46 protein-coding genes, 1 tRNA gene and 1 pseudogene (1 of these 48 cut by a window edge) are annotated in these 57,671 nt (G+C 67.3%); 28 read left to right on the top strand and 20 right to left on the bottom strand.

The window, feature by feature from the left end; all coding sequences use genetic code 11:
- From Pla123a_RS20320 to Pla123a_RS20300, 5 genes are all read left to right on the top strand, one after another.
- On the top strand, positions 1–2,061 hold the 3' portion of the coding sequence (locus tag Pla123a_RS20320) for a diguanylate cyclase domain-containing protein (RefSeq protein WP_197528143.1). Its footprint begins 72 nt before the window's first position; the window shows 2,061 of its 2,133 coding nt (coding positions 73–2,133); the start codon falls outside the window, past its left edge; the stop codon is at positions 2,059–2,061.
- 14 nt (positions 2,062–2,075) lie between these two features.
- A complete protein-coding gene (locus Pla123a_RS20315) occupies positions 2,076–2,378 on the top strand; it encodes a hypothetical protein (RefSeq protein ID WP_146590422.1) in 303 nt (100 codons plus the stop codon).
- A gap of 166 nt (positions 2,379–2,544) precedes the next feature.
- Positions 2,545–3,237 (top strand): DUF4252 domain-containing protein, encoded by a 693-nt coding sequence (locus Pla123a_RS20310; protein WP_146590420.1) that lies wholly within the window; start codon positions 2,545–2,547, stop codon positions 3,235–3,237.
- A gap of 179 nt (positions 3,238–3,416) precedes the next feature.
- Positions 3,417–4,025 carry a superoxide dismutase gene (locus Pla123a_RS20305; RefSeq protein ID WP_146590418.1) on the top strand — a complete coding sequence of 203 codons (609 nt, stop codon included), beginning with the start codon at positions 3,417–3,419 and terminating at the stop codon, positions 4,023–4,025.
- A 300-nt stretch (positions 4,026–4,325) separates the two neighbouring features.
- Entirely contained in the window at positions 4,326–5,243 is a 918-nt protein-coding gene (locus Pla123a_RS20300; protein WP_146590416.1) for a hypothetical protein, read from the top strand.
- Between the two features lie 126 nt (positions 5,244–5,369).
- Here the strand turns inward: Pla123a_RS20300 and Pla123a_RS20295 are convergent, their stop codons facing one another.
- The gene (locus tag Pla123a_RS20295) at positions 5,370–5,693 is read right to left on the bottom strand and encodes a DUF6793 family protein (RefSeq protein ID WP_146590414.1); all 324 of its coding nucleotides are present in this window, start codon (positions 5,691–5,693) and stop codon (positions 5,370–5,372) included.
- 330 nt (positions 5,694–6,023) lie between these two features.
- On the opposite strand from Pla123a_RS20295, the gene Pla123a_RS20290 reads away from it, so the two are divergent.
- The 3 genes from Pla123a_RS20290 (at position 6,024) to Pla123a_RS20280 (ending at position 8,514) form a co-directional block, all read left to right on the top strand.
- Positions 6,024–6,097 (top strand) — tRNA-Asp (locus tag Pla123a_RS20290).
- A 114-nt stretch (positions 6,098–6,211) separates the two neighbouring features.
- Entirely contained in the window at positions 6,212–6,961 is a 750-nt protein-coding gene (kdsB, locus tag Pla123a_RS20285) for a 3-deoxy-manno-octulosonate cytidylyltransferase (protein WP_146590412.1), read from the top strand.
- 104 nt (positions 6,962–7,065) lie between these two features.
- Entirely contained in the window at positions 7,066–8,514 is a 1,449-nt protein-coding gene (locus tag Pla123a_RS20280) for a vWA domain-containing protein (protein WP_146590410.1), read from the top strand.
- A gap of 2,537 nt (positions 8,515–11,051) precedes the next feature.
- On the opposite strand, the gene Pla123a_RS25365 is transcribed toward Pla123a_RS20280, so the two are convergent.
- Both Pla123a_RS25365 and Pla123a_RS25360 read right to left on the bottom strand, forming a co-directional pair.
- On the bottom strand, positions 11,052–11,861 hold the full coding sequence (locus Pla123a_RS25365; RefSeq protein ID WP_391542894.1) for a hypothetical protein: 810 nt from the start codon (positions 11,859–11,861) through the stop codon (positions 11,052–11,054).
- A 58-nt stretch (positions 11,862–11,919) separates the two neighbouring features.
- A pseudogene (locus Pla123a_RS25360) lies at positions 11,920–12,168 on the bottom strand (FHA domain-containing protein); the annotation flags it as partial.
- Positions 12,169–12,820: 652 nt separating this feature from the next.
- Between Pla123a_RS25360 and Pla123a_RS20270 the strand changes: the two are divergent.
- On the top strand, positions 12,821–13,264 hold the full coding sequence (locus Pla123a_RS20270) for a TraR/DksA family transcriptional regulator (RefSeq protein WP_146590406.1): 444 nt from the start codon (positions 12,821–12,823) through the stop codon (positions 13,262–13,264).
- A gap of 124 nt (positions 13,265–13,388) precedes the next feature.
- Entirely contained in the window at positions 13,389–14,531 is a 1,143-nt protein-coding gene (locus tag Pla123a_RS20265; RefSeq protein WP_231956572.1) for a S1C family serine protease, read from the top strand.
- A 26-nt stretch (positions 14,532–14,557) separates the two neighbouring features.
- Here the strand turns inward: Pla123a_RS20265 and Pla123a_RS20260 are convergent, their stop codons facing one another.
- The 11 genes from Pla123a_RS20260 to Pla123a_RS20210 all read right to left on the bottom strand — a co-directional run bounded on the left by Pla123a_RS20260 (position 14,558) and on the right by Pla123a_RS20210 (position 28,216).
- Positions 14,558–16,153 (bottom strand): amidophosphoribosyltransferase, encoded by a 1,596-nt coding sequence (locus Pla123a_RS20260; protein ID WP_146590404.1) that lies wholly within the window; start codon positions 16,151–16,153, stop codon positions 14,558–14,560.
- Between the two features lie 118 nt (positions 16,154–16,271).
- Positions 16,272–16,712 carry a hypothetical protein gene (locus Pla123a_RS20255; RefSeq protein WP_146590403.1) on the bottom strand — a complete coding sequence of 147 codons (441 nt, stop codon included), beginning with the start codon at positions 16,710–16,712 and terminating at the stop codon, positions 16,272–16,274.
- 116 nt (positions 16,713–16,828) lie between these two features.
- Complete coding sequence (gene proB / locus Pla123a_RS20250) at positions 16,829–17,995, bottom strand: glutamate 5-kinase (RefSeq protein WP_231956571.1); 1,167 nt, start codon at positions 17,993–17,995, stop codon at positions 16,829–16,831.
- Between the two features lie 94 nt (positions 17,996–18,089).
- The gene (locus Pla123a_RS20245) at positions 18,090–18,398 is read right to left on the bottom strand and encodes a putative quinol monooxygenase (RefSeq protein ID WP_146590401.1); all 309 of its coding nucleotides are present in this window, start codon (positions 18,396–18,398) and stop codon (positions 18,090–18,092) included.
- Positions 18,399–18,460: 62 nt separating this feature from the next.
- Positions 18,461–19,471 carry a glycoside hydrolase family 43 protein gene (locus Pla123a_RS20240; protein WP_146590399.1) on the bottom strand — a complete coding sequence of 337 codons (1,011 nt, stop codon included), beginning with the start codon at positions 19,469–19,471 and terminating at the stop codon, positions 18,461–18,463.
- A 164-nt stretch (positions 19,472–19,635) separates the two neighbouring features.
- Positions 19,636–19,893 carry an ATP-dependent Clp protease adaptor ClpS gene (locus tag Pla123a_RS20235; protein ID WP_197528140.1) on the bottom strand — a complete coding sequence of 86 codons (258 nt, stop codon included), beginning with the start codon at positions 19,891–19,893 and terminating at the stop codon, positions 19,636–19,638.
- A 600-nt stretch (positions 19,894–20,493) separates the two neighbouring features.
- Positions 20,494–20,880 carry a hypothetical protein gene (locus Pla123a_RS20230; protein ID WP_146590397.1) on the bottom strand — a complete coding sequence of 129 codons (387 nt, stop codon included), beginning with the start codon at positions 20,878–20,880 and terminating at the stop codon, positions 20,494–20,496.
- A gap of 17 nt (positions 20,881–20,897) precedes the next feature.
- Positions 20,898–23,546 (bottom strand): prenyltransferase/squalene oxidase repeat-containing protein, encoded by a 2,649-nt coding sequence (locus Pla123a_RS20225; RefSeq protein ID WP_146590395.1) that lies wholly within the window; start codon positions 23,544–23,546, stop codon positions 20,898–20,900.
- Between the two features lie 166 nt (positions 23,547–23,712).
- Positions 23,713–24,120, bottom strand: coding sequence for an ExbD/TolR family protein (locus Pla123a_RS20220; RefSeq protein ID WP_146590393.1), 408 nt, complete (start codon positions 24,118–24,120; stop codon positions 23,713–23,715).
- Positions 24,121–24,123: 3 nt separating this feature from the next.
- Positions 24,124–25,092: a MotA/TolQ/ExbB proton channel family protein gene (locus Pla123a_RS20215; protein WP_197528139.1), complete on the bottom strand. Its 969-nt coding sequence runs from the start codon at positions 25,090–25,092 to the stop codon at positions 24,124–24,126.
- A gap of 76 nt (positions 25,093–25,168) precedes the next feature.
- Positions 25,169–28,216 carry a tetratricopeptide repeat protein gene (locus tag Pla123a_RS20210; protein ID WP_146590389.1) on the bottom strand — a complete coding sequence of 1,016 codons (3,048 nt, stop codon included), beginning with the start codon at positions 28,214–28,216 and terminating at the stop codon, positions 25,169–25,171.
- 360 nt (positions 28,217–28,576) lie between these two features.
- Here Pla123a_RS20210 and Pla123a_RS24780 point away from each other — a divergent pair, with 360 nt between their 5' ends.
- The 12 genes from Pla123a_RS24780 to Pla123a_RS20150 all read left to right on the top strand — a co-directional run bounded on the left by Pla123a_RS24780 (position 28,577) and on the right by Pla123a_RS20150 (position 45,431).
- Positions 28,577–30,658, top strand: a complete 2,082-nt coding sequence (locus tag Pla123a_RS24780) for a PilW family protein (protein WP_231956570.1) — start codon at positions 28,577–28,579, stop codon at positions 30,656–30,658.
- The gene (locus tag Pla123a_RS20200; protein WP_146590387.1) at positions 30,655–31,053 is read left to right on the top strand and encodes a hypothetical protein; all 399 of its coding nucleotides are present in this window, start codon (positions 30,655–30,657) and stop codon (positions 31,051–31,053) included. Before Pla123a_RS24780 ends, Pla123a_RS20200 begins: the two co-directional genes overlap by 4 nt.
- 217 nt (positions 31,054–31,270) lie before the next feature.
- Positions 31,271–32,485, top strand: coding sequence for an argininosuccinate synthase (locus tag Pla123a_RS20195; RefSeq protein ID WP_146590385.1), 1,215 nt, complete (start codon positions 31,271–31,273; stop codon positions 32,483–32,485).
- 112 nt (positions 32,486–32,597) lie between these two features.
- Positions 32,598–33,623, top strand: coding sequence for a glycosyltransferase family 9 protein (locus tag Pla123a_RS20190; protein ID WP_146590383.1), 1,026 nt, complete (start codon positions 32,598–32,600; stop codon positions 33,621–33,623).
- A gap of 160 nt (positions 33,624–33,783) precedes the next feature.
- Entirely contained in the window at positions 33,784–35,424 is a 1,641-nt protein-coding gene (locus Pla123a_RS20185) for an ABC transporter permease subunit (protein ID WP_146590381.1), read from the top strand.
- 94 nt (positions 35,425–35,518) lie between these two features.
- Positions 35,519–36,790 carry an aspartate/ornithine carbamoyltransferase family protein gene (locus Pla123a_RS20180; RefSeq protein WP_146590379.1) on the top strand — a complete coding sequence of 424 codons (1,272 nt, stop codon included), beginning with the start codon at positions 35,519–35,521 and terminating at the stop codon, positions 36,788–36,790.
- 21 nt (positions 36,791–36,811) lie between these two features.
- On the top strand, positions 36,812–37,528 hold the full coding sequence (locus tag Pla123a_RS20175) for an NYN domain-containing protein (protein WP_146590377.1): 717 nt from the start codon (positions 36,812–36,814) through the stop codon (positions 37,526–37,528).
- A gap of 149 nt (positions 37,529–37,677) precedes the next feature.
- The gene (locus Pla123a_RS20170; protein WP_146590375.1) at positions 37,678–40,518 is read left to right on the top strand and encodes a hybrid sensor histidine kinase/response regulator; all 2,841 of its coding nucleotides are present in this window, start codon (positions 37,678–37,680) and stop codon (positions 40,516–40,518) included.
- 3 nt (positions 40,519–40,521) lie between these two features.
- Positions 40,522–40,986 (top strand): chemotaxis protein CheW, encoded by a 465-nt coding sequence (locus Pla123a_RS20165; RefSeq protein WP_146590373.1) that lies wholly within the window; start codon positions 40,522–40,524, stop codon positions 40,984–40,986.
- 53 nt (positions 40,987–41,039) lie between these two features.
- A complete protein-coding gene (locus Pla123a_RS20160) occupies positions 41,040–43,388 on the top strand; it encodes a methyl-accepting chemotaxis protein (RefSeq protein ID WP_146590371.1) in 2,349 nt (782 codons plus the stop codon).
- 94 nt (positions 43,389–43,482) lie between these two features.
- A complete protein-coding gene (locus Pla123a_RS20155; RefSeq protein ID WP_146590370.1) occupies positions 43,483–44,586 on the top strand; it encodes a protein-glutamate methylesterase/protein-glutamine glutaminase in 1,104 nt (367 codons plus the stop codon).
- Positions 44,583–45,431 (top strand): CheR family methyltransferase, encoded by an 849-nt coding sequence (locus tag Pla123a_RS20150; protein WP_146590368.1) that lies wholly within the window; start codon positions 44,583–44,585, stop codon positions 45,429–45,431. The genes Pla123a_RS20155 and Pla123a_RS20150 overlap by 4 nt, the downstream gene beginning before the upstream one ends.
- Positions 45,432–45,441: 10 nt before the next feature.
- Here the strand turns inward: Pla123a_RS20150 and Pla123a_RS20145 are convergent, their stop codons facing one another.
- The 3 genes from Pla123a_RS20145 to trpE all read right to left on the bottom strand — a co-directional run bounded on the left by Pla123a_RS20145 (position 45,442) and on the right by trpE (position 48,778).
- The gene (locus Pla123a_RS20145) at positions 45,442–46,248 is read right to left on the bottom strand and encodes a hypothetical protein (RefSeq protein ID WP_146590366.1); all 807 of its coding nucleotides are present in this window, start codon (positions 46,246–46,248) and stop codon (positions 45,442–45,444) included.
- 67 nt (positions 46,249–46,315) lie between these two features.
- Positions 46,316–47,026, bottom strand: a complete 711-nt coding sequence (locus Pla123a_RS20140) for a lysophospholipid acyltransferase family protein (protein WP_197528138.1) — start codon at positions 47,024–47,026, stop codon at positions 46,316–46,318.
- Positions 47,027–47,245: 219 nt separating this feature from the next.
- Positions 47,246–48,778, bottom strand: a complete 1,533-nt coding sequence (trpE, locus tag Pla123a_RS20135) for an anthranilate synthase component I (protein WP_231956569.1) — start codon at positions 48,776–48,778, stop codon at positions 47,246–47,248.
- A gap of 280 nt (positions 48,779–49,058) precedes the next feature.
- Here trpE and Pla123a_RS20130 point away from each other — a divergent pair, with 280 nt between their 5' ends.
- The 4 genes from Pla123a_RS20130 to Pla123a_RS20115 all read left to right on the top strand — a co-directional run bounded on the left by Pla123a_RS20130 (position 49,059) and on the right by Pla123a_RS20115 (position 54,131).
- A complete protein-coding gene (locus tag Pla123a_RS20130; RefSeq protein ID WP_146590360.1) occupies positions 49,059–49,568 on the top strand; it encodes a UvrB/UvrC motif-containing protein in 510 nt (169 codons plus the stop codon).
- Positions 49,569–49,606: 38 nt separating this feature from the next.
- Positions 49,607–50,698 (top strand): protein arginine kinase, encoded by a 1,092-nt coding sequence (locus Pla123a_RS20125; protein ID WP_146590358.1) that lies wholly within the window; start codon positions 49,607–49,609, stop codon positions 50,696–50,698.
- Between the two features lie 172 nt (positions 50,699–50,870).
- Positions 50,871–52,385: a sialate O-acetylesterase gene (locus Pla123a_RS20120; RefSeq protein ID WP_146590356.1), complete on the top strand. Its 1,515-nt coding sequence runs from the start codon at positions 50,871–50,873 to the stop codon at positions 52,383–52,385.
- A gap of 48 nt (positions 52,386–52,433) precedes the next feature.
- Complete coding sequence (locus Pla123a_RS20115; RefSeq protein WP_146590354.1) at positions 52,434–54,131, top strand: L-lactate permease; 1,698 nt, start codon at positions 52,434–52,436, stop codon at positions 54,129–54,131.
- Between the two features lie 74 nt (positions 54,132–54,205).
- On the opposite strand, the gene Pla123a_RS20110 is transcribed toward Pla123a_RS20115, so the two are convergent.
- The 3 genes from Pla123a_RS20110 to Pla123a_RS20100 all read right to left on the bottom strand — a co-directional run bounded on the left by Pla123a_RS20110 (position 54,206) and on the right by Pla123a_RS20100 (position 56,318).
- Positions 54,206–54,664 (bottom strand): WD40/YVTN/BNR-like repeat-containing protein, encoded by a 459-nt coding sequence (locus tag Pla123a_RS20110; RefSeq protein ID WP_146590352.1) that lies wholly within the window; start codon positions 54,662–54,664, stop codon positions 54,206–54,208.
- 681 nt (positions 54,665–55,345) lie between these two features.
- Positions 55,346–56,062 (bottom strand): uracil-DNA glycosylase family protein, encoded by a 717-nt coding sequence (locus Pla123a_RS20105; protein WP_146590351.1) that lies wholly within the window; start codon positions 56,060–56,062, stop codon positions 55,346–55,348.
- Positions 56,063–56,108: 46 nt separating this feature from the next.
- Positions 56,109–56,318 carry a hypothetical protein gene (locus tag Pla123a_RS20100; protein ID WP_146590349.1) on the bottom strand — a complete coding sequence of 70 codons (210 nt, stop codon included), beginning with the start codon at positions 56,316–56,318 and terminating at the stop codon, positions 56,109–56,111.
- A gap of 363 nt (positions 56,319–56,681) precedes the next feature.
- Here Pla123a_RS20100 and Pla123a_RS20095 point away from each other — a divergent pair, with 363 nt between their 5' ends.
- Together Pla123a_RS20095 and Pla123a_RS20090 are read left to right on the top strand one after the other, a co-directional pair.
- On the top strand, positions 56,682–57,182 hold the full coding sequence (locus tag Pla123a_RS20095) for an RNA polymerase sigma factor (RefSeq protein WP_146590347.1): 501 nt from the start codon (positions 56,682–56,684) through the stop codon (positions 57,180–57,182).
- A gap of 227 nt (positions 57,183–57,409) precedes the next feature.
- Positions 57,410–57,628, top strand: coding sequence for a hypothetical protein (locus Pla123a_RS20090; RefSeq protein ID WP_146590345.1), 219 nt, complete (start codon positions 57,410–57,412; stop codon positions 57,626–57,628).
- Positions 57,629–57,671: the final 43 nt, after the last annotated feature.

The following is a 57,671-nucleotide window of genomic DNA, read 5'->3' as shown; positions in this document are numbered from 1 at the left end:
ACTCAGTTCGAAGACCGCCTGGCCGCTGCCCGACTCGGACTGGCCGGTTCGCTGTTCACGGGCCTGCGTTGCAAGCACCCACCCACGGCGTCGCACTGCCTGCGAGTCGCACTCGGCTGCAGCCGCTGGGCCGCGGCGTTGGAGATGCCAGACGCGCTGCGGACCCAACTCGAACTCGCCGCGTTGCTGCACGACATCGGCAAGCTCGGCGTGCCCGACTCGGTACTGATCAAGCAGGGCCGGCTGCAGCCGGAAGACCTCGCGGCGCTCAACCGGGCGCCCTACCAAGCCAAAGAGATCCTCGAGCGGGCCGGAGCCCCACAGAAGCTGATCGACGTCGTGATCGCGTCCAATGCGTGGTACGACGGCAGCCGCGGCGACAGCCAACCGAGCGGCGAAGACATTCCCGTGCTGGCGCGGTTCTTGTCGATCGTCGACGCCTACGACTCGATGACCACCGACCACGTCTACCGCCCTGCGAAGTCGCAGGAACGGGCGGTCGCTGAGCTTTTCCAGTGCGCGGGCTCACAATTCGACCCGGGCCTGGTGCGGAGCTTCGTCGAACAGCTTGGCAAGAACTACGCCGAACGCTCGGCAGAAGTCTCCCAGCGCTGGCTCGCCCAGCTAGATACCGGCAGCGGTAATCTGCCGTGGGAGTTTACGTCGCACGCCCCATCCGGAGCAGACCCGGCCAGCTCCGAGCTGGCGATGTTCGAGAAGGAGCTGATCGACCACATGCACGACGGCGTCGTGTTTGTCAGCCCCCACCGGCAGATCTTGTTGTGGAATACCGGCGCGGAACGGATGACGGGCGTCGGCAGCTCGGCGGCGGTGGGCCAGACGCTCACGCCCTCGCTGCTGGTGATGAGCGCCTCGGACGGCCGGCTGCTAGACGACACCGAGTGCCCTATCGCCGAAGCGATCAACACCGGCGCGCCGAACGTCCAGCGGATGAGCGTCATCGGCCGCAAGGGCAAGCACATCGAGGTCGACCTGCACTCGATCCCAGTTTGCTCGCCTTCGCAGGGCATCCTCGGGGCCACGGTGCTGCTGCACGACGCCTCGAGTGAGGCGTCGCTGGAGCAGCGGTGCCAGGCGCTGCACGTCGAGATGACCAAGGACCCGATGACCCAGGTCGCCAACCGGGCAGAGTTCGACCGGGCCCTGGCGATGTTCGTCGACGCCCACCAAGAAACCGGCCTCCCGTGCAGCCTGATCATGGCTGACATCGACCACTTCAAATCGATCAACGACACCTTCGGCCACCAGGCCGGTGACGAGGCAATTATCAGCTTCGCCACCCTGCTGAAGGCGGTCTGCCGTACCGGCGACCTAGTCGCCCGCTACGGTGGCGAAGAGTTCGCCGTGCTGTGCGCCGACTGCAACAACGCCAACGCCGCGATGCGGGCGGAGCAGATGCGGCGGGCCCTTTCCGAGACCGTTCAGTCCGAACTCGGCGGGAAGTCGATTACTGCCAGCTTCGGCGTTTCGGAACTGCAGGCGGGCGACACGCCCGAGACGCTGCTCAGACGCTCCGACCGGGCGCTGCTGCAGGCCAAGGATCAGGGGCGCAACCAGGTCGTGCAATTGGGGGCAGGTATGGACGAAGAACAACCCAAGAAGAGCTGGTGGGGCTTCGGCTCGTGGGGCAAGTCCCTCATCGAGACCACGCTGGTCACCAACGTGCCGATCGAGGTCGCGGTGGAGAAGCTCAAGGGCTTTATCGCCGACCACGACGCCAAGATCCTAAAGACCGCCGAGCACGAGATCCGCATCGAGTGCTCCGACGCCGGGGCCGGGTCGCTGCGGCGCACGGGCGACCGCCCCGTTGGGTTTGTGCTCGATCTGAAGCTCGAAGAAGAGTTCATCGAGCGAGAAAACTCGGTCGGGCTCGCCAAGGGCGCCTACGCTCAGACCACCGCCGCGGTGACGATCCGCCCGCGTCACGAACGTGACCGCCGCCGCGGTTACGCAACCGAGCGGGCCCGCAAGCTGCTGGGCAGCCTCCGGTCCTACCTGATGGCCCGCGAGGCCGACCTCGAAACCTCCCCCTCCAAGTAAGAGCGATTCCGGTTATGAACCGCGAGATCCAAGAAGTCAAACTCCCCAGTGGGCCCCGCGGCCAGGCGCTGCTGCACGCCCGAATCGCCGTCAATTCGCTGGCCGCCGCGCCCGTGCCGCACTCCGGCGACGCCATCGACGAGGCGTTCGCCAGCTACCAGCCGGCGTCCCGTCGGACCGATGGCAACCACGCCGACGAGCAGGACGCGAAGACCACGCGGGACGCTATCCAGCAGATTACCCGCCAGCTTCAGCAAATCGACGACCAACGCCGCGAGCTGAGCCGCCTGCTGACCCTGCTGGACAGCGAAGGCTGATTCAAACGGCGGCTACTCCGCCCGCCCTGTCCCCGCCGAGAACGGGCCGCGTGCGAATCACTGCAAAATCCGCCGTCCGCACCAAGATGCGGGCTGTCCCCCACGAATAGCCCCCTAGGCGACTGGAGTCGTCCCATCCAGACTCCACCGACTAAGGAACGTTGCTATGTGGGATGTTAGAGAACGCCGTGGGATCTTTCGGCACGCGGCATTGGCGTCGGCGCTGCTGATCGCGCCGGCAGCCACCCTGCAGCCGCACGCCGCGCTGGCGGCCGGCCAGACAACCCGCCTCGAGTTGCCCGGTGTGCCGACCCCGACCGTCGAAGTCGACCTCGGTGGGCAGCTCATCGACCACGCCCTCAGCCTCGGCGAAGCCGCCTTAACCGGCTTCCTCAACGGCCTCCAGGACAACGCGCTGGAGCAGAACGCCGAGGCGGTTCGATTCGCCACCGAGCAGATCGGGTCCACCAAGGAATTGACGCAGACGCTCCGCGAGGTGGTCCGCGGCGTCCACCTCCGCGTGTGGAAGGAACTGCCCGACGTCGAAGCCGTGGCGGCCAGCGTAGCCGAACGGCTCGAGACCGAACTGCCCGACCAGGGGTGGGAACCGACGCTACGGGCTTCCGAGAGCGGCAAGATGGTGCGGGTCTACGTCCGCTCCACGGAAGACGCCGTCGAGGGGGTGCTGATCCTGGCCCACACCGACCACGAGCTGGCGCTGGTCAATCTGGCGGGCGACCTCTCGCAGGAGAACGTGCAGCGGCTCTCGACGCTCGCCACGAAGATCGCTGTTGAGCTTGGCCTGGACCGCGAGCTCGAGAAGGCGGTGCAACGGCTGCAGCAGAAACGGGGGAACTAGCGCCGCGTCGGGTCGCCCGCCTGCAACTGCGGGCGGGCGGCCAAAGTGGCTAGGCGGCGGATTGTCAGTAGTCCGTTAGCGCGTTAACCTGCGGGCTGTTACGCATGGCGTGGTTGGCGCCGATATTGCAGCAGACCTCACGCGGACACACGCCGCAACAGACCATACAGGAGACCGAAATGGCCTACACCCTCCCCGAACTCCCCTACGCTTACGACGCGCTCGAGCCGCACATCGACGCGAAGACCATGGAGATCCACCACACCAAGCACCACAACGCGTACGTCACCAAGGTGAACGCCGCGTTGGAAGGGGCTGGCGTGGCCGAGCAATCGATCGAAGACCTGTGCCGCAATATCGCTAACGTCCCCGAGAATATTCGTGGCGCCGTCCGGAACAACGGAGGTGGCCACGCCAACCACTCGCTGTTCTGGACCGTCATGAGCGGCTCGGGCGGCGGCGCCCCCAGCGGCGACCTGGCCGCGGCGATCGACGCCGAGCTCGGCGGTTTCGAGAAGTTCAAAGAGGACTTCTCCAACGCCGCCGCGACCCGCTTCGGCAGCGGCTGGGCGTGGCTCAGCGTCGACGGCGGCAAGCTGGCGGTCGAGAGCACTCCCAACCAAGACAACCCCTACATGGAAGGCCGCACCCCGGTGCTCGGCCTCGACGTGTGGGAGCACGCCTACTACCTCCACTACCAAAACCGCCGGCCGGACTACATCTCGGCGTTCTTCAACGTGGTCGACTGGTCCGCAGTTGCGGATCGTTACGCCGCCGCGAAGGGCTAATCGTCGGCCTGCTAGCGACCAACAGTCTCAACAGCCCCGTGAGGACAGGCCTCGCGGGGCTGTTTTCGTTTTGCCGCCGTTGGCCCGTAAATCGACGTTGACTCAGTCGGGCACACTCCTATACTCCGCCCGATTGGCTCGCCGCCGACGCCAGCATTGCTGCCAGATTGCAAAGCGGGGCGTTTCGGCTGGCCCCGCCAGCCGGCGTGAGCCGAAGAAAGAAAAACACGATTGTAGGGATCACACTCTGACGTGCGGCCCCCGAGCCCACGACAACCGAATCTCCCAGGCACGGACGCCATGCGAGCCACTTCACGAACCGCCCACAATTACGCCACGTTGATGCTCTTGCTGGTCCTAGCGGCCACAGGGTGCCGTTCAAGCTCGCGGTGGGCCTCGCTGAATCCGTGGTCGCACGGCGACCAGGAAACCTCAATCGCCGCCCGCTCTGCCCCTGAGCTGCCGACCGACCAGGTTGCAAACCCCGGCGGCGCCGCAACCGCGGTTGCCACTGCCGCCTCGTCGTCTCAGGTAGCGCCGCCGTTCACGCCGGCTGCGACCTCGGTGCCTGCCTACCCGACGACCGGCGTCGCTAGCGCCTCGGCTCCGACGGCCTACCCAGCAACCGCGCCGCCCGCAACGACGACTCCGGCAACCACGGCGCCGGCCTACCCAACCACTCAGACCTACGCCGCGGCGGCGCCCGCCGCCCCGGCAGCCAGAGCTGCGACTCCGGCAGCGGGTCCCTACGACCCGAACGGCTACACGCCGCCGGTCGCAACGGTTGCCGCTGCCCCCGACGAACGCTACGGCGATTCTCGCTACACCTCGACCAACGGTCTGCCGCTGGCTCAGTCGCCAGCTTCGTCTCCGCTTGCAGGAGCCGGCTTGCCTGCCGCCGCTGCGGCGCCATCCGGACGCTACGGAGAGGCCGCGCCGCCGCTACCCGGACTGCCGCTGGCAACAACGCCGGCCAGTGCGGTCGCCGCTAGCCCAGTCGCGATGCCGGCTGCTTCCCAAGTAACGCAGACGGCTGGCCAGGGCGTGCCGGTCGCCAGCTCACCTGGCGGCTACCGCCCCGGTGGGACGTCGAGCTACGACCCCCAGGTCAGCGTAGCGCTGCGTTCTGCTCCGGCGGCAACGGCCCCGAAGAGCAGCGAGCAGACCCAGACCCCGCCCGCCAACGCGTACCCAACCACCGAGGCCTACCGCTACTAGTGGCGATGGGCCCACCGGACACGCGGTCAAGGCAACGCGCCTCGCGGGGTCACAGTTCGCGACGGTATCTAGCGCCGCCCTCAATTGAGAGAGCCGCCTGCCGAATAAGTCAGGCGGCGTGAGGGGCTACCAGCCCATCACCATGTTCGACTCGATTACCTTGCGTGCCTGCTCCAAGTCAACGCCCGTTTCGTGCATGTAGAGGCGGATCGCGTGGACCTTGTCGCCCTCGGCCTTGGACAGGCAGTCACGGGCCGTGCTGCAGGGGTCAACGGGACTCTGGATACCGAGAGCGCTCTTCGAAATCACCCAGGTGTCGCGGGGCCGCTTGGTAAGCCGCTTGACGCTTTCCTGCGGATAAGCGTCGGCGACGACGCTGCTCGCCTCGTCGGCGTCGTTGGCCCAGCTGATGATGATGTGGTTGTCGGTTTCAATCTCGAAGAGCGGCATGGCAGAACTCCTTCTTGCAAGGCGGGCCAGCGGAATCACCAGTGTGGCGGTCCCGGAGCGGGCACGCGGGCAGAGCCATAACGGGGCGGGACGACTCCCGCTCCGCCCTGATAGTAAAAAACCGGCGCCTGTTACGTCAACTTGCGGGGCGGTCAATGGCCCGCATGCCGTGGGATTCCGCACGCAATTAGGGCAATTATTGGGGCAGAATCGGTTACTCCAGGGCGGTCACGCCAACTGATAACCAGAGCAGGCAGCAGCGGTTGACGTTCGGCCACCCCCGTAGCTAAACTACGACTCTCGCGATTGGGGGCTCGCCCCTGGTAACGGGGCCCTGTAGCTCAATTGGTTAGAGCACCGGACTGTCGATCCGGAGGTTGCGGGTTCGATCCCCGTCGGGGTCGCTGCGATTCAGCGATGAGGGACGCTCTCTGAGAGCGTCCCTTTTTTTATTGGCCACGGCGAATCCTGTAGTCGCGGCATTTTTGGCAACCCTAGCAAGAGATTCGGCGCGGACTATGCCTGCTACGCTCGCCGTAATTCCCGCCCGCCACGCCTCGAGCCGCTTGCCCGCCAAGCCGCTCGCCCTGATCGCCGGCCGGCCGATGGTCGAGTGGGTGCTCCGCAGGACCGAGGCCAGCGGCGTTTTTGACCGGGTGGTAGTCGCGACCGACCACCAAGAAATTGCCGACCTGGTCAACCAGCTGGGCGGCCAAGCGGTCATGACCTCCGCCGACTGCCAGACCGGCACCGACCGGGTCGCCGACGCCGCCCGGCAGTTCCCCGAGGCCGAGATCGTCGCCAACGTGCAGGGCGACCAGCCGTTCGTCGAGACGGAAATGCTCCGGGCCCTGGTCGCGCCCTACCTGGCAGGCGAGACGCCCGACATGACTACCGTGGCGACGCGATTCGGCACCCAGGACCAGTTTGAAGGACCGAGCGCCGTCAAGGTGATCCGTGACGCCCGCCGCCGCGCCCTCTACTTCTCACGCTCGGTGATTCCCCACGGGTCGAAATACGACTCGGGGCACTCGCTCCATCACCTCGGCCTGTACGCCTTCCGTGCCGAGTTTCTGCAGAGCTTCTGCAAGATGCCGCAGACCCCGCTGGAGCTGTGCGAGAGCCTAGAGCAGCTCCGCTGCCTGGAGAACGGAAATTCGATCTACGTGTCCGAGGTCGCCCGCCCCGTAATCGAGGTCAACACGGCCGCCGAGCTCGAGCAGGCCAATCAGATTGCGGAGCAGGAACGGCTGACTCCCAACGGCTAAATTGGGTTTCCTGGCCCAAATTGTTTGAACCAGCGGCAGGCCGCAATTAGACTGGCAACCTGTTCAGGCGTTGTTCCCCGCCTTTAGCCTAGTCTTCCGCTCCCATGGCCACGCCCCCAGACGGCGCCGCGCTGCGCAACCGCGCCGACCTGCTGCACGACACGCGGGTCAGGCTTGCCCGGCTCGAGATCGAAACCCACCGCCTCCGCGCCGAGCTGGCCCGACTCGAGGCCCACGGCGAGGACGAAGCCGCTGCGCGCCTCACCGAGCAGCTTGCCCGGCAGCAGGGCAGAATCGACCACGACCGCCGCTTGCTCGACGACGCCCCCGCCGTCGTCGCGGCCGGGATCTCAAACCCTGAGGCGGCGCCGGCCGCCCAGCCCTCGGGCCACACCGCCAGCGATCCAGCGTGGGACCGGTCCCCCGCGGAGTTCGAGGTCCCCCCGCGCGGCCATCATGCCAGTCAGCCCCCACGAGGATTCTCGGCGAAGTCTCCGCACGGCAGGCACGGCCGACAGCGTCGTCGCGTCAAGTCGGAATGGGCGGTGAGCCTCGCCGCGCACCTCGCGCTCGGTGCGGTGCTTGGGTTGGCAAGCTTCGCTCTGCCGATCCAAGACCCCCCATTCCTCTTGGCTAGCGTCGCCGACTCATCCGACGACTACGAAGACTTTGTCGAGATCTCGCTCGACACACTCGACCCGACAGAGTCCCTGGTCGAGCTTGAGCCGCTCGCTACCGAGCCCGTGCTCACCGTCGAACCCGACGACATGGCCCCGTCACTCGACGCCGCGTTGACCGAAGCGTTTTCGTTGCAGCCCGCCGTCGCTGAGGCCCTGCCGGCAGACGCCATTGGGTTGATGTCCGGCGGTGTCGGCACGGCGGCAGGCGAACGCGGGGCAGGAGGCCCGGCGGGGAGTGGGGCAGGGGACGCGCAGTTCTTCGGCGCCCGCTCACGCGGCAACCGATTTGTGTTCGTTGTCGACAACTCGGGGAGCATGACCGGCGGCCGGATGGAGACCACCGTCTTCGAGCTGCTGCGGTCCATCAGCGCCATGACCCCCAAGCAGGAATTCCACGTCCTGTTCTACAGCGACCAGGTCTACCCCATGTTCTTCCCCGAACCGGCCCCGCGGCTGGTGCCCGCGACCCGAGCCAACCGCCAAAAGCTGGAGCAGTGGCTGATGTCGGTGCAGATGTGCAAGGGCGACTGCCTGGCCGACGCGATGGACTACGCCGCGGAACTCGACCCACACGTCGTGTACCTGCTCAGCGACGGCGGCTACCTCTTCAACGGCAGCGGGGTGAATCGCAAGCCGTCTCGCAAGCTCAACCGGCTCACCGAGGAGACCCTCGACTGGCCCTTCACCGTCCACACGCTGGGGATGACCGTCCGCAGCGCGGACTCGGCCGAGGGGCTCGCCATGATCGCCAATGCCCACGGTGGCGTGTTCACCCCGGTGGGCGTCCTGCCGGCCGCCGCCCAATTGGCCAAGCAACAACGGATCCCCTACAACCGCACGCCCGGTCCGGTTTGGGGTAGCCAAGTCCGTTGAGCCAGGCGGCGCCCCGGCGGGCGGTTACTTGTTAATCGGCAGCTTATCACGGCTGACAACCTCTCGGACGGCGCCGTCGTAGGCGCCATCGCGGACCGATCGCAGCAGGTGCGACAGCGACCGGAAGACCCACACACCGGACAGCAGCAGAGCGAACGCCCCACCGATCAGCTGGGTGCTGAACACCGACGGAGCCGATGTGATCAAGTACCCGCCGCTGACAAACGCGATGCCGGCGATCACCAGGTTGGCGACCGACTGCTCGCGGCTCTGCTTCGAAGCCGCCACGCCGATCGCCTGCCTCGCCGAGTCGTTCGCTAAACGCCGGAGCGAGGCCATGTCGGTGGCCGCTTCGGGTTTCTCACGCCGCTTAATGTCTTCTAGGTTGATCAGCGACGGCGCGGGCTGCTCTGGAGCCGGTTCAGGCGCGGCGCCCGCAACCCGGGTCGGCTGCTGGGTGCTCGGTCCGGACTTTGCTTTCGCCGGAGCAGTCGCCGGGGAGGGATCGCCCCCACGCATCCGTTCCATGAGCCTGACCATGTACGCGTCGATGTCTTCTTCTTCGTCTCCCGAACCACTCGAAGAGAGCTCTTCGGCAACCGCGACCGGCGTGGGCGCCGGCGCCATCGGTTCAGCCTCAGGCTCGACCGGCTGCTCGTCGTCCTCCGGAAGCAGGTGAGCGTACTTTTCGTAGAACGAGACTTGCTCTGGCGGCCCCTGCGGCTCTGGCTGCTCGTCGCTGCCGGCGGCTTCTGCATCGTCCGTCAGATCGTCGTCACTTTCACCGTCGTCGCCCAAGAGCCAATCGGGGACCGGCGTGGGGCCGGACTTGGCCGCAGGAATCGGGGCTTCGCCCTCATTGATGTACTCGGTCAGCGGACCACGCTCGGCATGCTCACCAAGCTCGGGCTCATCGCAGGAATCCCCTTTCACCGGGGACTCAACGCTGGCGACAGGCTCAGTGTCAACATCGACCGGCGGCTCCCAATCGGCAGCCGGTTGATCGTCGCCCGTCTGCTCGCTTGCAGCAGGGGCGGCGCCCCACGGCGATGCTTCGGGCGCGGGGAGCGGCGTCGGAGCCTCGGCGGCGAACGCTTCGACGCTCGGTTGCTCGTCTACTGCCGGTGACGCGTTGGTCTCGCCCCAAAGCGGTTCCTCTTCAGCAGGGGCAGAGTCCCCTGCGAGCGGAGCCTCCCACGCATCTGCCGGGGAGTCGCCTTCGTCGACCGGCGGGGTCGGCTCATCCGCTTCGTCTGGCGTTTGGGGAGCATCCGACGCGCGTTCGATGTCCCACAGGTCAGTCGCAGGTGAGCACGGTGCTTCATCGTACGCTGCAGCGGGCTCGGCGTCGCTCGTCGCGTCGGCCGCTAGCGACGAGACGCTCCACGCCACTGCGTCGGGCTCCTCACCCTCAATGCAGACTTGCTCTACGGTCTCGCAAGCTTCCTCCCTAGGGGCCTGCTCGTCCAGGTTGGTAGACCACATCGATTCGCCAGGGACCGTGGCCGCCGTGGACTCGGGCTCGGCAGTCGCCGAGGGCGACTCTTCGGCCGAATCGTCCTGCAGCGCCGATGCCCACAGCGAAGACGGCTCTGGGCCGGCTTCGGTCTCGCCAGCCTCAGGTTCGACAGCCTCAGGTTCGACAGCCTCAGCTTCGACAGCGGTCGACGCGTCCCAGTCGGCCGCGTCACTGACCGGCGCTTCTGACTCTGTTGTTGCGAGGTCGACACTCCAATCTTCGCCGGCCGCATCGGACGGATGGTCTGCCTCCTGCTCGCTAGTCGACAGCTCTGCAGCCGCCGGGCGGAGCTCCAGCTGCTGCTGGGCAGCGGCCAGTTCATCGGTGAGCGTCTTGCGTTCCGACTCCCAGCCCTGGATCGCGGCAGTAAGCTCGGCGATCTGAGCGCCCTGAGTCGCGAGTTGATCGCGGAGCTCCTGATTGATCGACTCCTGATCCCCCACCGCGGTGCGAAGCCTATCCAGCTCTTCGTCCTGCGACTGCTTCTCGGCTTCGAGGCCCGAGTACAGGGCGTCCCGCTCCGCGAGCGAAGCCTTCAGCTCCTCGACACACGCGGCCAACTCGGCGCTGCGGGCCTTGCTTGTTTCAAGCTCGTCGCGTGTCGTCTGACTCGCGGCCCGCTCTGAACGCAGGCCCTGCACGATGCGCTTAGCTCGATTCCTTACGGCCTGAATCTGATCCCTCGCGTGGAGCATCACGGCCAGGTTGACCGGGTGCGGCGCGGGTTTTGATTCGGGCGCGGCGGTGGCGCGAACGCCCTCGGATGTCGCGGCGGTGTCGACCGCCTGCCAATTGACATCGGTGTAGAACTCAACCTCGCCGTCTGCTGCGCACAACTCCGGCTGCGGCGACTCGCAGGCGTTGACGGCCTCGTCGCAAACCTCTTGAACTTCTTTCGGGCGGCTGGCGGCTAGACCGCACTGGTCCCGGGGCGCGTCTTCGGCCTCCGGCTCAACCGCAGCACCGAGCTGCTCTTCCCGATCCTCGACCGCGACTGCCACAAGGTCGTCGCTCCCCGCTAACGGGTCCGCGGCCGGCTCGGCCTGGCCGGCGATTGCAGCCTCGTCAACCGGTTCTTCGTCAGCCGGTTCTTCGTCAACCGGTTCTTCGTCAACCGGTTCTTCGTCAACCGGTTCTTCGTCAACCGGTTCTTCGTCAACCGGTTCTTCGGCGACTGGTTCTTCGGCGACTGGTTCTTCGGCGACTGGTTCTTCGTCGGCCGTTGTTTCGCCGGCGTGTTCTTCGCAGGGCGGTTCGTCAAGCGTTGCGGACGGCTCCTCGAGCCCCTCGGCAACGACGGACCACACGTCTTCGCTAGCGGTTTCTGCGTCCGCGCCAGACGGTACGGTCGGTGTGGTGTCCGCGGCAGAGCTTGCATCGTTCCACGGCTTAAGCAGGTGCGGCGGAACGGGGAACACGCCCGCAAAGGGTGACGCCGCCTGCTCGTCGACGCTATCAGCTTGTTCGCCTGCCGGCTCCGTGAGATCCGCTGACTCTCCAGGGTCGGTCTCAGCGACCTGCCAACCCTCCGGGCCATGGACGGGTTGCGCAGCGGCGTTGTCGAGCGGGGGTTCGGCCAGGTCGCCCTCGTGGGCCGATCGGTCGAACCCAAACGGCGCCGGCTCTTCTTTGTGGTCCAGGACGTCGCACGCGGTGTCCGAAGGCTCGTCGTCGCTCTGCTCCCAGCCGCCGTCGAAATCTTGATTCCCTTCCGCCACCTCGGCAGGGGCCGCTTGCCCCTCATCCGCGAGCGTGTCGGGCTCGTCAACCGGGCTCTTGTCAACCGGGCTCTTGTCAACCGGGCTCTTGTCAACCGGGCTCTTGTCAACCGGGCTCTTGTCAACCTGGCTCTTGTCAACCTGGCTCTCGTCAACAGGGCTCACGTGCAGTTCAATCGGCCCGATCGACAGGCAATCGCCCATCCGCAACGCAGACTCGGTGAAGCTGGCTCCGTTGAGCTTGGTCCCGGGCGACCATCGCCGCACCGTAAGCCCCTCGGCACTCTGGACAATCACGCAGTGCAGAGGCTTCAAGCCCGGACCGTCAAGCCGGAGGTCGCACTTGGGCCCGGCGCCGACGGTCGTCGAGCCTTCCGGCAGCAAGTACCCCACACCTCGGTCATCGGCCGAGAGCATTATTGCTCCAGCAAGCGCCGCTAGGGGGCGGGGATCGACTTGGGTTTCAGTAGACATCGGGGCGTCGTCTAGGAGGGGTAGGGGCAGGGGGCCCGCCGTCGGGACGGGGACGCCGGCCGGCAGATCCGACAAAATCACTCAGTGATGTAGCTTTCTGCACTGCGCCGGTCAAAACGCCACCCCGCCCCGGGAGGGTGCGGACGGCCCTATTCCAGGATCGCTCAATCGACCGTGCCGATTCCTCCGATTAGAGAGGCGGCTTGGCGGCGCGTGGAATCCGCGGCCGCCCAGATTGTCCACCGACCGATTCCCGCTAAGAGAGGCTCGCTCTGTGCCGCGGGAGGAGGCGAACCTCAGGAAATCCCGAGAGATTTGGCCGCCGCCGGCGAGCCGACGGTCACTATCTGGGGTTTACTGAACAAGCGACGACCCATTTTCGGAAAACTGCGTACTATAGTTTGGTTGTTGCCAGGGGCGAGTCGCCCACGCATCAATCGAATTTACCCACATTGAGAGGGTGAGGACTTGAGGCCGAGGAGGGCCCGGTTCCTTTCCCTCGAACACGAGGCGGCAGACGGCGCGTCCCCCAGTTTTCCACCGTGCACCACTCGGAGCCGGGGACAGACCGCCAGACCAAGCAAGGTGAATGGCTATGGCACGCAAAGACTCCATCCTGAAGATGCGCGATCTGCTCACGACGCGCCGCGACGCTCTCCGCAAGGCTTTGGCCGGCGACCTAAGCATGCTCCAGCAACTCCGGGAGCAGATCGGCGGCGACGTCGTTGACTTCGCCCTGGACGCCGCCCAAGACGAGATAAACTCGCAGCTGGCCGAGGCGGAAAGCCGAGAGCTGAAGCACATCGAGCACGCCCTGACCCGCATCCGCGAGGGCTCCTACGGCAAGTGTGAGGTCTGCGCCACGAGCATCCCGATGGCCCGCCTCAACGCGTTGCCGTACGCCACCATGTGCATCGATTGCCAGCGGGCGTCGGAGGACGGCACGCTGGAAGACCGCCGCGTCGAAGACTGGGGCCGGGTGGTTGATGCCGGCTATTCCGAGGCCGACGCGACGATCTCCGATTTCGAGGTGCAGTAGGCCCTCGGCTGCTCCGTTCGGCGGGTTATACTCCCACAGAACGGACCGCAACCAAACAGCCGTCGCGGGTCCCTGGATCCCGGCGGCTTTTTTCGTAAGCAGAACCGCACCCCTCACCCACCCCATGCCGCAACGCCCCCGTCTCACCGCCGCGACCGCGCTGACTGCCATCCTGGTCGGCGGCATGCTCGGCAACGCGGCCCCACCCGCCGCGGCGCAGCCCGCCGTCAGCACCACCGACGCGGAGCGGGACCTGCAGTTCGAGGCCCTCGCCCGCGACGTCGAGGCGATGGACCGGCTGCTCGGGCTGGTCAAGCGCGTTGTCAAATTAGTGACGCCTTCGGTCGTTCACATCGAAGCCCGGCCGATCCGCGAGCTGCGTGTCCGCAGCGACGTCCAGGAGGCGGGCTCGGGCGTGGTGGTGCAGTTCACGCCGGGCGGCGAGAAGTTTGTGCTCACCAACCGACACGTCATCAAGAACTCCTCCGAGCCGCACATCCGTGTGCAGCTGCACGACGGCCGCCGCATCAGCCCAACGCAGATCTGGAGCGACCCGCACACCGACGTCGCCGTGATGCGGGTTGACGCCTCGGACCTGGTTGCCGCCCGGCTGGGCGACTCCAACCTGATGGAGATCGGCGACCCGGTCCTGGCGGTCGGCAGCCCATTCGGCCTGAGCCAGAGCGTCACCCGCGGGATCATCAGCGCGAAGGGCCGCTACAACCTTGAGCTGGGCGAGGGCGAGGTCAAGTACCAAAACTTCCTGCAGACCGACGCCGCCATCAACCCCGGCAACAGCGGCGGCCCGCTGATCAACATGCGGGGCGAGGTGATCGGCCTCAACACGGCGATCGCCAGCAACTCCGGCGGCAACGAGGGCATCGGCTTCTCCATCCCGGTGAACATCGCCACCCGCATCGGCGAGCAGCTCACCCGCACCGGCGAGGTGCACCGCGGCTACCTCGGGGTTAAGCTCGACGCGTTGTTTGACGAGCGGCGGGCCCGGGCCGCGGGGCTGTCCCGCCTGGTCGGCACCCGCATCAAGAGCATCGAGCCCAACTCGCCCGCCGAGGTAGCCGAGCTCAAGCCCGAAGACATCATCATCGAGTACAACGGCGTCCGCATCGACGACGACGACCACCTGATTAGCATGGTCAAGCTGACCGAGATCGGCCAGGAGATGGACGTGCTCGTCTTCCGCGACGGCCGGCCTGTCCGGACCCGGGTCCGGATCGGCGACATGTCGCAGTTCAGCCTGACGGAGTAACCCGGCTTGCCGGCCCCCTCCAATCCCTAGCCGTTGCGGTGCGCCGCCTCGTAGGTCCGGCTCGCCGACTGCTCGGCCGTTGGGTCTTCGAACCCGCCGGCCTTCTCCACGGCAAGCTCGTAGAGCTGCTGCCCGCAGGCGGTCGGGTACTGGCCGCTGATGCAGGCCTGGCAGAGCTCGCCCGGGGGGCGTCCGACGGCGCGGGCGATCGACTCGACCGGGAGGTACCGCAGGGAATCGGCGCCCAGCTCATCGGCCATCGCCTTGAAGGCCGCCTCGCTGCCCTCGGCGTTCTTCAGGAAATGCGGCGCGAACAGCTCCCCGATGGTCGACATGTCGATGCCGTAGAAGCAGGGCGCCACGATCGGCGGGCACGCCACGCGGACGTGGATCTCCTTCACGTGGCCCACGGTGCGGAGCCGGTCTATCAGCACCCGCATCGTGGTCGAGCGGACGATCGAGTCCTCGACCAGCAGCACCCGCTTGCCCTCCAGCACCTCGCGGAGCGGCGTGTACTTGCTGGCGGCCTTGGCGTAGCGGGCGTCGCCCCCCTCGATAAAGGTGCGTCCGGAGTAGCGGTTCCGCATGAGCCCCTCGACGCTCGGCACGCCGAGCGCGTACGCCATCGAGTCTGCAGCGGCCTTGCTGGTGTCCGGCACCGGCACGACGATCGTGTCGTCGTCGATGGTGAGGTCTTCGAGCTGGGCCAGCTCCTCGCCGAGGGCCTTACGCGACAGGTAGACGCTGCGGCCGTCCATCGTGCTCGCGACATTCGCGAAGTAGATCCACTCGAAGAAGCAGTGCGCCCGGCTCGGCTTGTCCACGAACGGCTGGATGTCGAGCTTGCCGTCGGAGATCACGATCGCGTGCCCCGGCTCGAGGCTGCGGATGTTGCCGGGGTCGATCCCCAGGTTCAGGAGGGCCACGCTCTCGCTGGCCGCCGCGAACAGCGAGTCCTGCACCGCGTAGCTCATCGGCTTGATGCCGAGCGGGTCGCGGGCGATGAGCAGCTCGCCAAGGGCGTTGATCATCGCCAGCGTGTACGCGCCGTCGAACCGCCTGGCGGCCCCACGCATCACCTCCAGCAGCGGCTGCCGCTTCTCACCCGCCAGCTCCTTGGCGAGCTCGTGCATGATGATCTCGGTGTCGGTCGCCCGGGTGATGTGGTGGTCGTCCTCGGCCAGCAGCTGGTCGCGGAGCTCGGCGTAGTTGGCCAGCTGCCCGTTGAAGGCGAAGCTGAACCACTTGCGTTTCTGCAGGTGCCGGCGTTCGAACGGCTGGGCGTAGCTGACGTCGTCCTTGCCGCAGGTGGCGTAGCGGACGTGGCCGATCGCCGCCGGGCCGGAGTACCGCGCCATCAGGGCGTCGGCCTTCTCTTTGTGGCTCAGGCGGAACACCTCGGTGACGCTGCCGAGCTCGCGGTAGCGCTCGATCAGGTGCTTCCGCTCCGGGTTGAACGACGCCATGCCGGCGGACAGCTGGCCCCGGTTCTGGATGTCCAGCAGCATCCGGGGGATCAGCCGCGACGCGTGGCTGGGGCCCTGCGTTGGGCAGAGGGGGCTCTGCGGGCCGGGCAGGTGGTACACGGCCGCGACGCCGCACTCGTGGCGCAGTTCGCTCATAGCTGCTAATCAACGCCAGAGGTCAAACCGGCGCTTCCGAGAATTTTGCCCACTGTCGGCCGCCCCGCTTCCTCACGGTCGGCGCTGAGCCGACATTCTACGGGCCCGCCCGACGCGATTACAGCCCCGCCCGCGCCTGCTCCAGTTCTAGGTGCAGCAGCCGCAACCGGTCGTAGTGGCTCCGCTGCTGAGCCATCAGGTCCTGCCGCAGGTTGTCGCGCCTCAGCCCGGCCCGCAGCAGCGCCAGTCGGGTGGATTCAATCGTCAGCACCAGCGGCCGGCCCGTGGAAAACTTGTCGAACGGCTCGTACTCCCGCAGCAACCGCTCGAGCGAAGCGGCCTCGGCCTCGGCCAGCTTCAGCTCTGATTTCAATCGACGGAGCTCGGCCGGGTACTCGACATTCTCGTACAGCTGCAGGCGGAGCGCCGCGATCTCGATCCGACGCTGCGTGTCGTAGGCGGTTTCTGCCTGCGCGGATTGGCCAACCGCCGACCAGGCCAGGGCGGCGGTCAGCAGGACGGCGAGGCGGTTGGGCGAGCGGCGGGGCAGGGCGGTCATGCGTGGGGTCGCTGTGCGAGGAGTCTGGCCAGAACCTCCAGCCTAATCACCACGCGCCGCCCAGCAACAAGCAACCCGCCCGCGTCCTCACCCGCGTCGCAACCGCTACCACCGGACTAGGCCCGCAGCACGGTCAGGTTGTCGCGGTGCACCACATCGTAGTACGACCAGCTGCCGAGGATCTCGCCGAACCGCTCGGTTGGCTCCCCCATCACCTGGCGCACATCATCAGACCCGTAATTAGTCTGCCCCCGCGCGAACTCCTCGCCGGAAGGCCCCACCAGACTGACGACATCCCCCTTGTCAAAGTTCCCCTCGACACCGGTGATCCCCACGGCCAGCAGGCTGCCGCCCTCCTCGGCGATGGCGTGCTCGGCGCCCGCGTCCAGCCGCAGCTTGCCCTCCGGGTGCACGCTCCAGCCGATCCACCGCTTGCGGTCGCGGACCGAAGCGCCGGCCGCGATGAACAGCGTGCCGATCGTCTCGCCGGCCAGGATATCCCGCAGCACGTTCGGCCGTCGGCCGTTGGCGATCACGACGTTCTCGCCCGCCTCGGTCGAGATCTGCACCGCCTGCAGCTTGCTCGCCATGCCGCCGGTCGACAGCCGCAGGCCTTCGTTGCTCGACTCGCCGGCGTGCTCGAGCACTTCGTCCAGCTCCCGGACCAGCGGGATCACCTTCGAGCCCTCGTCCTTGGGGTGGCCGTCGTACAGGCCCTCGACGTCGGTCAGCAACACCATCAACGGCGCGCGGATCAGGTTCGTGACCAACGCCGCCAGGCGGTCGTTGTCGCCCATCGACCGACGCAGCTCCTCGACCCGGACGGTGTCGTTCTCGTTGACGATCGGCACCGCCCCGTACTCGAACAGCGCCCGCAGCGTGTTGCGGGCGTTCAGGTACCGGCGGCGGTCGTGCATGTCGTCGGCGGTCAGCAGCACCTGGGCGGCGTGCAGGCCGTGCTTCTCGAGCGCGTGGTTGTAGCACTCGATCAGGCAGCTCTGCCCGACGGCCGCGGCGGCCTGCAGCTGCGACAGGTCGGTCGGCCGCTCGGTCAGGCCGAGCCGGCCGATGCCGGCCCCGACGGCGCCGCTGCTGACCAGCACCACATTGCGGCCCTCGGCCCGCAATCCAGCGATCTGATCCGCAATCGACGTTATCTGTCCCATGTCCAGCTGCCCATCGGGGCCGGTCAGGGTGCGGGTGCCCACCTTCACGACAATCTTGTCGGCGATGGCGGCAATTTCTTGGCGGACAGCGTTCAGCATCGGGGCAGCAGCAGACACGGGGGAGGCAGACTCAGGCGGGGGTGATGAGGCGGGGATCGGCGTCCGTTCGCGTTCCCAGAGCCCGCATCATAACAAACCCGCGGATCGCTTTTTAGGCGGGCTTCAGCGCTAGCAGGCTGACGCCGGCCGACATTTCCGCGGTTTCTTGGCGGAAGGCCTCCATGTGCGGGGCCGCCAGGTGGGCCTCGAGCGCCGACACGCTCTCCCACTTCTCGACTACGATCACCGCATCGGAGCCCGCCATCTGCTGGACATCCATACCGGTCGGCTCGTCGATGGCGGCGCCGTACTCGATGCAGCCCTCCTCGGCCTGCACGACCGGAGTCAGCTTGGTAAAGATCTTGAGGAACTCGTCGCGGACGCCCGGCTTGAGCGAGAGGGTCGCAATCACGTGGATCATTCGATCGGTTCTTCTTGGTAGGAAAATTGGGGGAGTCGGAGGCCCGGCGGCCGCGGTGACCGCTACGGCAGCGGCCGCCGCTCGACGCCATCAAAGGTGATTGTAACCGGCTTGATGCGGCCGTCTGCGTCAAACTCCATCTTGTCCACGCAGACCACGCGGTGGTTGCCGTCGGTCTCGCCGAGCGGGCGGCGGTGGTAAACGATGTACCAGTCGTCCGAGCCGGGCGGGTGCAGCACCGAGTGGTGCCCGGCGCCGGTCGCGACCTGCGGGTCTTGCTTGAGGATCTTGCCGATCCGCTCGAACGGCCCGGTCGGCGAGTCGGCGATCGCGTAGGCGACGCTGTAGTCGGGGCCGGTCCAGCCCCCCTCGGACCACATCATGTAGTAGCGGCCGTCCTTCTTGAACACGAACGGCCCTTCGACGTAGCTGTCGGGCGTGATCTCCTTGAAGGTCTCGCCGTCGGGGAACTCTTGGAGCGACAGCAGATCGTCCGCCAGCCGCGCGACGTTGCAGTGCCGCCAGCCGCCGTAGTACAGGTACAGGTCGCCGCCCTCGTCGCGGAACACAAACTGGTCGATCGGCTGGGCGCCGTTGTGGAAGCGGTCGATCAGCGGCCGGCCGATGGCGTCCTGGTACGGCCCCTCGGGCGAGTCCGCCACCGCGACGCCGATGCCCCCTTGGGCCTCGTCGTTCTGGATATCGTTGGCGCCGAACAGCAGGTAGTACTTGTCGTTGGCCGCGATGATCGACGGCGCCCACACCGCGTAGCTCGCCCACGAGATATTGTCGGCGTCGAGCACCCGCGGATGCTTGGTCCAGTTCACGAGATCCTTCGAGCTGAACGCGTCGAAGAACGTCTGCTTGTGGTACTTGTCCGAGTAGGTCGGGAAGATCCAGTACTGGTCGCCGAAGATGATCGCCTCGGGGTCGGCGTACCAGCCGGCGAACACCGGGTTGCCCGACTTGCCCTGCTCCTTGAACTCGGGGCGGACCTCCTGGGCCGTAGCCGGCGAGCAGCAATGCAGCGACAGCATCAACAGCGGGATGAATCGTAGTATCAAACGCGACATCTTTTCTCTCTTCTCAATGGATTGTCGTTTCTGAGGTACGGCGATGGCGGATCACTGGGTGGCCACGAAGAGGCACGAAAGGACACAAAAAATGAACTGGGGCAGGCTTGGTCTCGGTGCTTCTTGTGCTCTCTTGTGCTTTTTCGTGGCCATCCCCTGCATCGTCACGCCGGCATCGGCTCGGTAGTCACTCTCAGCGGCAGGGCGTTCTGGTGGGCCTGCTCGGGATCGCCGCCGCACGACCGCAACTGGTCGGCCTTCAGCTCGGCATGCTCCCGCATCCCAGACCAGACGCAGCTCCGCCCGGTCTCGTGCGCCCTCAGCATAAGCTTGATGGCTTTCTCCGGTTCGTACCCAAACACCTTGACGATCGACTCGGCGACAAACAAGAAGCCGTTGAAGTCGTCGTTGTGCAGGATCACGGCTTACGGGGGCTGCCGTTTGGGCTTCTTGTCTGACCTGGCTTCCTGCTTGGTGGTCTCTGCAGGGAGCACCGCGGCGGCGTTTTCTGCTGGAATGGGAGGCTCCTTCGCTATCGGCTCGTCGCGCGGGGCGGCTTGCTACCACCGCGTTTTGTCCGAAATACCCAGCGGAGGGGACAAAACTCAGACCCGACGATCGGCCCTTGGTCCGTTTTGCCCCAGTATCGCAGCCTCTGCTGCGATTTGGGCCCAAAAACGGGTGAGGGTTTTGTCCCACCGGTTCGCTCGCCGTTGGCAACGGCGCCGAGCGCCGGGCGAGCCAGCAAGCGGGCAAAAATCGGCCCCATTCCGCTCGGACAAAGCTGGGGGCAGCTCCTATTAGAAGGCCGTCGGGGGCTGTTTTCAACAACGAAATGGGTGTTTGCGGAACTCATGCAATTCCAAAACCAGAGCCAATTCCACACCGAGCCGCGCCCGTCAGGAAGCGTCCATTAGGCGAAGTCAACTGGTCATTTCCTGACGGGCACGGCTCGGCGATGAGGGCTACCGCCCGGTCATCCCGCATAGTGGCAGCGTTGCGGCTTTGACAACCGACCCCCGTTAGTCTGCTCTTGAGAGGCGGCGGTTGATCACCGCGACGCGCCAGAGAAATCCAACCTGTCCTCCGAGCAAAATGGTTATCAGAGCTACGTCGATGGCCAAGGAAACCGGCGCTCTCACGCCGCGTATTTCGTCGAGGATGCCCTGCACCAAAAAGATGGCGTAGAGCGCTACGCTAATCGCAAAATACAGCATGGCGAGCATCCAGAGCCCACGCTCCGCACGATATTCGCTAAGTGACACCGCCGTGACGGCGAGAAAGACTGCTTGGAACGCGGTCAACACTCCTGGCAGGTCTGTCCAGACAACCAGCGCGAGCCAGCCTCCCGAAACCAACATCATTTGCGGGGCGAACTTGATTACGCGATCAACGCCTGACTCGCTCATGTCATGTCGGCAGTTTGCTACCGCCCAGTCATCTCGTACAGCGGAAGGTGCCGGTAGTACACCTCGAGGCTCAGCAGGTTGAGCGTCGTGACGTACAGGCGGCCGCCGAGGTGGCGCCACTTGTCGGGGACCGGCGCGATTGGGTTCCAGCTGCCAGCGAGTTGGCCGCTCTTGGTCTGGCTCTCGACCAGCAGCGGGTGCAGCGCCTCGTTCCACCGATCCCAGTGCGTGCCGCCCATGTGGAACATTACCTGCGTGCCGTAGTACCAGTAGTACGTGTCCCGCAGTGGGTTGCCGAGCGTGCTGGTGCGGGCCGGCGTCATCGAGTCGCCGAGGGTCGGCAGGTGCTCGGCCAGGTGGTCGGCGCCGAGCTGCATGCGGCGGCTCTCGCGCCCCTCACCCAGGTAGAGCTGCATCAACAGGCCGACCGAGGTCATCACCGTGCCCGGGTTGCGGCCGTGGCTGGTGCGGGGGTCGTTGGCCGGCGCGGTCGGGTTGTAGCAGAAGCGGGCCTGGTTGCCGGCGCTTTCGCGGCAGGTTTCGAGGAACCGCCGCACGCCGGCGTAGGTGCGGCTGGGGACCTCCAGCCCGGCCAACTCACCGCTCCGCAGCGCCATCAGCATCCAGCCGGTCACCGACAGATCAGAATTGAAGCCGGGCGTGTACCGCCAGCCGCCGAGGCTCTCGACCTGCGTCTCGACGATGTAGTCGATCGCCCGCTGCGCCGGGCGGCGGAGCCGTGGGTCGCCGGTCATGCCGTACGCCTCGCACAGGGCAATGGTCGCGATGCCGTGGCTGTAGAACCGGGCGACCTCCCACGCGTTGGGGTCCGAGTCCTCGGCGAACAGCACGCCGGAGTCGCCCTGGTCGGCAATCAGCGCGTCGATGCCGCGTTTGACGGTCTGCTGGTGCTTGCCGTCGATGTGGTCGTAGCCGGCGCCGAGGAACGACAGCAGCGCCAAGCCGGTGGCGGCCGCGTCGGCCTTGATCTGCGGCACCTCGGCGGCGCGGACGTCGGCGCCGCCGAGCGAGTCGAACGCCCAGCCGCCGTCGGGCTCCTGGATACCGGCCAGGAATTTCAGGCCGAGCTCGATGGCGGCCTCCGTGCGGGGCGACGGCGAGCCGCTGCTGCCCGACTCGAGCTGCTCGACGCGTTGGCCGCGGCTGCTGAACGCGGCGGTCGGCGCGCGGGCGTCGCCGGCGACCGAGGGCGACCCGCCGGCGGCCTGGTTGCGGAACCGGCCCGGTGAGAGGTTGGCCGTGGCGTCGCGCGACGCGACCGCCTTGCTGAGGCCTGGCCGCTCGGCCGGCTTGACCCCCAGCCCGCCGCGGTCGGCGGCGGCGGCGATCTCGGTCGGCGCGCCGGGCTGGCCCTGGCCGGCGCCGCGGTTGAGGTTGGGCGCCTCGAGCGCCCGGCCGGCAGAGCCGAGGGCGGCGAGCGGCGCGGCGCCGCCCCGGGGCCGCGGCCGGGCGTCGGCCAGGATCCGCGGCGCGTCGCCCGAGGTGCGCATCGCAAGACGATCCGGTGCGGCGGCCGGCGTCGCGGGGGCGATCGGCGCCATGTCGGCCAGCCGCGGGGCGACCGGCGCGAGCGTCGGCGAGGCCATCGCCAGCGACGGCGCGGTCCGCTGCTGGGTGACCGCCGGCGGCGTTAGTGGCGCCATCCGCGGAGCGTCCTGCGGGGTGTTCGGTTCGCTCGGCAGCGGCGTGATCGGCTCCATCGGCGACGGGCCAAGCTGCGCCAGTGTGCGGGGCCTGAGTCGGGGCGCCGGCTGGCTCGCGCCGACCTGCGGCGTGGCGGGCTGGTTGACCGCCATCCGCGGGGCCGACGTGATCGGCGTGCTCTGCGGCGAAGTCGGCGGCGCGAGCGTCGGACGCGGGGCCTCGATCGGGGTGATCGCCGCCCGCAGCGGCGCGGCCGCGCGGGCCAACATCGGCGTCGGCGCCGGGCTCGGCGTGGGCTCTTCCAGCGGCGACGGCGCGGGCTGCGTGCCGGCGTCGAACTCGGCCGCCTGCGGCGCGACGCTGGCCGACGCGGCGATGTTGCGGCTCCGCCGGCCCGACTCGATGGCGGCCTGGGCGAGCGTGGTCTGCGGCCGTTCCAGAATCGGCGCGTCGGGCGCAGGCGGCGCGGCTAGCGGGGCGGCGGTGGGCTGCAGCATGGTCTCGGCCAGCTTGGGCGCCTGCCGCTCGGGCTCGATCAGCTCGGCCTGGCTCTGCGGGGCGGAGGTCGCGACCGGCCGCTCGAAGTCCGGGACCTCGTCGAGCTGCTGCCGCTCAATGATCACCATCTCCGGCGGCTGCTCCTCCTGCACTTCCTCGACCGGCGGCGCGTCGGCGTCGGCCATCAGCTGCGGCATCCGCAGGTCGGCCAGCGCCAGCCCGGCGACAATCGCCGTGTGCGCGATCAGGCTCGCCACCACCCCGAGCTGCAGCCGCTTGGCCGAGAACCCGGGCGACGACAAGAAGGCAATAGCGAGCGCTAGCGCGGTCAGCCCGAGGGTCGCCAGGCGGTAGTAGCCGTTCCGCCAAGGGTCGGGGTCGTCGAAGCCGCCGAGCGCCACAATCCCACCCGCAGCGACGCCCGCCCACAACGCGAGGGCGGCGTTGACAGTCAACGCCCGTTCGTCGACGGCGGGTCGGGGGATGGCGGGGTCGGGGGTCAAACGGCTTCCTGCTCGGTTGGTCGAACTTACACCCTCCCCAGCTGGGGGAGGGTCGGGGTGGGGGTGAAGTGGTGCTGCGGCCTGCCTGCCGCGTCGCCCCGTAAGGGCAAACTCGCAAGCGGGGCGCCCCCACCCTAGCCCTCCCCCAGCGGGGGAGGGAATTCTTTTACTCGGTCGCGATGCTGTAGTTGCGGATGTTGGCCTGGTTGCAGGCGTCGAGCACGGTGACCAGCGCGCCGGAGTTCGACTGCGAGTCGGCCCGGATGGTCACCTTCTGCTTGCCGGGGTTTGCCTGGTAGAGCGCCTTGAGCCGGGTGCGGAGCATGTTTGCGCTGAGCTTCTCGCCAGCGATGTAGTAGGTTCCGTCGGGCGTGACCGTGACGAAGACCTCCTGGCCGGGGAACACCGTCGGGGCGGCCTCGGCGGCCTGCGGCAGGGTGACGTCCATCTGCCGTTCTTCCTGCTCGAAGCGGCTCGCCACGAGGAAGAAGATCAGCAGCAGGAACACCACATCGATCAGCGGCGTCATGCTCAGCGCGCCGGCAGACAGGCCCTTGTTGAGTTTGACGGCCATCGTCTACGCCCTCCCGCTCGTTTCGTGGGCCTGCGACAGGTGGTGCGTCGGCGGGCCCGCCGGTGGAGTGGGCGGGACCTGTGGCGCCGGCTGCCTGCGGCCCGTGCGGTCGTGCTGGTAGTTGCTCTCGAGCTGGCGCAGGTCGAGCCGGCCGCGGCCCTCGAGCGCCTCGATGCGGGGGAGCAGCACGGTGATCAGGCTCTCGACCCGGCGGAGCGAGCGGAGGATGCGTCCCTCGAAGTAGTGGGCCAGCACCGCGGCGGGGATCGCCACGGCCAGGCCGGCGAAGGTGGTCATCAGCGCGACGTAGATGCCCTCGGCCAGGGCGGTCGCCTTGTCGGTCCCCTCGGCGGCGTTCGCCGTGACGAAGAACGACTCGATCATGCCCCACACAGTGCCGAGCAGCCCCATCAGCGGCGTCACCGCGGCGGCCAGGTTCAGCGTGCGGACATTGCCGTACATGCGGTCGGCCTCGTTCTGCAGCGCGTCGGCGGCGGCCGCTTCGACCTCGGCGTGGGGGCGGCCGATCTTCGACAGCGCGGCGATCACCACCCGCGACAGCGCGCTGCGGCTGCGGCGGCAGGCGTTGTAGGCCCGCTGCGGGTCGAGGTCGCCGTCGTCGATCTGCCGGCGGAGCGTGTCGACCAGTTTGCGGGGGCGGATGCGGCCGCGGCGGAGCCCGAGCATCCGCTCGCACGCCACCGCCAGCACGACCACCGACATCAGCACAATGGGGGCCATCAGCCAGCCCCCCTTGAGGAACAGCTCGAGGATCGCCTCGGCCGAGTCGGGCATCGCGTCGGGCGCCTCGACCGGGGGCGGCGGCGCGAGCGCCGCCTCGGCCAGCGCGTCTGGGTCGTCGCCCGGGTCATTGCCGAGGGCCGGCGCCAGCGCCGGCCCTTGGCCCCAGGCCGTGCCTGCGAGTACGAGCGTAACACAGAAAGTCGTCGCCAGGCGGCGGGCTAGTCGCATTGGATTGGTCTCGTTCGGATTGCCTGGCGTGCTGTGGTTGGTCGTCATCTAGCGGCGCGTTGTCAGCGGCCCGTTGTTAGCGGGTGGCCCCCGGCTGCAGCTTGGCCCGCGCGTGCCGCGCCTTGGCCGAATCGGGGAACCGCTCGAGCAGCTCCAGGTAAAGCTTGTTGGCTGGCTCGCGGCGGCCCAGCGCCTCGAGGCAGCGGGCGGCCTCGAACAGCGACTCTGCCTGCCACGCGTGGTACGCCTCGGGCGCGTCCTTGCCGCCGTGCCCGTAGGCGACCCGGAAGAACGTGCGGACCGCTGCGTCGTACTGCTTGGCCGCGAACTGCATCTCCCCCAGCATAAACTGTGAGCGGGCCGCTAGCACGCCGTCTTGTGATTCAAGCAGCGATTCGAAGATCGGCTGCGCTTCTTGCGGTCGATCAAGGTTCACCAGGGCCCAGCCGCGCTCGTAGCGGATCTTGTCGCCCTCCAGCTTTGCCTGGCTTGCCCGACCGGCACGCTCGAGCCACTGCAGGCTCTCCTTCCAGCGGCCGAGCTGGCCTGCCGCCTGCCCGGCGTGCAGCCAGGCCGCCGCGGCGAGCCGCGGGTCCTTGGGGCCGAGCTGCTCGGCCTGCGTGTAGGCGGCCAGCGCGGGCTCGTAGCGGCCGAGGGCAAACAGCGACTCGCCCTGCATCGCGGCGCCGGCGGCGGCGAGCTCGCCGGTCGGCTCCGCCCGCAACTGATTGTTGAACGCCATCGCCGCGGCCTCGGGCTGATCGGCGCCAAACGCAATCCAGCCCAAGAGGTGCGACGCCTGGGCGCGGAAGCCGGCGGCGGCGTCACCCCGCTGGGCGACCTTCTCGAGCGGGCCGGCGGCGGCCTGCTTGTCGCCCGCTTGGTACAGCAACTCGCCCGCGCGGAGCAGCGCCTCGGCCGCGAGCGGGCTGCGAGGGTAGTCAGCGGCAAGCCGCGCGAACTGCTTGGCCGCGCCAGCCGGGTCCGCCTTCCGCTCGAGCCACGCCAGCTCGTAGCCAACCTGGTCGGCCCGCTCGTGCTGCGGGTGCTGCTGCAGGAAGGCCTGCAGCTCACGCCGGGCGTCGTCGGTCCGGCCCGCGCCAATCAGGCAGAGCGCCCGCAGGTAGCTGAGCTCGGCGGCGGGCGCCTTGGCCCCGTCAAGCACGTCGAGCGCCGCGGCGTCCTGCTGCTGTTCGTGCAGCAGCCCGGCGAGCGTGTAGCGGGCCTCGCCGATGGGGCCATCCCCGTAACGGTCGACAAGCGTCTGCAGCGACTGCCGGCCGGCCTGCTTGTCGCCCGACTGCAGCTGGTTGTTGGCCAGGCCGTATAGGGCGTACGGGGCGAGGTCGCTCTGGGGGAACTCGCGGGCGATGCGGGTGAAGTCTTGATTGGCGGCGTTGAGGTCGCCGCGGGTAGTCTGCTGCTCGCCGCGTTGGTAGAGCGCCTGCGCAAGACGGTTGGCGTCGGGTCGCTGTTCGATCAGGTCCGTCAGGGCCGCGATGCTCGCCGCCGCGTCGCCCGACTGGCTGCGGGCTTCGGACAGCATCGCTAATGCGTCGGCCTTCCGCTCGGCGGGGATAGCCTGCTGGTAGTCGCTAAGCAGGCTGGCGACCTCGGCCCAATTCTGCTGCTCGCGGAGCAGGCCCGCGTCCCTCAGCACCCACTCGCCCACGCGCGGATCGTCGGCGGCGGCGGCGATCAAGGCCCGGTACTGGTCGGCGGCCTGCTGCGGCTGCTTGAGCTGGGCGGCGGCCTCGGCGGCGATCAGCCGGGCCTCGATGCTGAATTGGCTGTTGGGGCGCTGCCGCAAGAACTGCTGGGCGAACCGCTGGGCCTCGTCGAACCGCTTCAACTGCAGCGCCGTGTGGGCGGCGAGGTAGGCGGCCCGCTCGGCGGACTCGCCGCCCGCGCTGCGGGCGAGCTGGCGGTAGAGGTCGAGCGCCTCGCCGCGGCCGCTGTCGGACTCGGACAACGCGTCGGCCAGGGTGACCTTGATCGGGTTGGCCCACTGCGGGTCGGGGCTAGTCGCCAGCGCCTGCCGGGCCGGGCCGATCGCGTCGGCCGGCCTGCCGGCGGCGGTGAGAGTCTGCGTGAGCCAGTGGGCCGCTTCGGCGTTGGCGGCCGACGGGTCTGCCCGCCAGAGTGAACCGAGCAGCGTGGCCGCCTCGTCGTATTGCTGGGCCAGCAACAGGCACTTGCCGGCCGCCAGATTGGCGCCGCCGGCGAGCGGCGACCGCGGGAACCGCTGGCCGAGCTGCCGGTAGGAGGTTGCGGCGGCGGCGTGCTGGCCGGCCGAGTAGAGCGCGAACGCCTGCCGCTCGAGCGCGTAGTCGGCCGCGTCGTACTGCTCGGCGGCGGCGGCTTGGGCGAAGTCCTCGGCGGCGCCAACCGCGTTGCCGCCCGCCAGCCGGGACTCGCCGCGGAGGGTGTAGGCCTCGCCGGCGGTCTGGCCGATTGGGCCCGCAGCAATGAGCGTATTGAGCGTCGCCTCGGCCTGGTTGGTCTGGCCGAGCTCCAACTCTGATGAAGCCAGCGCCACCCGGGCGGCGGTGTGCAGCGGCGAGGCCGCTTGGTTCTCGAGCGCGGCGCGATACGCCTGGGCCGCCTGCTCGTGCTGGCCGAGGGCGGCGAGCGACTCGCCGCGGTAGTACTGGGCACCGCCGGCCTGGCCGCTGGCGGGGAACTTGGCGAGCAGCTGCTCGAAGGCGGCGACCGCCTGACGGTAGACCGGCGCGGCCTGGCTGGGCTTGGTCGCCGCGAGCGACGACGCCTGGTTGAACCGTGCTAGGCCGAGGTTCGACCACGCGGCCTCGGCGACCGAGTCCTCCTGGGCGGTCTTGGCAGCCTCGGCAAAGGCGTCGGCCGCGGCGGCGAACTGCGACTGCTGGAACCGGCAGACGCCCAGGTTGTAGCGGACCCGGGGCGCGAGCGGGTCGGTCGGGTAGCTCTTGAGCAGCGCCTGCCAGTCCTTGCGCGCCAGGTCGTGCAGCCCGCGGTCCTGCAGCGCGGCCGCCGCGGCGTACGCGCGGGCCGCCTCGGGGGCGGGCGTTGGTTGCTGCGCGGCCGCCGGCAGAGCCGAGAACCCAATCGTGGCCAGCAGCAGCGCCGACAGCCACTTGCTCACCACGGCTGGCGGGCGGGAGGCCGAACGGGCTGGGGGGCAGACTGGCGGGCGGGCGGGCAAGGACTTGCTGCAGAGGGGGCGGGGCGGGCAACCGGAATCGCCCTCATTATTCCCCCGGGAAGGCACGTGGTCCAAGGGCGGCCGCCTCAAAAAAGGGGGATCCGGCCCGCCGCGGTGGCAACCTTTACCTATCAGGAGCCCTTGGCCAGCCCTGCGCAACTGGCGGAGGTCCGCCGACCGGCGCCACAACCTTTTCTTGACACAGACTTTACGGCGCGGTGCAATGAAGGGCTGGGGTGGCGTCAGGGGCTCTCATGCCACCCCACCAGAGAGGCCCTACCGGAACGGGGGGATTGGATCGTGAAATCTCTTTTCGGCGGCGAGCTGCCGCATCGGAGTGTCGTGCCTGCTATGTATTCTCACCGCCGCCCGGCCCACGCTCGGCCCCAGCGTGGTTTCACGCTGGTCGAGATGCTGGTGGCGATGTCGATCACGCTGCTGATGATGGCCGCGGTGATCGCGGTGTTCGCGAACGTCTCGGCGAGCGTGGCCGACCGCCGCGCCGGCATCGAGATGTCGACCCGACTCCGCCAGGCCCGCGCCCTGCTGCAGGACGACCTCGCCAACCACACCTGCCCCGCGCTGCCGTGGACCCGCCCCGAGTCGAATCACGGATACATCGAGATCGTCGAAGGGCCGCAGTCGGACTTTGCCCCAAGCATCTGGCTGCAGGACATCGACAACAACGGGATCGTCGACTTTGTTGGCGGCAACAGCCCGACCGACAGCAGCAACGGCCTGCAGATCGACCTAGCGGTATCGCAGCTCCCGGGTACGAACCTGGCGAGGCTTCCCGGAAGCGCCGTCAATCTGGATAGCCAGTACGTCACCGACGGCGGCGGCCTCGGCGACTGGGACGACGTGCTGTCGCTGACCGTGCGGAACGACGACAAGCCGTTTGTCGGACGCGTGCCTACGGACGTCCCGACTGATGGCAGTGGGTTCGATAGCTGGGGAGCCAAAGAGTTTGAATCACCGCTCGCAGAGGTCGTGTGGTTTGCTGTTGAGAACCCGGTTGAGCCGAGCGACGCTCGCACATTCTATTTCGGCGAACCCGGCTTCCGCACCGTCTACCGCAGGACGATGTTGATTGCGCCGCAATTGGACTATGGGATTTTGGTCAATGGCCAAAACGTCGGTCCCGGTGTGCTCCGAGTTCTCAACGTTGACTTGGATGAAGTTGCCCAAGCAATCGCAGCGGTCACTGCGTTCCAGGAACAATACGACATCTCGGTAAGGCTCGAATGGGACCCGCTGCTCGACGGTGGCCGGTGGGTGATCAAGGCGAACACGCTCGGCGATCTTACGAAGCGAGAGAACCGCTTTGACCACCAGCACATCCCCTACGGCTCGCCTGGCACGGCGCAAGGGCAGCGGCGGTTCCCCTACCACTACGTCGGAATCGGTCGCGGTCTGTCGGGAACGATCCAGGTTCGCCCCGCGTTCGACGTGTCCCGCAAGTTAGAGCGCAACGAGGATTTTAGCGCTGCTGCGATCGACAAGATGGTCGAAGGCCGGACCCGCGATGACGGATCTGGCACGGTCCGCACCTACAGGCTGCAAAACCGCGGTAAGTGGCTCTCGTCGCGGCCGTTTGTGTACGTCGACGACTCTAGCGCCCTCAAGCCGACCACTCGAGCCATCGTCAATGAGGACGGCCAGGTGGTGATGTTCACCAACGGCATGGTGCCGCTGTCGGGCGACCGCCGTGGCGAGGATGTTGTGCTGAGCAACATGCTAGCCTTCGACATCAAGGTCTACGACCCTGAAGCACCGCTGCTGGCGGAACAGCCGTTGAATGACACCAGTCAGTCGGTTGCCTACCCCGGTGAGGTAATCGGACCGGGCGACTCCGGCTGGGGAATGATCTTACGCGAGCGGCTAAACAATCCGGGTTCGGGGGTCACTTACCAGCCAATAGCCGGACGTGGCGCCTACGTCGATCTTGGTTATTACGGCTTGCACGGTGCCTTTGCAGCCCGCAACACTGCTCTCGGGGCACTACCCCCCGTCACCAATCCCAGCGTTACGAACTTGCTGGGAAGTTCGACATTCGCCGGGTACACCCAACCGAAAAGCGAGCTTGGTTGGCCCACGGTGACGGTCAACGGCTACGCCTTCCAGCCCTACCGAACCTACGACACCTGGTCGACCTCGTACGAGAACAACGGGAAGGACGATGACGGCGACAACGTGATCGACCCGGCCTCCAACGGCTTCGACGACGATGGCGTCAACGGCGTCGACGACCCGGGCGAGCGGGAGACCGCGCCGCCCTACGACACCGCGCTGCGGGGCATTCAGGTGACGCTCCGGGCGTACGAGCTCGACAGCCGCCAGATCCGCGAAGTGAACGTCAAGCAGACGTTCATGCCCAAATGAGCGGCGACGCGCCGCACGCCGATCGGGGCGCCGCGCCGCACGTGATCCGCCTGCGCGGCCCGTGGCAGGCCGAGGCCGACGGGGCCGAGCTGCGCGTGAAGCTCCCCTGCACCTGGGGCGACGCCCTGCCCGCGGACTCCGGCCGGGCGACCCTCTCCCGGCGCTTCAACCAGCCGACCGGGCTGGCCGCCGGCGACCAGGTGCTGCTGCGGCTCGCCACGCCGCACGGCTTGGCGGCGGCGCGGCTGAACGGAGCGGAGATCACGCTGGAGAGCGGCGTGGCGAACCTGACGCCGCGGCTCGAGCCGAGCAACGAGCTGAGCCTCACCCTCGAAGGCGCCGGCCCCGACGCCGTGCTGCTCGACGCGCAGCTCGAGATCCACGCGGCTTCGTAGCGGCCAGCCAAGGAACAGCCCACGGCGCCAGCCGTGGGACCGCGCGCCGAAGCCGCTGCTGCGTCAGTCCCACGGCTGGCGCCGTGGGCTGATCATGCTTGCGGGCTGACTGGTGAGCCGAACCCAGCGGCGGCGCCGCTTGTCAGCTCCCGCGTGCCGAACCACAATACCGGTTCGCCTACGAACTACCGCTTCCCCCCCGCTACGGATTCCCCCCATGCGCAAGTGCGTCCTCGCCTACTCCGGCGGCCTCGACACGTCTGTCATCCTCGGCTGGCTCCAGGACGAGGGCTACGAGGTGCACTGCGTCTATGTGGACGTCGGTCAGCCGTGCGAGGACCGCGAGGCGATCATGCAGAAGGCGCACGACAACGGCGCCGCGTCGGCCCGGCTGGTCGACGTGCAGGAGGAGCTGTGCCGCGACTTCGCGTTCCCGGTATTGCAGTGGCAGGCCAAGTACGAGGGGATCTACCTGCTGGGCACCTCGATCGCCCGGCCGCTGATCAGCAAGGCGTGCCTGGAGGTGGCCCGGGAGGTCGGCGCCGAGGCCTTTGTGCACGGCGCCACCGGCAAGGGGAACGACCAGTGCCGCTTCCAGCTGGCGGCCGAGGCCCTCGAGCCGGACGTCAAGATGATCGCGCCGTGGCGGATGCAGTCGTTCCGCGATAAGTTCCCCGGCCGCACCGAGATGATCGACTTCTGCGACGTCAAGAAGATCCCGGTCAAGGCGTCGCTCGCCAAGCCCTACAGCTCCGACGAAAACTGCCTGCACATCAGCTACGAGGCGGGCAAGCTGGAGGACACCGCGGTCAACGGCGTGGCGATTGTCGACTTCGGGATGGGGGTCTCGCCGCAGGAGGCGCCGGACAAGGTCGAGGAGGTCACGGTCGGGTTCGAGTCGGGCGTGCCGGTCAGCATCAACGGGGTCAAGAAGTCGCCGCTGGCGATGGTGCAGGAGATGAACGAGATCGCCGGCCGCAACGGCGTCGGCCGGATCGACATTGTTGAAAACCGCTTTGTCGGCATGAAGAGCCGCGGCGTGTACGAGGCGCCCGGCATGACCGCCCTGTACGCCGCGCACCTGCAGCTCGAGCAGCTCACGCTCGACCGCGACCTGGTGCACCTCCGCGACCGGCTGGCGCCGGAAGTCGCCGAGATGGTGTACTACGGCTTCTGGTACTGCCCGAAGATGGACGCCCTGCTGGCGTTCATCAAGGAGGCCCAGCAGCCGGTCACCGGCGAGGTGACGCTCGGGCTGTACAAGGGCAACATCGAGATCCACGGCCGCACCAGCCCGAACAGCCTGTACGACGAGGAAGTCGCCAGCATGGAGGGGGGCGGCAGCTACGACCAGACCGACGCCGAGGGCTTCATCCGGCTGCAGGGCCTGCCCAGCCGCGTGCTCGGCAAGGTCCGTCCGCGTAGCTACTAGCGGGCAATGCCCAATGACCAAGCCGAAATGACTTGTCGGTCTCTGCTTGTTCGTTCATTGGGTAATTAACCTTGGTCATTGGTCATTCGCGCGTCAGCGGGCGGAGGTAGGCTTGGCGAATCCCCCCCAACGCATCCTGGTCGTTCGCCTGCGGATGCTGGGCGACACGCTGCTCGCGACGCCGCTCGTGCGGCAGCTGAAGCGGCTGTACCCCGACGCCGAGGTTGACGTGCTGTGCCAGCCCAACAACGGGGCGATCTTCCTGCACAGCCCGCACGTCGCGCACCGGCGGCTGCTGCGGCGCAAGGCGCCGTTGTCGGAGCTCCGAGGACTGATCGGCGCGATGCGGCGCCGGCGGTATGACCTGGCGATCGACCTGCACGCCCTGCCAAAGACCGCGTGGCTGACGCTGGCGAGCGGCGCGCAGCGGCGGATCGGCTACCGCAAGGCGGTGGTGCGGGGTCCGCTGTGCTACACCGAGTCGACGCCCCGCGACCAGATGCCGTTCGAGTACAACGCCCGGCGGAACCTGCGGCTGCTGGGGGACGACCGGGTCGATTTTGATGACCTCGACCTCGAGTTCCCGATCAGCCCGGCGGACGAGGCGTTCGCCCAGCGGTTCAACGAGGAGCACCTCCCCGGCAAGACCGTGGCGATGTACGTGATCTCTCAGGACCCCAACAAGAGCTGGCCGCCGGAGAAGTTCGCCCTGCTCGCCGACCGGCTGTCCGAGCGGGGCTACACGCCGCTGATGGTGTACGGACCCGGCCAGGAGCGGTCGGTCCGCGAGGTGACCGACCGGATGCGGACGCCGGCGGTGATCGACTACCCGATGCCGACCTTCCCGCAGCTGATGGGCGTGATGCGTCGGTGCGACCTGTTTGTCGGCAACGACGGCGGGCCCCACCACCTGGCCGCCACGGCGGGGCTGCCGATGGTTTCGCTGTTCCAGATCAGCCCGGTAGAATGGACCCGCCCGCACCGCGAGCACCAGCGGTTTGTGGCCTCTACAGAGGTCCAGACACCGTGCGACTCGTGCGGGCGGTTTGTTGACGAGCCGTTCAAGGAGATCCCGGCGGACGCTGTCTGGGAAGAAGTGGAGCGGGTTTTGGAGATAAGTGAGGAGAATACGGGATAAACCGGTCGGGGCAGCGAACACGCTGGCAGACCCCCCTTCCCTAGCCCCTCCCCCTGCCGGGAAGAGGGATTCGTGGGCGCGGCGGAGCCGCGACGCTTCATGGCGATCTGGGCGCCAACCGCGTACAACTGACTAGCCGCGAGCTACGAACCAACTGCCTATGTACGTCCGTGATAATCCGGTCCTGCAGTACGAGCTGCTGAGCACGCTGCGGTTGCCGCGGGCGTTTGTGCTGCTGTTTGCGTACATCGCCCTGTTGGGGGGCGTGGTGCTGCTGGCCTGGCCGCAGCAGCAGAAGCTCGACTTTGCCCAGCCGGAGGAGGCCAAGCGGCTGGTCGAGCTGTTCTTCTTCGGCCAGTTTATGCTGGCGTCGCTAATGGCGCCGAGCTTCGCCGCCGGGGCGATCACCGGCGAGAAGGAACGCGACAGCTACGAGATGCTGCTCGCCAGCCCGATCAAGCCGGGCGCGATTGTGCTGGGCAAGCTGTTCGCCTCGCTGACGTACCTCGGCATCCTGATCTTCTGCTCGCTGCCGATCGTGATGCTCTGCCTGCCGCTGGGGGGCGTGGGCGCGCTGGAGGTTTTCGCGGCGTACATCGCGATGATGTCGATGGTGGCGTTGTTCGGCATGATCAGCCTGTGGGCGAGCAGCTACTTCCAGCGGACCAGCGCGTCGCTGGTGGTGTCGTATTTGATGATCCTGCCGCTGGCGATGGTTGGCGTGCTGGTGTGGCAGTCGCTCGAGCAGCTCGGCGGCGCCCGGGTGGCATTTGTGTCGACCGTGACGCCGATCGCCTGCGCGGCGATCGGGGCGCTCTTGTGGGCCGACATCACCCGGCGGCTGCTCTACCCGGCCGACCTGGGTTCGGGCGGCAAGGAAGTGGTCGACCTCGAGACCGAGGCCCGCGAGGCGGTTGGCCTGTACATCAAGCGGGACGAGTTCCCCGACAAGCTGTTTGCCCCGCCCAAGCGGACCACTTTCATCGAGGACGGCGCCAACCCGATCTACGACAAGGAGATGCGGAGCGAGATCTTCGCCCAGGGCACGCTGATGCTGCGGCTGGTGATCCAGATCTCGATGGGCCTGGCGCTGCCGATTATGGCGGTCTGCCTGTACATGGTGATGAGCTGGGCGCCGTGGTACATCGCCTACGTGCTGCTGTTCAACATGCTGGTCGGACCGGTGTTCTCCGCCGGCAGCGTCTGCAACGAGCGGGAACGTCAGACGCTCGACCTGCTGCTGACCACGCTCATCAGCCCCTGGCAGATGCTGTGGGGTAAGCTGCTGAGTGGTCTGCGGGTGTCGGTGGTGCTGACGTCGTTCCTGCTGTGGCCGGTGCTGCTGGCGTGCATGATGCCGCTGGACTACTGGAACAACCTGCTCACCATGGCGGGGTACTTCCTGGTGGTCGCGCTCGCTTGCCTGACCACCGCGCTGACGGCGCTGTTCTGCTCAACGATCTACCGCAAGACGTCCAGCAGCCTGATGACGACCTACGTGCTGATCCTGACGATGTTCGTGGCGCCGCTGGCGGCCCGGTTCTTCTCCGAGACCTTCTACCAGGGGACCACCGGGGCCCGTGTGGTGCACGCGGTCGGCAGCGTGAGCCCATTCGCGGCGGTTTTCGCGTTGCCGCTGGACATCGAACGGGCGGACGGCAGGTCCGAGACCGCCAAGCAGCAGGCGATCGGCGACCTGCCCCTGTTCTTTGGGTACGTCGGGTGGTCGGTGCTGTACAACCTGACGCTGCTGCTGCTGATTATGTGGCTGTTCCACGCCCGCTGGCGGGTGTCAGAATAGCGCCGCCGGGGACCGCTCGGCGGGGCAGGGTGGATTGCCTGCGGCGGGGGGCTGTGCGATAAATCTAGGCAACGCCAGCGCAAGGAGCCCCACGTTGTCTACGCCCACCGATCACGAGTCGCCCCTCGCCCCCCCGAGGACGCAGGACGAGCTGAACCTCGAGCATTTCTCCTCGCGGCTAGACCGGCCCGTGCTGATGAAGGCCCCCGAGTTCCAGCGGGGAGACCGGCTGCGGCACGTGGTGTTCTCCGGCCAGTTCAACCCGGGGATGCTCTCCGAGCTGGCCGAGACCGCCGACATGATCCGGCTGCTGTCGAAGTCGCGTGACGGGCAGGACTTCCTCCGCGGGCTGCTGGCTCACCGCCGGGCGATGCTGTACTTCACCCAGCCGTCGACCCGCACGTTCTTGTCGTTCATGGCGGCCTGCCAGGTGCTCGGCATCACCTGCAACGAGGTGCGCGACCCGCAGACCTCTTCGGAAACCAAGGGCGAGACCCGCTTCGACTCGATCCGGATGTTCTCGAGCTACTTCGACCTGATCATCATGCGGTCGCCCGTCGCGAAGCTGGCCGAGTCGTGCGCCTACCTAATGAACGACCTCGAGCGGAGCGGCCAGCGGAGCGTGCCGCTGATCAACGCCGGCAGCGGCGCCGACGAGCACCCGACCCAGGCGCTCCTGGACATCTACACGCTGCAGCGGACCTTCAACTTCGAGAACCCGAACGACTCGCCCGGCGGCGACAAGCTGGAGCGGCTCCGCCTGATGCCGGGCTACGAGGGCCTGTCCAAGGGGCTGGAGAACAAGACCTACGCCTTCTGCGGCGACATCGGCCGGGGCCGGACCGTGCGGTCGCTGGCGATGCTGCTGGCGATGTACGAGGGCGTGCGGCTGGTTTTCATCTCGCCGGACCACCCGAAGCTCCGCATCCGTGACGACCTGCGTCAGCGGCTGCTGGACCGCGGGGTGCCGATCTACGAGCTCGACTCGTTCGAGTCGCTGCTGGACGGCAAGCCGGTGATCGAGCAGGTGGACGCGCTCTACATGACCCGCGTGCAGAAGGAACACGACAGCCCCGAGGACGCCGAGTCGATGGCGGCGATCGACACGCTCAAGTACCGGCTGACGCCCGAGCTGGTCACCCGGATGCGGCTGTACGCCCCGATCCTGCACCCGTTCCCGCGGGACCAGCACTTCGGCGAGATCCCACCGGAGGTCGACGACGACCCCCGCGCCATGTACTTCCGCCAGGCCCGCAACGGCATGTGGATCCGCGCCGCGCTCCTGGCGCACGTGATGGACGTCGACCACAGCATCGCGCGGCACTTCTTCGAGACCTACCGCGAGCGTCACGTCTACAACGACTAGCCCCGCCCAGAGCGACCAGCCATGGCCCGCTCACCCGCGCGTGTGCGACTATTGATCGACGGCTACAACCTGCTGCACGCGACCGACGTGCACGGGTCCGACCGCCTGGCGGGGACGCTGCAGGGCGCCCGCGAGGCGCTGCTGGCCTTCATCGCGTCGCGGCTGGTCAAGCGAGAGCGTGCGCGGGCGACCATCGTGTTCGACGCGGCCGGCGCGCTGCCCGGCCTGCCCGACGAGTACTCCTACGAGGGCATCCACGTGCTGTTTGCCCGCAAGTACCCCGACGCCGACGCGATGCTCGAGGCGCTCGTCGAGTCCGACCGCGCGCCGAAGGAGCTGCTGGTGATCTCCGGCGACCGCCGGGTGCAGCGGGCGGCCCGCCGCCGGGGCGCCGCGTGGCAGGGCAGCGCCGAGTGGAACCGGGAGTTGCGGGGCCGGCGCCCCCACGCGATCCAGGGTCAGGCGCCCGAAAAGCAGCCGCCCGCCGACGTCGGCGACGCCGCTTTTTGGGTGTCGGAGTTCTCGCTGCCGCTGCCGGAACCCGAGCCGCAACGACCCACTCCGACGCCGCCCAAACGGCTGGCGGCGCGTCCCTCTGAGGAGGGTGCGGCAAACGCGCCGAGCCGCGGAGCGGCAGAACCGCTAGAGTCGGCAGAAAGCCCCTTCCCGCCCGGCTACGCGGAAGATCTAGCCGCAGAGCTGGAAAAAACAGACCGCCGCCCGCTCGACGACGAGTAGACCGCCTCCCGCGGGTCGGCGGCGCAAGCCGAGCAACCGGGACAACCCGCCGCACGCACGGGCCGACGAAGGCCCCCTCTCAGCGCCGCCGCACCGCGTCGGGTTCTGTTTACCACCACCGGCCGCTGCGCACGCGATGTGACCTACTTTTGCACATCGAACACATCCTTGCGCTGGCTCCCACAGAACCAGCGTTCCGACACTCGCTGGAGGTGATGGTGGAAGACAACGAACTGATGAACGACTTCGTCGTGGAGGCGAAGGAACACCTAGCGGATGTCGAGAACCAGTTCCTCGCTATCGAGGAACAGGGCGCGAATATCGATGTCAACCTCGTCAACGAGGTGTTCCGCGCGATCCACTCCATCAAGGGCGCCGCCGGCTTCCTGGGGCTGACCACGGTCAACGACCTGGCCCACAGCCTCGAGAACCTGCTGAACATGATGCGCAATAAGGAGCTGACGCCGACGTCGGTCACTATTGACGTCATGCTGAAGGCGGCCGACACGCTGTCTTCGATGATCGACGACGTGAACAACTCTGGGTCGTTCGACATCAGCAAGCACGTCGCGGCGCTGGACGCGATCGCCGAGGGCAACGAGCCCGCTCCGGCGGCCGCCGCAGAAGCCGCCGCGCCCGCCGCGGAAGAGCCCGCAGAAGAGCCCACCGAAGAGCCGGCTCCGGCCGCCAGCGAGATGAGCCTCGACGACCAGATCGAGGCCGCCATCGCCGCCAAGCTGGCCGAGAAGAATGCCGCCAAGGCCGCCCAAGAGGCGCCCGCCGCCCCCGCACCGGCCGCGCCGGCGCCCCCAACTCCCGAACCCCCGAAGGCTACGCCCATGGCTGAGGACTCACAAACCACCAAGCCGACCCCGACGCCCGCGGCGGACGCCAGCATCCGCGTTTCGGTCACGGTTCTGGACTGCCTGATGAACCTGGCCGGCGAGCTCGTGCTCAGCCGCAACCAGCTGATGCAGGCGGTCGCTTCGGAAGAGCAGTCCGGGCTCGAGGCGACCTCGGCGCGGATCGACCAGGTCACCAGCGAGCTGCAGGAAGCGATCATGCAGACCCGCATGCAGCAGATCGGGTCGGTGTTCAGCCGCTTCCCCCGAGTCGTCCGCGACCTGAGCGCCAAGCTCGGCAAGCAGTGCGACCTCAACATCGAGGGCAAGGAGGTCGAGGTCGACAAGACGATCGTCGAGGCGATCGGCGACCCGCTCACCCACCTGATCCGCAACTCGGTCGACCACGGCCTCGAGTCGCCTGACGTCCGCGTGCAGAAGGGCAAGCCGGCGACCGGGAAGATCGACCTGCGGGCCTTCTACCAGGCCGGCAAGGTGCGGATCGAGATCGTCGACGACGGCGGCGGCATCAACCCCGCCGTGCTGAAGGAGAAGGCGGTCTCCAAGGGCATTATCACCCAGGAGAAGGCCGACCAGATGGGCGACCGCGAGGCGGTCCGCCTGATCTTCGCCCCCGGCTTCTCGACCGCCAAGGAAGTCACCGACGTCAGCGGCCGCGGCGTGGGGATGGACGTCGTGCGGACGAACATCGCCAAGCTGGGCGGCACGGTCGACGTCGAGTCGGTCCTGGGCAAGGGCACCAGCATCATCGTCACCCTGCCGCTGACGCTGGCGATCATCCCGTCGCTGATCATTCAGGCCGGCGGCGACCGCTTCGCAATCCCGCAGGTCAACATCGCCGAGCTGGTGCGGGTCCGTGAGAACGAACGCGACACCAAGCTCGGACGCGTCAAGGACGCCGAGGTCCTCCGCCTGCGTGGCAGCCTGCTGCCGCTGGTCCGGTTGAACGAGGCCCTGGGATGCGGCACCGCCGAAGAACAGGCCCGGAGCAAGACCGGCGCCACCAACATCATCGTGGTCGACTCCGGTCAGACGCGGTTCGGGATGGTGGTGGACGCCCTGCACGACTCGGAGGAGATCGTGGTCAAGCCGCTGGGCCGGCACCACAAGAACTGCCGCACCCTGGCGGGCGCCACGATCCTGGGCGACGGCCACGTCGCGCTGATCCTGGACATCGCCGGCGTCGCGGCGGACGAGGACCTGCGGACCGACGAGGAACTGCGGGCCGCAGCCGGCAAGGACAACGAGCACGTCGATGAAGAAGTCGACATGCAGGCGGTCATGCTGTTCGAGAACGGCCCGAACGAACAGTTCGCCGCCCCGATGGACCTGATCGCCCGGATCGAGCGGATCCGCAACGACCAGATCGACACGGTTGGCGGTCAAGAGGTGCTGCAGTACAAGAACGCGACGCTGCCGCTGATCCGGCTGGAGAACTGCATCCGGGCGATGCCGCCCGAGATGATGGACCGCTCCTACGTGGTGGTGTTCGAGGTGAAGGGCCGCGAGGTTGGCCTGGTCGCCCCGGTGCTGCACGACATCACCAACGTCACGACGAACGTCGACACCTCGACCTTCGCCGAGCAGGGCGTGGTGGGCTCGCTGGTCCGCAACGACCACACAGTGCGGCTGATCGATTTCTACGAGATCGCCCAGCTCTCGCACCCCGAGTGGTTCCTCGGCGAAGAAGAAGAGGAGTTCGCCGAGAACTCGCTGCCGCCGCTGATCCTGCTGGCCGAGGACTCGACCTTCTTCCGCACGCAGGTGATGAAGATGTTCGAGGAGAAGGGCTACCGGGTCGAGCCGTGCGAGGACGGCCAGATCGCCTGGGACAAGCTCAACAGCGGTCAGTACACGCCGGACGTCGTGGTGACCGACATCGAGATGCCCAACATGGACGGATTCCAGCTCTGCCAGAAGATCCGCGACTCGGCCAGCCTGTGTGCGGTGCCGGTGATCGCCCTGACCTCGCTGGCCGGCACTTCGGACATCCAGCGCGGCATCGAGGTCGGCATCGACGACTACCAGATCAAGATGGACCGCGAGAAGCTGCTGAACGCCATCCGGAACTTCGCCGACCACGGCGTCGACCGCAACAAGAACCAAACCCAGCTAGTGGAGGCCTAAACCATGAGCACCGCAATTGCAGAGATGAACGGCGCCCGTGTAGGCGAGCAGCAGTTTGCAACCTTCTACCTGGGTGACATGCTGTTCGGCGTAAACATCCGCAGCGTTCAAGAGATCAACCGCCAAGTGGACATCACCCCGGTCCCGCACGCCCCCAAGCACGTGCGCGGCGTGATCAACCTGCGGGGCGAGGTGGCCACGGTCATCGACCTCCGCACCGTGCTGGGGATGCCCCCGGCAGAAGACTCCCGCGACGCCCGCAACCTGATTGTGGCCTCGCAGGGCGAGGCGATCGGCCTGTGGGTTGACCGGATCTCCGACATCCTGACCGTCAAGACCGACGAGATCTCGCCCTCGCCGGCCAACGTCGACGGGATCGACGGCCGCTTCTTCCAGGGCGTTTACACCCTGGAGAAGGACATTGTCGTGCTGCTGGACACCGAGCAGGTGCTGGCGGACCGCGACTGACCCTATCCTCACGACCAACCTTCTTCTCTCGATAGACAGGGACCCCACTCGCCATGAAGATGCGCACCAAACTGATCGTCGGCTTCCTTGTGTGCGGGCTCGCCCCGCTGCTGGTAGCCGGTCTCGCAGGATACTGGACCTCGACCAGCGGCATGACCTCCGTCCAGGAGCACGCCACGGCCGACATGCGCGCCAAAGCGACCGCGTTCCTGCAGTCGCAGCAGGCGCTCAAGCGGGTCCAGATTGAGGACTACTTCAAGCAGATCCGCGACCAGGTGCTGACCTTCGCCGAGAACCGCATGGTGGTCGGGGCGATGCGTGAGTTCCCTTCGCGTTTCGACTCTTACAGCGAGCAGGCGGGGGTCTCGGAAGCGGATGTGCCGCGTCTGCGTGAGGAGCTGGCCAGTTACTACACCGACGAGTTCGGTGCGGAGTACACCTCGCAGAACGCCGGCTCCGTGGCGTCGACCGGCGAGTTCCTGGCCAAGCTCGACGACGAGTCGATCGCGTTGCAGCACGCCTACATCAAGGCCAACTCGAACCCGCTGGGCTCGAAGCACATGCTGGACACGGCCGAGGAAGAGTCGGACTACGGCCAGCTGCACAAGCTGGTCCACCCGGTCATCCGCGACTACCTCGATAAGTTCGGGTACTACGACATTTTCCTGATCGACAACGAGTCGGGCGATGTCGTCTACTCGGTGTTCAAGGAGCTCGACTACACGACCTCGCTGGTAGACGGCCCGTACGCCCAGACCAACTTCGGCGACGCCTTCCGCAAGGCCCGCAAGCTGGAAAAGGGTGAGTTCGTGCTGGTCGACTTCGCCCAGTACACCCCGAGCTACGAGGCCCCGGCCAGCTTTATCGCGGCCCCGGTTTTCGACGGCGACGTCCGCCTAGGCGTGGTCTGCTTCCAGATGCCGGTCGACCGCATCCTGACGATTATGAACTACCGCGAGGGGTTGGGCGAAACCGGCGAGACCATCCTGGTCGGAGCGGACAACCGGATGCGTTCTGACTCGCACCTCGAGCCGGAAAGCCACTCGCTGACCAATTCCTTCCGCAACCCCGAAGAGGGGAGCATCCGCTCGGAGTCGGTCGACAAGGCCCTGAAGGGCGAGGCCGGCGTCGAGGTCGTGAACGACTACCGCGGCGAGGAGGCCATAGTCGCCTACGGCCCGGTGGACCTGCTCGGCATCGAGTGGGCCCTGCTCGCCAAGATGGACACCAACGAGGCCTTCGCCGCCGTGCGTGAGATGGAAGAGACGGCCAACGCCGCCACCTCCACCATGCTGTGGGTCAACCTGCTGATCACCGGTGTGGCGATCGCCGCCGTGCTGGGCGTCGCGTACCTGTTTGTCCGCTCACTGGTGACCCCGATCCAGCAGATGGTCGACACCGCCCGCGATATCGCCGAGGGCGAGGCCGACCTGACCAAGCGGATCAACCTGAAGTCGTCCGACGAGTTGGGCGAGCTGGGCCATTGGTTTGATGTGTTCATTGCCCGCGTGCAGGACATCATCGGCCAGGTGGCCGGCAACAGCCGGACCCTGGCTGGCGCCGCCGAGCAGCTCGGCGCGACCAGCAAGTCGCTCGCCTCGGGCGCCGAGAGTACGACCATCCAGAGTGCGACGGTCGCGTCGGCCGCCGAGGAGATGGCTTCGAACATGAAGCACGTCGCCACGGCCAGCGAGCAGATGTCCACCAACATCCGTTCGGTCGCGGCGTCGACCGATCAGATGACCGCGACGATCAACGAGATCGCCCAGAACGCGGAGCAGTCGGCCAAGGTCGCCGATCAGGCCGCGCGGCTGGCCGAGATCAGCAACGAGAAGGTCGGCGGCCTCGGTGAGGCGGCCGACGAGATCGGCAAGGTGATCGAGGTCATTCAGGACATCGCCGAGCAGACCAACCTGTTGGCCCTGAACGCCACGATCGAGGCCGCCCGCGCCGGCGAGGCCGGCAAGGGGTTTGCTGTCGTCGCGACCGAGGTCAAAGAGCTCGCCAAGCAGACCGCGATGGCGACCGAAGAAATCCGCGGCCGCATCGAGGGCATCCAGGCCTCGACAGGCGAGGCGGTGGACGCCATCCGCGAGATCACCGGCGTGATCAACAGCGTCAACGAGGTCGCCCGCACCATCGCCTCGGCGGTGGAAGAGCAGAGCATCACGACCAAGGACATCGCCGCGACGGTCGCCACGACCGCCAGCAGTGCGGACTCGGTGTCCCAGGGCGTGAACGAGTCGGCCGCGGCCAGCGAGGAGATCACCCGCAGCATCGCGGGGGTCGATTCCGGCGCCAAGCAGACCTCCGACGCCGCTTCGGAGACCCGTCAGGCGGGCGGCTCCGTGGCGCAGCTCGCCACCGAGCTGCAGTCGCTGGTCAGCCAGTTCCGGATCTAGATGAGGCTACCCCCCACCGCCCCCGCGCAGGGGGCGGTGGGGATTTTTTTGAGTTCCGCATGGGGCGTGCGGCGCCGAATAGCAGACACACAACATGAAGACAAACAGCACGCCACTCAAGGTACTGGTCGTTGACGACTCGGCCCTCTACCGCAAGATCGTCCGGGACGTGCTCTCGGGACTCGAAGGCGTGGAAGTGGTCGGCGCGGCCAACAACGGGGTCATCGCCCTCGAACGGATCAAGCAGCTCAAGCCCGACGTCGTGACGCTCGACGTCGAGATGCCCCAGCTCGACGGCCACGGGGTCCTCAAGCAGCTGGCCAACGTGCCGAACGCCCCCAAGGCGATCATGGTCAGCGCGTTCACCGCGCAGGGCGCCCAGTCAACCAACGCGGCGCTCCGAGAAGGGGCGTTCGATTTCATCCTCAAACCAGCCACCAAGTCTCTTGAAATGAGCGTGCAGCAACTGCGGCGGGACCTGATCCCCAAGATTGAGGCCTGCCGCGGCGCCGCCGCCCCCACAGGAACACGCGCCGTCAGCCGCCCGGCGCTGCGGCCCGCTCGGCCAGCGGCCCCCGTCGGCCGTATCTCGCCGCCGCGGCGGTTCGACGTGCCGCCCCGGATCGTGGCGATTGGCGTCTCGACCGGCGGACCCCAGGCCCTGGTCCGCCTGCTCCCAAGGCTGCCGGCCAACTTCCCCTGCCCGATCCTCCTGGTGCAGCACATGCCGCCGATGTTCACGGCGAGCCTGGCCGAGGACCTCAACCGGCGCTGCTCGCTGACGGTCTCCGAGGGCCGCGACGGGCAGCCCGTCCGACGCGGCGAGGTGATCATCGCCCCCGGCGGCAAGCACATGCGGGTGGTCCGCCAGGACAAGGACCACGTGATCCAGATCACCGACGACGCGCCCGAACGCAACTGCAAGCCCTCGGTCGACTACTTGTTCCGCTCGGTCGCCGAGGTCTACGGCGCCGCGTCGCTGGGCGTGGTGCTGACCGGCATGGGGGACGACGGCGCCCTGGGCGCCGCCGAACTCAAGAAGAAGGGGGGGCAGGTCCTCTCCCAAGACGAATCAAGCTGCGTCGTGTACGGCATGCCCAAGGCGGTGTTTGACGCCGGGCTGTCGGACGAGGTGGCCTCGTTGGACATGATGCCAACGGTAATTGGAGCGTACGCAAGAGGGGGCGCACGGGTATGAAACTCGATACAGAAGGCCTAGACGCCATCTGCAACTTGGTCGATGACCTTTGTGGGATCTACCTCGATTCCAGCAAGGACTACTTGATCGAGGGGCGGCTGGCGGACCTGGTCAAGAAGCACGGTTGCAACTCGTACGCCGAACTCGCCCGCAAGGCCAGGCTCGGCGCCTCGAACCCAATCGCGACGGACGTCGTCAACGCGATCACCACCAACGAGACTTTGTGGTTCCGTGACGCGACGCCGTTCAATGCGCTCAAGTTCAAGATCCTGCCGGAGCTGATCGACGCCAAGTCGACCACGCTGTTCCCGCGTAAGCTCCGCGTCTGGTCCGCGGCTTGCAGCACCGGACAAGAGGCCTACAGCATCGGCATGACCTTCGGCGACATCGTGCCGGACGTGGCGAACTGGGACCTGCAGATTGTCGGGACGGACGTCTCGTCCGACGCGGTGCGTCGCGCCAGCGAGGGCAAGTACTCGCAGCTCGAGGTAAGCCGTGGTCTCGACCAGGTGCACCAGAGCGGCTACTTCACGCAGGCCGGCCGCGACCTGCAGATCAACGAGGTGCTCCGCTCGAAGTGCCGGTTCGAGGTCCGCAACCTGCTGCAGCCCTTCACCACCCTCGGCAAGTTCGACATCGTGTTCTGCCGGAACGTCGCGATCTACTTCAAGGACGAGGACCGCAAGAGCCTGTTCCGCCGGATCGCCGACCAGCTGAACCCCGGCGGCTGGCTGTTCGTCGGCTCGAGCGAGTCACTCACCGAGATCGGACCGGAATGGTCGCCCCAGCGGCACTGCGGGGCGGTCTGCTACCAGCCCAAGGCCGGCATGCTGGCGGCGAGGTAGGCCGCCTTGGCTACTGGCCCTGATCGTCTACGATGTGCCGCAGCTGGAACCCGCCGGTCGAGCGGATTTCTAGGCGGTACTTGCTGCCCGCCCGGGCCTTGACCGACGGGGCCTCGGCCATGGCGTTGCGGATGCCGAGCTCCGCGAGCCGATTAGGGTCGTGCGCTAGGTCCCAGAAGTCGGCCCAGATCTCTTCCTCGAAGTCCGACATCCGCTCGCCCCGCGCGTAGGCGGTTGGTCGGGTGTTGGGCGAGTCGAGTCGGTGGCCTTCCGCCGGCTTCTGGCCGCTGCCGAACAGCCGCTGAAACAGGCAGATAGCGGTCCCCTTCTCGAGGTGCGCCTGCTCGACGTACTCGTCGTTGAACTTGACGACCAGGTACTCCAGGTACACCTGATCTCCCGGCACTTCGAATTGCCGCGGCTCGCCGATCGCCTTCCCCTCCGGGTCGGTTTCGACAAACTCGAGCGTGGTAATTGCCGGTTCACCCTCCTCAGCGGGCGGCTTCACATCGAGAATCCGCAGCTCGGCGACCCGCTGGTCGACCTTGAGCAGGTGGAGCGAGGTCTCCAATCGATCGATCGAGACCTGCTGCTCGGCGATTTCCTGCTCCTTGCCTGCAATGTCCTGCTGCGCGGTCTCGAGCCGAGTCAGAGCGTCGTCGAGCTGCTCCTGCCGCTCGGCCAGCCGCTGGTTTGGCTCGTTGTAGACGTCGTACGCCTGGTAGCCCACCAAACCGGCGCCCGCCACGACAATGGCGGCCAGCACAGTGCGGACTGTGGCGTTGAAGGTCTTGACGCCCTCGTTCAGCTTGCCCATGGCGGGACCTCGGGGTGATCGGTCGTTCGCAGGAGCCTCTACTGATAGCCGATCTGGCGTTCTCGGCCTAGGCTGCGCTCGAGCGATCGGCGGAGGACTGCCGGTCGGTGGCCGCCTCGACCACCGCAAAATCGCGCCGCGGCTGGTAGCCACGCCCGGCGGCAATGGGCCGCTCGCCGCGTCGGGCAAGTCCGGACCTAGCCCAGCGTTCGGCGTCGTCCGAAAGCTCATTGAGCCGCTGCTCGATCTGCGCCCGCCATCGATCGATGCCGTCGCGGTCGAGCGACGCGGGGACCGAGATCGCCTCGCTGACTACGGCCCGGGCGCGGCTGAACGGCCGCGGGACCGCGAACTTGTCCCAGCTCCTCAGCCGCCAGGGGCGGTCGTAACCAAGGCCCAGGCAGACGATCGGCAACTGCAGCTTCGAGGCGAGATAGATCGGCCCCTGGGCCAGCCTACGCCGCGGGCCGCGGGGGCCGTCAGGCGTGATCGTCAGGTGGTGGTCCTCGGCATGCAGGGCAAGCTGCCGTAGCGCCCCAGTGGCGCCGCGGTACGTGCTGCCGCGGACGAACTCGAACGAGAACCGGTCGGCGATCCGGGCCAGGATGTCGGCGTCGCGGTGCTGGCTGAGCAGCATCGTCAGGTGGCAGTTGCCCCGCTTGTACAGCGGCAGCAGGATGTTCTCGTGCCAGAAGACGTAGATCCTCGGCTGGCCGGGCGCTAGCAGCGGGTCGACCGCCGGGTCTTCGTACCAAGCGCGGTACCGCAGCGTGCTCATCCACGCTCGTATTGAGAGGGAGAAGGGCCAGCTGGCGAGTTGAGTGACGAGGGGGCCGTTGAGCTTCATCGCGAGCGCGCGGTGACCGGACTTGTGTGACCAGGAATCTAGCTAGCACCCCGCCGATCGCGACCACTGGGTGATGCAGGGTTGGTAGCAGGATTCGCCCGCACGAGGAAGAGCAATCGGCCCGTCGGGCGGCCCCATGACCACCGGCGGCTACGCCTGGGCGCCCCGCTTCTTGGTGATTTCGATCGCCTTGAGCAGGCCCCGGGCCTTGTTGAGGGTCTCCTGGTACTCGGCCTCGGGGACGCTGTCGGCGACGATGCCGGCGCCCGCCTGGACGTAGGCCGTGTCCCCTTTGATGACGATCGTGCGGAGGGCGATGCAGGTGTCGAGGTTGCCGGCAAAGTCGAAGTAGCCCACCGCACCGGCGTACGGCCCCCGGCGGTGGGGTTCGAGCTCGTCGATCACCTCCATCGCCCGCACCTTAGGGGCTCCCGAGACGGTGCCCGCCGGCAGGCAGGCGGCCAGGGCGTCGAACGCGTCGGCGCCTTCTTTCAGTTGCCCGGTGACGTTCGACGTGATGTGCATCACGTGGCTGTAGCGTTCGATGACCATCACGTCCGAGATCTCGACGCTGCCGTACTCGGCGACGCGTCCGACGTCGTTCCTGCCGAGGTCGACCAGCATCACGTGCTCGGCGCGTTCCTTCGGGTCGGCGAGCAGCTCCTCGCCCAGGCGGCGGTCCTCGTCGTCGTCGGCTCCGCGGGGACGCGTGCCGGCCAGCGGACGGACCGTCACCTTGCCGTCGACGACTCGCACCATAATCTCCGGCGAGCTGCCCACCAGCGTGCACGCCGGCGAGCGGAGCAAGAACATGAACGGGCTGGGGTTCACCACCCGCAGCGTGCGGTAGACCTCCAGCGGCGACTGCTCGAGCGGCGTCTGGAGCCGCTGGCTGATCACGACCTGGAAGATGTCGCCGGCGCGGATGTACTCGACGCACTTCTCGACCGCCTGCTCGAACCCTTCCTTGGTAAAGTTCGACTCGAAAGGCAGGTCGACGCCGCCGGTGGTGTCGATGTCCTCGGGGGTCAGCGTGCCAGCGGGGGTCGCGAGCAGCTCGACCAGGTGGTCCACCCGGGCGGCCGCGTCGCGCCGGGCGGCCTCGCGCTGGGCGTCGGTGTCGGCATCGGAAACGTCGCCCAGCGCTATGACGTAGACCGTTTTGCTCACGTTGTCGAACACCACCATGTGGTCGAACAAAGCGAACGACATGTCCGGCAGATCGCGGTCGTCGGTGGGGGCGTCTGGCAGGTCCTCGACGTACCGCACGGTGTCGTAGCCGGCGTAGCCCACCGCTCCCCCCACGAAGGGCGGCAGGCCCGCGAGCTTCGCCACCCGCACGGCGTGCAGGTGCTCGCGGAGCAGCTCTAGCGGGTTGTCGGACTGCTGCTCGGTGGTCGACGCCGGTGCGGGCGACTTGGTCGCGGGGCGGTGGTAGTCGGTGATCAGCACACGGTCGCGGCGGGCCTCGATCAGCCGGTACGGGTTGCCGGCGACAAAACTGTACCTGCCCACCTTCTCGCCGCCGATGACGCTCTCGAACAAACAGGCCGACGCGCCCTCGTCCAATCGGTCGTACGCCGTGACGGGCGTCAGGGTGTCGCTTACCAGGCGGCGGAACACCGGCACATAGTCGGCCGTTTGGGCCAGCTTGCAGAACTCGGCGGGGCAGGGGTGGTGCACGTGCAGGACGAGGGTTAGGGGGGGTTGGGGTCGGGGGGGTCTACCTACTTTAGCACCCGGGCGGCGACCGGGACAACGGCGGTGGCGATCGCCCTTATTGCTTGCGGCAAAACAGTTTGCGTCCATCGTAGCCGGTTCAAGTTGCCTTGACACTCTGGGGCCCCCCTATAGAATCGCCAGTGCCGTAAGGGTTCGCGCGGACCACCCCATTTATTTTCTGAGCGGCGCATTGTCTGCCGCTCCGGGGCCGCCGCGATCCCGGCCCGTCGAGCACCGTCCCATGAAATGCCAACGCTGCGAGAAACCGGCAACCTTCCACATCACCGACCTCGTGGACGGGGAGCCGAAGGAGCTGCACCTGTGTGAGCAGTGCGCCCACACCTTCCTCTCCCCCGAGGAAGAGGACGCCAGCGAGGTGATCCCGGCGATGGCCGGCCTGATCGCCCAGGCGGCCGTCGGCGAGACCGCCGAGGACCTGGCCCGGCTCGACGAGCGGGTCTGCCCGTTCTGCGGGATCAGCTTCCTGGAGTTCCGCAAGCAGGGGCGGCTCGGCTGCCCCCACGACTACGCCCATTTCTCGCGCGAGCTCGAGCCGCTGCTGGTCAACATCCACGGCGAGACCCACCACGTCGGCAAATCGCCGCGCCACAGCGTCCGCGACGCCGAGCAGCAGACCCAGCTCATCCGCCTGCGGCGCGAGATGAAGCAGGCCGTGGCGGGCGAGAACTACGAACGGGCGTCGGAGATCCGCGACGAGATCAAGTCCATCGAGAGCGCCCGCAACGCCTAGCCGACGCCACCCGCCACCCGCCAAAGACTTAGCTACCCATGGGCCTCGACCTTAACGAACTCGCGCAGAACTGCGGCGAATGGCTCCGCGGCACCGGCCCCGAGCCCGACATCGTCGTGAGCAGCCGCGTGCGGCTGGCCCGCAACCTGGCCGAGTTCCCCTTCATGGCCAAGGCGACCGAGGTCGACCGGACCGAGATCGAGCGGATCCTCCGCGAGCGGATCGACCTGCTGAAGGAGGAGGAGCGGCTGCCCCGCAACCTGACGTTCCTCGACCTCGGCGAGCTCAACGAGCTCGACCGGCGGTTCCTGGTCGAGCGGCAGCTGATCAGCCGCGAGCTGGCCGAAAGCGAGGGCGCCCGCGCCGTCGCGGTCGACCCGCAAGAACAGTTCAGCGTGATGGTCAACGAGGAAGACCACCTGCGAATCCAGGTGATGCGCAGCGGGCTCGACCTGCAGGCGACCTGGGACGCGGCCAACCGGCTCGACGACCTCATCGAGGAGCAGGTCACCTACGCGTACAGCGACAAACTCGGCTACCTCACCGCGTGCCCAACCAACGTCGGCACCGGCGCCCGAGTGAGTGTGATGGTCCACCTGCCGGCGTTGGTCATCACCCGCCAGATCGACAAGGTGTTCCGCAGCCTGCAGAAGATCAGCCTGGCGGTCCGCGGCCTGTACGGCGAGGGCTCGCAGGCGATGGGCGACTTCTACCAGATCAGCAACCAGGTCACCCTCGGGCTGAGTGAAGAAGAGCTGACCAAGAAAGTGGCCGACGTCGTGCCGGTGCTGCTGGACTACGAGCGTCAGGCCCGCGACTTCCTGGTCCGCGAGAGTCAAGAGACCCTGCACGATCGCGTCAGCCGCGCGTTCGGCATCCTCCGCACCGCGCAGACCATCACCAGCGAAGAGACCCTGCACCTGCTCTCCAGCGTGCGGCTGGGCATCAACCTCGGCCTCATCAAGGACGTCGCGACGCCCACCATCAACAAGCTCTTCATCCACACCCAGCCCGCCCACCTGCAGAAGCTCGCCGGCATGGAGCTCGACTCCTCGGACCGCGCGATCGAGCGGGCCAGCTACCTGCGGAAGCACCTCGCCAGTGGGGGCGACGGCGTCGCGGAGAACTAGCGTGGTTCGCCGTGGCGGGGGTCGGAACTACCAATAGTCGCTTCGCGACGCCGGCTCGGCTATAATTCTGCCCAACCGTGGCGGCGTCCGAGCGCGACCTCCGGCAGGCCTCCCGCCGTGTCGTGGCCGAAGGCTCCCTTCTTTTCGCACCCCGTGTCTCAGGAATCCTCGCATGCTTGCAGATCTACGCAATGGGCTATTGGCGGCATTCGCCTTCACTACCTGCTTGAGCGGCGTCTCCCTCGCAGAGGTGCAGCTCCCCAATATCTTTGGGGATCACATGGTGCTGCAGCGTCAGCAGGCCAACCGTGTGTGGGGCAAAGCCGATCCGGGCGAGGCGGTGACGGTCTCGATCGCCGGCCAAGAGCACCAAACGAAGGCCGACGATCGGGGCGCCTGGTCGGTGGAGCTCGACTCGATGGACGCCGGCGGCCCCCACACGCTCGCCGTGAAGGGGAGCAACGAGATCAGCATCGCCGATGTGCTGGTCGGCGAGGTTTGGATCTGCTCCGGCCAGTCCAACATGGAGTGGTCGATGCAGAACTCCTACGACTTCGACCTCGAGAAGCTGGCGGCCAACAACCCGAACCTGCGGATGATCAACTACCCCAACGTCGGCGTGCAGGAGCCGATCTTCTCGCACAAGAACAGCAAGTGGATGGTCTGCTCGCCGGACACGTTGGGGAACTTTTCGGCGGTTGGCTACTTCTTCGGCAAGGACCTGCAAGCTACCCTAGACATCCCCATCGGGCTCGTGCACGACGCGTGGGGCGGCTCGGCCTGTGAGGCCTGGATCAACCGTGCTGCCATCAAGGAGGCCGGACACGACGGTCTGCTGAAGCGTTGGGAGGCGATGGAGTTGGAACTTGAGCAACTGTCGGCCATCGAGGAGCCTACCAAGAAGCAGCAGGATCGACTCGACAATCTGAAGCGCACGATGGGAGGCAACAGCCGGCCGGCCAACATTTACAACGGCGTGCTCAAGTCCCACCTCGGCTACGGCATCCGCGGCGCCATCTGGTACCAGGGCGAGTCGAACGCCGGTCGGGCGTACCAGTACCGCGAGCTGTTCCCGCTGATGATCTCGTCGTGGCGCAAGGAATGGGGCCAGGGCGACTTCCCGTTCTACTGGGTGCAGCTCGCCGACTTCCAGGGCGAGACCGATCAGCCCGGTGACAGCGACTGGGCCGAGCTCCGCGAGGCCCAGACCATGACCCTCGACGCCCTGCCAAACGTCGGCCAGGCGGTGATCATCGACGTCGGTGAGGGCCGCGACATCCACCCCCGCAACAAGCGCGACGTCGGCAACCGGCTGGCGCGGCTGGCCCTGGCCAATGAATACGGCTACGACATCGCCAGCCAGAGCCCGCGGTACAAGTCGATGGAGAAGCAGGACGGCAAGATCGTCCTCTCGTTCGACCACGTCGATGGCGGCCTGCGGGCGTTCGACGTCAACCAACCGGTTGGGTTCAGCGTCGCGGGCGAGGACAAGAAGTTCGTTTGGGCCGAGGCCAAGATTATCGACGGCGACCGCATCGAGGTCTGGAGCCCGGAGGTCGCTGCCCCGGCGGCCGTCCGTTACGGCTGGGCCGCCAACCCGGAGGTGAACGTCTACGACGGCGCCCACCTGCCGCTGACGCCGTTCCGCACCGACGACTGGCAGGGCGTGACCGCCGGCCGTGAGTAGCGGACCTCGGGCACGCGGCCATCAACGGCAACCAGTCGAGGGGGCAGGATGGGCGGGATCGCGTTGAGCCTGGCCGCCGCTGCGCCGCTGGCGTTGGTCGGCGTGCTGCTCGCCGCGTTTCGCCTGCCGGCGAAGGTAGCGATGCCGGCTGGCTACGCGGCGGTGGTCGCCTCGGCGTTGGTGCTGTGGGGACTGCCGGCAGGGCAGGTGGCCGCGGCGTCAGTCAAGGGACTGGTGATCACCGGCGAGATCCTCGCGATCGTCTTTGGCGCGGTGCTGCTCCTGAAGACGCTCGAGCGTTGCGGAGCGATGGCGTCGATCCGCCGCAGCATCTCGGACCTGTCTCCCGATCGGCGGGTGCAGGTCATTGTCGTGGCGTGGTTGTTCGGCTCGTTTATTGAGGGGTCGGCCGGTTTTGGCACCCCGGCTGCGCTCGCGGCGCCGCTGCTGGTCGGACTCCGCTTCCCACCGCTGGCCGCTGTGTTCGCGGGCCTGGCGATACAGTGCACGCCGGTCTCGTTCGGCGCCGCCGGCACTCCAATCTTGGTTGGCGTATCAACCGGGCTGTCGGGCGACCCCGGTGTGCAGCAGTTGGCCGCCACCGTTGGCGGCGCAGGCCCGGAGGGCTGGCGCGAATTCCTGACGACGATTGGCCTGAGGGTCGCCGTGCTGCACGCGGGGATCGGCACGCTGGTGCCGCTCCTGATGGTCTCGTTAATGACCCGCTTCTACGGGCCCAACCGATCGCTGCGGGACGGGCTGGCGGTGTGGCCGTTTGCGTTATTCGCGGCGCTGGCGATGGTGCTGCCGTACCTGGCGGCCGCGTGGCTGCTTGGGCCCGAGTTCCCGGCATTGGCGGGCGGGCTAGTCGGCCTGGCCGTGGTGACCGGCGCTCTGAAGGCCGGCGTATTCCGCCGCTACGCGGAGCAGCCGTGGGACTTCGCCCCCGAGGAGCAATGGGATCCGGACTGGCAAGGCCAGCTCGGCAGCGCCGGGGCCACTGACGAGCGTGAAAGGTTAATCCCGCCCTGGTTGGCGTGGTCGCCCTACGCGGCCGCGGCGGTACTGCTGCTGCTTTCGCGGACGGCGCCGCCGCTCAAACAAGCGTTGAACTACTTTGTCGTCGGAGCCCAGAGCGGCTACGGCGCCGCGTTCGCGCGGAGCGTGGCGCCACTGTACTCGCCCGGGGCGTTGTTCGTGATGGTCTCGCTGGCGGCATTCTTGCTGTTTCGCCGGGTCGGGGGCTGCTCGTGGCGGGCGTTTGTCGACGAAGGGCAGGGCGCCCTAGCGACGGTTGGGCGGGCGTCGGTAGCGCTCTTGTTCGCCGCGCCGATGGTGCAGGTCTTCATCCTCAGCGCGGGGGGCGCCGCGGGGCTCCCTTCGATGCCGCTTGCGCTGGCAGCAGGCGTCGAGCAGATTACTGGCGCCGCCTGGCCCGCGGTGGCGCCGATGGTCGGCGGCCTGGGCGCCGCGGTGGCCGGCAGCAACACCATCAGCAACATGATGTTCTCGCTGTTCCAGTTTGAGGTCGCCACCCGCATCGCGGCCGACCCGCTGTGGGTCGTAGCGCTGCAGGCGGTCGGCGGCGCCGCGGGCAACACCGTCTGCGTGCACAACATCGTAGCGGCGTCGGCGGTGGTCGGCATCAGCGGCCAAGAGGGCCGGCTGATCCGTCAGACCTGGTGGGTCTTCTTCTACTACGTTTTGATGGCCGGTGTGGCGGGGATGGTGCTTGCCAATTCCTAATATCAAAGCGCCGCGATCGGATTGAGACCCAATGCCGCAATCGCGGTAATGCATCTGACGCGGCCACGCGAATGCTAATCGGAGTTTCGGGAGTCGATACTGCCCCCCAAGATAACGGCGGCCAACGCTACACGCTTCCCTACATAGAACGCTATCCCGGGAGCTCCGGCGGGGATTCCCTGCTCAACTCGGCGCCATGTTCGGCCGAGGTCACGCGACAGGTACACGCCATCTGCCACGCCTGCTAACACCAACTCGTCCCCCGACTCCAAGCGCCATACCGGCGCGTCGGACATCAATGCCTTGCCCACCCCGGCGGTCGAGGGGTCGACGCCGCGGCGCCACGTGACGGCTTGGTCTTCGCTCCAATGCAGTCCGCCGGGGTTGTGTCCGACTACCAGCGTGCCGCCGGCCGCGGCGATCGTCAGCGGCTCAACCGGCCGCCGTTGTTCCCACAATTCCGTTGCAGCTTCCCACTCCCAAAGGCCACGACTGTACAGCCCCGCAAAGACGCGGCCATTGAGGTCCGCCATCGAAAAAACCTGCGGCGAAGCCGGGAGCCCGTCGGATGCTGCGGACCAGGACCTGCCTGCATCGCTAGAAACCCAAACTCCCTGGTCGTCTGCGCCCGCCCAGGCCTTGCCGCGGCTGGCAAGCAGACTGCGGACGCGAGCGGACGGGAAGGAATCTGTGGGGCGCCAGCTTGATCCGCCGTCACTAGACTCGAGGAGGCCGCTGTCGGTACCCGCGAGCAGGCGCCCGCCGGCGTCGATGACGCAGAGCGTCCGCGAGGTAGGCCACGCTGACATTTTCGCCGGCTGCCAAGTCGCCGCGTCGTCGCCGGAGAAATAGATGCCCCTTTCGGTTGCGGCAAGCAGCCGTCCGCCGGAAACAGCGAATGCATTGACGCGTAGGTCGGCCGGCAGCCCTTTGTCCGACTTGCTCCAAGACCGCCCCGCGTCCACCGACTCGTAAACGGCGTACTCCGCCGAGGCTGAGCTGTACAGCACCGCCCCCCAACAAAGCAGCAACCCCAGAGAGGATAAGTTCATTGGTCGCGACCCCGCATGGCTCGGCGTACGAGTGGGCGGATTAATCCAGACTATTGTGACGCCGAACCGGGCGGCCACAATACCGGATTGATTTGAGGCTGCTCCACGCCCCCACACCGCGACCATGCATCACGCGTTGCCGCTACCCCGCTATGTGCACTGCTACCACACGCCGGCCGCTTCGAGTTGCTTAATTGCGGCTTCGGCCCAGCCGCGGTTGGCGGCGGGGCTGGCCGGGCTGGGGTGCAGCATCGTGGTGACTTTCACCGAATCGCCCGCTACACGCAGCAGGCACTTCTCGGCGTACTTGCCCACGCCCACCGCCCACTCGGGCTGCACCGCCTTGATTAACTCGGCCAGGTGCTTGTCGCACAGCTCGGTGATCGGCGCCCGCTCGCTCGCCGGCAGGTGGTCGGGCGTGCGGTTGCGGCCGGACTCTTCCATGAAGGCTAGCGGGCAGTAGTTGGCGACCAGGTGCTCCTTGAAGAACCGCTTGGGCGTCTTGAACCTCGCTTGCATCAGCCCCCACAGCCGCTCGCCGGACACCTCGCTCCGCTCACAGGCTAGCCCGTTGATCGGGCGTTTGGGGTGCTGGTGCTTGGGCGTCTTGATCGGCGCGTCGATCTTCATCCAGTCCCGCACGGCGGCGACCTGACCGAAGGGCACGCCGGTCTGGGCCATGCCCCACGGGCCGGGATTCATGCCGAGCATCAGCACCCGCACACCGCCGGGCGGGATCTGCCGCAGGTACGCCTCGTGGGCGGCCCAGGCGTAGGTCAGCGGGTTGTAGACGCATTCGACCGGAGGATCGAACTCGAGCTTGTTCATCGCCCGCGACAAGCGTTGGGCGGCGGCGATGGCGGTTTCGGCGGCGGGCATAACGGCTGGCGGTGGGTTGGGGAACGGACCGCCAGCAGCTTACCAGTCAGCCGAGTCGCCGACGACCGGGGCCGAGGCACACGAGCGACATTGCCAAGATCGCCGCGCCGCTGTCAGTGCTGACAGTGGCGAATGAGACGTCGTTAATGGTCGGCGCGATCACCTGCGCCGAGGCGGCCAAGCCGCCAAGCCCCGTCACCGCTGCAACGATCAGCAACCCATCTCGCACCGTGCGCGCAGCATTAGACAGTTTCATGAGGTCTACTCCAGGGTAGAGATTCAGGTCGGCGATTTAGCTCGCCGCTGAGAAGTGGAGCCGGGGTCGCTATCGGCGTAAGGAGACAAACCCCGGCTCGGGCAATGAGGCGCCGCGGGCGTGGCAATTTTTAAGCAGACCGCAGTTTCACCCCATTTTGCCTCCCGGAGGGCTCAATGCAGCTGCACTAAACCGTTGCGGCACAACGCGTTGCAAAATCTCTAGAAAATTCCTGCCAAGCGGCAATAGAAAACCGTGCAGGCTGCGATACTACGGTCGGAACAAGCGTGGTCTGTCCGCTACCGGGCAGGCCACAAAATACTCCAGCATCTGCACGGAACAGGCAGATAGGAGAGGCAACGGGTGTCGCTAACACGGGCCGAGTTTCACGAACTCATCGAAGAGCATTCCACCGCGCTGTACCGGTTGGCCTACCGTTTGGTAGGCTCGCCCCACGACGCAGAGGATATTGTGCAGGAAACCATGCGGAGTGCATGGACCAGCCGAGAGCGATTCGAGCAGGGTCGGGGAGAGCGGGCTTGGTTGGCGGCAATTTTGCGGCGGCGTGTCGTTGATCGCTGGCGGCGGTCCGGGAGAGTCCCGGTGGCCGCGGGTGATCGCGTTGACGAGGTCGCTTGCGAGGCCGAGGATCCGTTGGCTCACGAGTACACTGACGAGATGCAGTACGCACTCTCAAGGCTGTCCCCCGAGCTCCGGGAGTCTTTGCTCCTGGTCGTCGTGGGAGAGCTTACCCACCAGCAGACCGCTGACACACTGGGCGTGCCGTTAGGAACGGTGCTCTCACGCGTCAGTCGGGCCCGCCGGCGACTCCGCCAACACCTCCTTAGTCTCTCCAAGCGATAGACTTCAACGACAGTTTGCCGACCGTTGTTAGAGCCTAGAACTTCCTAGGGAGCGCTGCTGCGGCCGGGCACAGCCCGGCGCGTTGCCCCCGGCAGAAGGACCCACCGCACCAGCGGGTTGGGTCCGGCCGCCGGGCCGGGAGGGGACGCCCCTGCGGGGGTGTGTAACCAGAATTCGATCGGCCCACAGTTTGGTTGGCGGGGTGATCGGGAAAGTGAACGCCTTAGATGTCAGACCACCTTCATTCGCTGGACGCCTCGGACAGCGGCTTCCTTAACGCTTTCGTGGGCCCGCAACGTTTCGACCCAGCGCAGCGCGGCGTGCAGTCCCGCGTCGGGAGCGAGGGTGCGGCGGTCGACGCCCTTGATCTGAACGAGCTGCTGCGCGACGTGCCTATCCCGGACGGTCTGCAGAATCGGTTGAACCGGATTGCGGACGAGGGCTGATCGGGCTGGTTTTTGCCATCCGATGGAGAGAAACGCCTGGTTT

The sequence above is a fragment of the Posidoniimonas polymericola genome (assembly GCF_007859935.1).
Lineage (GTDB): Bacteria > Planctomycetota > Planctomycetia > Pirellulales > Lacipirellulaceae > Posidoniimonas > Posidoniimonas polymericola.
The sequence above is the reverse complement of the archived record's forward strand: the minus strand, read 5'-3'. Positions and strand labels throughout refer to the sequence as shown.

Bases quoted from the DNA above. Each gene is read 5' to 3' on its own strand.
- Pla123a_RS20110 (WP_146590352.1), bottom strand. From the start codon at position 54,664: ATGGCGGACCTCAATGGCCGCGTCTTTGCGGGGCTGTACAGTCGTGGC.
- Pla123a_RS20315 (WP_146590422.1), top strand. From the start codon at position 2,076: ATGAACCGCGAGATCCAAGAAGTCAAACTCCCCAGTGGGCCCCGCGGC.
- Pla123a_RS20280 (WP_146590410.1), top strand. From the start codon at position 7,066: ATGGCCACGCCCCCAGACGGCGCCGCGCTGCGCAACCGCGCCGACCTG.
- Pla123a_RS20300 (WP_146590416.1), top strand. From the start codon at position 4,326: ATGCGAGCCACTTCACGAACCGCCCACAATTACGCCACGTTGATGCTC.
- Pla123a_RS20125 (WP_146590358.1), top strand. From the start codon at position 49,607: ATGGGCCTCGACCTTAACGAACTCGCGCAGAACTGCGGCGAATGGCTC.
- Pla123a_RS20305 (WP_146590418.1), top strand. From the start codon at position 3,417: ATGGCCTACACCCTCCCCGAACTCCCCTACGCTTACGACGCGCTCGAG.
- Pla123a_RS20100 (WP_146590349.1), bottom strand. From the start codon at position 56,318: ATGAAACTGTCTAATGCTGCGCGCACGGTGCGAGATGGGTTGCTGATC.
- Pla123a_RS20155 (WP_146590370.1), top strand. From the start codon at position 43,483: ATGAAGACAAACAGCACGCCACTCAAGGTACTGGTCGTTGACGACTCG.
- Pla123a_RS20130 (WP_146590360.1), top strand. From the start codon at position 49,059: ATGAAATGCCAACGCTGCGAGAAACCGGCAACCTTCCACATCACCGAC.
- Pla123a_RS20310 (WP_146590420.1), top strand. From the start codon at position 2,545: ATGTGGGATGTTAGAGAACGCCGTGGGATCTTTCGGCACGCGGCATTG.
- Pla123a_RS20120 (WP_146590356.1), top strand. From the start codon at position 50,871: ATGCTTGCAGATCTACGCAATGGGCTATTGGCGGCATTCGCCTTCACT.
- Pla123a_RS20140 (WP_197528138.1), bottom strand. From the start codon at position 47,026: ATGAGCACGCTGCGGTACCGCGCTTGGTACGAAGACCCGGCGGTCGAC.
- Pla123a_RS20220 (WP_146590393.1), bottom strand. From the start codon at position 24,120: ATGGCCGTCAAACTCAACAAGGGCCTGTCTGCCGGCGCGCTGAGCATG.
- Pla123a_RS20240 (WP_146590399.1), bottom strand. From the start codon at position 19,471: ATGTCGCGTTTGATACTACGATTCATCCCGCTGTTGATGCTGTCGCTG.
- Pla123a_RS20260 (WP_146590404.1), bottom strand. From the start codon at position 16,153: ATGAGCGAACTGCGCCACGAGTGCGGCGTCGCGGCCGTGTACCACCTG.
- Pla123a_RS20295 (WP_146590414.1), bottom strand. From the start codon at position 5,693: ATGCCGCTCTTCGAGATTGAAACCGACAACCACATCATCATCAGCTGG.
- Pla123a_RS20245 (WP_146590401.1), bottom strand. From the start codon at position 18,398: ATGATCCACGTGATTGCGACCCTCTCGCTCAAGCCGGGCGTCCGCGAC.
- Pla123a_RS20165 (WP_146590373.1), top strand. From the start codon at position 40,522: ATGAGCACCGCAATTGCAGAGATGAACGGCGCCCGTGTAGGCGAGCAG.
- Pla123a_RS20105 (WP_146590351.1), bottom strand. From the start codon at position 56,062: ATGCCCGCCGCCGAAACCGCCATCGCCGCCGCCCAACGCTTGTCGCGG.
- Pla123a_RS20185 (WP_146590381.1), top strand. From the start codon at position 33,784: ATGTACGTCCGTGATAATCCGGTCCTGCAGTACGAGCTGCTGAGCACG.
- Pla123a_RS20150 (WP_146590368.1), top strand. From the start codon at position 44,583: ATGAAACTCGATACAGAAGGCCTAGACGCCATCTGCAACTTGGTCGAT.
- kdsB (WP_146590412.1), top strand. From the start codon at position 6,212: ATGCCTGCTACGCTCGCCGTAATTCCCGCCCGCCACGCCTCGAGCCGC.
- Pla123a_RS20215 (WP_197528139.1), bottom strand. From the start codon at position 25,092: ATGCGACTAGCCCGCCGCCTGGCGACGACTTTCTGTGTTACGCTCGTA.
- Pla123a_RS20090 (WP_146590345.1), top strand. From the start codon at position 57,410: ATGTCAGACCACCTTCATTCGCTGGACGCCTCGGACAGCGGCTTCCTT.
- Pla123a_RS20160 (WP_146590371.1), top strand. From the start codon at position 41,040: ATGAAGATGCGCACCAAACTGATCGTCGGCTTCCTTGTGTGCGGGCTC.
- Pla123a_RS20265 (WP_231956572.1), top strand. From the start codon at position 13,389: ATGCCGCAACGCCCCCGTCTCACCGCCGCGACCGCGCTGACTGCCATC.
- Pla123a_RS20270 (WP_146590406.1), top strand. From the start codon at position 12,821: ATGGCACGCAAAGACTCCATCCTGAAGATGCGCGATCTGCTCACGACG.
- Pla123a_RS20230 (WP_146590397.1), bottom strand. From the start codon at position 20,880: ATGAGCGAGTCAGGCGTTGATCGCGTAATCAAGTTCGCCCCGCAAATG.
- Pla123a_RS20195 (WP_146590385.1), top strand. From the start codon at position 31,271: ATGCGCAAGTGCGTCCTCGCCTACTCCGGCGGCCTCGACACGTCTGTC.
- Pla123a_RS20200 (WP_146590387.1), top strand. From the start codon at position 30,655: ATGAGCGGCGACGCGCCGCACGCCGATCGGGGCGCCGCGCCGCACGTG.
- Pla123a_RS20145 (WP_146590366.1), bottom strand. From the start codon at position 46,248: ATGGGCAAGCTGAACGAGGGCGTCAAGACCTTCAACGCCACAGTCCGC.
- Pla123a_RS20175 (WP_146590377.1), top strand. From the start codon at position 36,812: ATGGCCCGCTCACCCGCGCGTGTGCGACTATTGATCGACGGCTACAAC.
- Pla123a_RS20115 (WP_146590354.1), top strand. From the start codon at position 52,434: ATGGGCGGGATCGCGTTGAGCCTGGCCGCCGCTGCGCCGCTGGCGTTG.
- Pla123a_RS20255 (WP_146590403.1), bottom strand. From the start codon at position 16,712: ATGACCGCCCTGCCCCGCCGCTCGCCCAACCGCCTCGCCGTCCTGCTG.